This window comes from Actinophytocola sp., from assembly GCF_009379765.1.
Lineage (GTDB): Bacteria > Actinomycetota > Actinomycetes > Mycobacteriales > Pseudonocardiaceae > Actinophytocola.
Map to the genome: position 1 here is coordinate 1 of NZ_WHTD01000035.1, position 57,671 is coordinate 57,671.

Annotated in this window: 44 protein-coding genes and 1 pseudogene; 26 read left to right on the top strand and 19 right to left on the bottom strand. The window is 69.6% G+C overall.

Going from position 1 to position 57,671, the window contains the following annotated elements:
- The first annotated feature begins 155 nt into the window (after positions 1–155).
- Positions 156–2,432, top strand: coding sequence for an acyltransferase domain-containing protein (locus GEV28_RS13270; protein ID WP_291412147.1), 2,277 nt, complete (start codon positions 156–158; stop codon positions 2,430–2,432).
- 64 nt (positions 2,433–2,496) lie between these two features.
- On the opposite strand, the gene GEV28_RS13275 is transcribed toward GEV28_RS13270, so the two are convergent.
- Together GEV28_RS13275 and GEV28_RS13280 are read right to left on the bottom strand one after the other, a co-directional pair.
- The gene (locus tag GEV28_RS13275) at positions 2,497–5,205 is read right to left on the bottom strand and encodes a BTAD domain-containing putative transcriptional regulator (protein WP_291412149.1); all 2,709 of its coding nucleotides are present in this window, start codon (positions 5,203–5,205) and stop codon (positions 2,497–2,499) included.
- Positions 5,124–5,564 carry a winged helix-turn-helix domain-containing protein gene (locus GEV28_RS13280; protein WP_367115098.1) on the bottom strand — a complete coding sequence of 147 codons (441 nt, stop codon included), beginning with the start codon at positions 5,562–5,564 and terminating at the stop codon, positions 5,124–5,126. The genes GEV28_RS13275 and GEV28_RS13280 overlap by 82 nt, the downstream gene beginning before the upstream one ends.
- A gap of 392 nt (positions 5,565–5,956) precedes the next feature.
- On the opposite strand from GEV28_RS13280, the gene GEV28_RS13285 reads away from it, so the two are divergent.
- Positions 5,957–6,679, top strand: a complete 723-nt coding sequence (locus tag GEV28_RS13285) for a helix-turn-helix domain-containing protein (RefSeq protein ID WP_291412151.1) — start codon at positions 5,957–5,959, stop codon at positions 6,677–6,679.
- A gap of 222 nt (positions 6,680–6,901) precedes the next feature.
- Here GEV28_RS13285 and GEV28_RS13290 read toward each other — a convergent pair whose 3' ends face one another.
- Positions 6,902–8,221 carry a cation:proton antiporter gene (locus tag GEV28_RS13290; protein ID WP_291412153.1) on the bottom strand — a complete coding sequence of 440 codons (1,320 nt, stop codon included), beginning with the start codon at positions 8,219–8,221 and terminating at the stop codon, positions 6,902–6,904.
- Between the two features lie 298 nt (positions 8,222–8,519).
- Between GEV28_RS13290 and GEV28_RS13295 the strand changes: the two genes are divergently transcribed.
- Together GEV28_RS13295 and GEV28_RS13300 are read left to right on the top strand one after the other, a co-directional pair.
- Positions 8,520–9,041 carry a hypothetical protein gene (locus GEV28_RS13295; protein ID WP_291412155.1) on the top strand — a complete coding sequence of 174 codons (522 nt, stop codon included), beginning with the start codon at positions 8,520–8,522 and terminating at the stop codon, positions 9,039–9,041.
- A gap of 1 nt (position 9,042) precedes the next feature.
- Entirely contained in the window at positions 9,043–9,846 is an 804-nt protein-coding gene (locus tag GEV28_RS13300; RefSeq protein ID WP_291412157.1) for an AfsR/SARP family transcriptional regulator, read from the top strand.
- A 32-nt stretch (positions 9,847–9,878) separates the two neighbouring features.
- On the opposite strand, the gene GEV28_RS13305 is transcribed toward GEV28_RS13300, so the two are convergent.
- The 3 genes from GEV28_RS13305 to GEV28_RS13315 form a co-directional block, all read right to left on the bottom strand.
- Entirely contained in the window at positions 9,879–10,970 is a 1,092-nt protein-coding gene (locus GEV28_RS13305) for a carboxymuconolactone decarboxylase family protein (protein ID WP_291412159.1), read from the bottom strand.
- 112 nt (positions 10,971–11,082) lie between these two features.
- Entirely contained in the window at positions 11,083–12,711 is a 1,629-nt protein-coding gene (locus GEV28_RS13310) for a GMC family oxidoreductase (RefSeq protein WP_291412161.1), read from the bottom strand.
- Positions 12,708–13,277, bottom strand: coding sequence for a DUF5987 family protein (locus GEV28_RS13315; RefSeq protein WP_291412163.1), 570 nt, complete (start codon positions 13,275–13,277; stop codon positions 12,708–12,710). The genes GEV28_RS13310 and GEV28_RS13315 overlap by 4 nt, the downstream gene beginning before the upstream one ends.
- Positions 13,278–13,643: 366 nt before the next feature.
- Here GEV28_RS13315 and GEV28_RS13320 point away from each other — a divergent pair, with 366 nt between their 5' ends.
- Positions 13,644–14,384 carry a helix-turn-helix transcriptional regulator gene (locus tag GEV28_RS13320; RefSeq protein WP_291412165.1) on the top strand — a complete coding sequence of 247 codons (741 nt, stop codon included), beginning with the start codon at positions 13,644–13,646 and terminating at the stop codon, positions 14,382–14,384.
- An 84-nt stretch (positions 14,385–14,468) separates the two neighbouring features.
- Here GEV28_RS13320 and GEV28_RS13325 read toward each other — a convergent pair whose 3' ends face one another.
- The 7 genes from GEV28_RS13325 to GEV28_RS13355 form a co-directional block, all read right to left on the bottom strand.
- A complete protein-coding gene (locus GEV28_RS13325) occupies positions 14,469–15,851 on the bottom strand; it encodes a cytochrome P450 (RefSeq protein ID WP_291412167.1) in 1,383 nt (460 codons plus the stop codon).
- Entirely contained in the window at positions 15,848–16,828 is a 981-nt protein-coding gene (locus GEV28_RS13330) for an enediyne biosynthesis protein (RefSeq protein WP_291412169.1), read from the bottom strand. The genes GEV28_RS13325 and GEV28_RS13330 overlap by 4 nt, the downstream gene beginning before the upstream one ends.
- On the bottom strand, positions 16,825–18,765 hold the full coding sequence (locus tag GEV28_RS13335; protein WP_291412170.1) for an ASPIC/UnbV domain-containing protein: 1,941 nt from the start codon (positions 18,763–18,765) through the stop codon (positions 16,825–16,827). Before GEV28_RS13335 ends, GEV28_RS13330 begins: the two co-directional genes overlap by 4 nt.
- Positions 18,762–19,742: a DUF1702 family protein gene (locus GEV28_RS13340; protein ID WP_291412172.1), complete on the bottom strand. Its 981-nt coding sequence runs from the start codon at positions 19,740–19,742 to the stop codon at positions 18,762–18,764. Before GEV28_RS13340 ends, GEV28_RS13335 begins: the two co-directional genes overlap by 4 nt.
- Positions 19,743–19,853: 111 nt before the next feature.
- Positions 19,854–20,849: a DUF1702 family protein gene (locus GEV28_RS13345; protein WP_291412174.1), complete on the bottom strand. Its 996-nt coding sequence runs from the start codon at positions 20,847–20,849 to the stop codon at positions 19,854–19,856.
- Between the two features lie 27 nt (positions 20,850–20,876).
- The gene (locus GEV28_RS13350; RefSeq protein ID WP_291412176.1) at positions 20,877–21,851 is read right to left on the bottom strand and encodes a hypothetical protein; all 975 of its coding nucleotides are present in this window, start codon (positions 21,849–21,851) and stop codon (positions 20,877–20,879) included.
- Positions 21,852–21,876: 25 nt separating this feature from the next.
- Positions 21,877–22,704: an AfsR/SARP family transcriptional regulator gene (locus tag GEV28_RS13355; protein ID WP_291412178.1), complete on the bottom strand. Its 828-nt coding sequence runs from the start codon at positions 22,702–22,704 to the stop codon at positions 21,877–21,879.
- Between the two features lie 424 nt (positions 22,705–23,128).
- On the opposite strand from GEV28_RS13355, the gene GEV28_RS13360 reads away from it, so the two are divergent.
- The 8 genes from GEV28_RS13360 to GEV28_RS13395 all read left to right on the top strand — a co-directional run bounded on the left by GEV28_RS13360 (position 23,129) and on the right by GEV28_RS13395 (position 36,493).
- Positions 23,129–28,936 carry a type I polyketide synthase gene (locus GEV28_RS13360; RefSeq protein ID WP_291412228.1) on the top strand — a complete coding sequence of 1,936 codons (5,808 nt, stop codon included), beginning with the start codon at positions 23,129–23,131 and terminating at the stop codon, positions 28,934–28,936.
- A 1-nt stretch (position 28,937) separates the two neighbouring features.
- Complete coding sequence (locus GEV28_RS13365; protein ID WP_291412180.1) at positions 28,938–29,417, top strand: thioesterase family protein; 480 nt, start codon at positions 28,938–28,940, stop codon at positions 29,415–29,417.
- A gap of 101 nt (positions 29,418–29,518) precedes the next feature.
- Positions 29,519–29,992: a flavin reductase family protein gene (locus GEV28_RS13370; RefSeq protein WP_291412230.1), complete on the top strand. Its 474-nt coding sequence runs from the start codon at positions 29,519–29,521 to the stop codon at positions 29,990–29,992.
- 46 nt (positions 29,993–30,038) lie between these two features.
- Positions 30,039–31,058, top strand: coding sequence for an NAD-dependent epimerase/dehydratase family protein (locus GEV28_RS13375; RefSeq protein WP_291412182.1), 1,020 nt, complete (start codon positions 30,039–30,041; stop codon positions 31,056–31,058).
- 162 nt (positions 31,059–31,220) lie between these two features.
- Positions 31,221–31,940, top strand: coding sequence for a maleylpyruvate isomerase family mycothiol-dependent enzyme (locus tag GEV28_RS13380; protein WP_291412184.1), 720 nt, complete (start codon positions 31,221–31,223; stop codon positions 31,938–31,940).
- A 114-nt stretch (positions 31,941–32,054) separates the two neighbouring features.
- The gene (locus GEV28_RS13385; protein WP_291412186.1) at positions 32,055–33,971 is read left to right on the top strand and encodes an alpha/beta fold hydrolase; all 1,917 of its coding nucleotides are present in this window, start codon (positions 32,055–32,057) and stop codon (positions 33,969–33,971) included.
- Between the two features lie 10 nt (positions 33,972–33,981).
- Positions 33,982–35,271 (top strand): glycosyltransferase family 2 protein, encoded by a 1,290-nt coding sequence (locus tag GEV28_RS13390; RefSeq protein ID WP_291412232.1) that lies wholly within the window; start codon positions 33,982–33,984, stop codon positions 35,269–35,271.
- A gap of 10 nt (positions 35,272–35,281) precedes the next feature.
- Positions 35,282–36,493: an MFS transporter gene (locus GEV28_RS13395; RefSeq protein ID WP_291412188.1), complete on the top strand. Its 1,212-nt coding sequence runs from the start codon at positions 35,282–35,284 to the stop codon at positions 36,491–36,493.
- A gap of 67 nt (positions 36,494–36,560) precedes the next feature.
- On the opposite strand, the gene aroF is transcribed toward GEV28_RS13395, so the two are convergent.
- Complete coding sequence (gene aroF, locus GEV28_RS13400; protein ID WP_291412190.1) at positions 36,561–37,601, bottom strand: 3-deoxy-7-phosphoheptulonate synthase; 1,041 nt, start codon at positions 37,599–37,601, stop codon at positions 36,561–36,563.
- 27 nt (positions 37,602–37,628) lie between these two features.
- Complete coding sequence (aroH, locus tag GEV28_RS13405; RefSeq protein ID WP_291412234.1) at positions 37,629–38,006, bottom strand: chorismate mutase; 378 nt, start codon at positions 38,004–38,006, stop codon at positions 37,629–37,631.
- 160 nt (positions 38,007–38,166) lie between these two features.
- On the opposite strand from aroH, the gene GEV28_RS13410 reads away from it, so the two are divergent.
- The 4 genes from GEV28_RS13410 to GEV28_RS13425 are packed head-to-tail and all read left to right on the top strand — an operon-like array spanning position 38,167 to position 44,358.
- Complete coding sequence (locus tag GEV28_RS13410) at positions 38,167–39,210, top strand: ketoacyl-ACP synthase III family protein (protein ID WP_291412192.1); 1,044 nt, start codon at positions 38,167–38,169, stop codon at positions 39,208–39,210.
- A 27-nt stretch (positions 39,211–39,237) separates the two neighbouring features.
- Positions 39,238–42,999 carry a beta-ketoacyl synthase N-terminal-like domain-containing protein gene (locus GEV28_RS13415; protein WP_291412194.1) on the top strand — a complete coding sequence of 1,254 codons (3,762 nt, stop codon included), beginning with the start codon at positions 39,238–39,240 and terminating at the stop codon, positions 42,997–42,999.
- 18 nt (positions 43,000–43,017) lie between these two features.
- On the top strand, positions 43,018–43,680 hold the full coding sequence (locus tag GEV28_RS13420) for a class I SAM-dependent methyltransferase (RefSeq protein WP_291412196.1): 663 nt from the start codon (positions 43,018–43,020) through the stop codon (positions 43,678–43,680).
- Positions 43,681–43,707: 27 nt separating this feature from the next.
- A complete protein-coding gene (locus GEV28_RS13425; protein ID WP_291412198.1) occupies positions 43,708–44,358 on the top strand; it encodes a DUF899 domain-containing protein in 651 nt (216 codons plus the stop codon).
- Positions 44,359–44,503: 145 nt separating this feature from the next.
- Here GEV28_RS13425 and GEV28_RS13430 read toward each other — a convergent pair whose 3' ends face one another.
- Both GEV28_RS13430 and GEV28_RS13435 read right to left on the bottom strand, forming a co-directional pair.
- A complete protein-coding gene (locus tag GEV28_RS13430; RefSeq protein WP_291412200.1) occupies positions 44,504–45,868 on the bottom strand; it encodes an NAD(P)/FAD-dependent oxidoreductase in 1,365 nt (454 codons plus the stop codon).
- A complete protein-coding gene (locus tag GEV28_RS13435; protein WP_291412202.1) occupies positions 45,858–46,145 on the bottom strand; it encodes an acyl carrier protein in 288 nt (95 codons plus the stop codon). Before GEV28_RS13435 ends, GEV28_RS13430 begins: the two co-directional genes overlap by 11 nt.
- Before the next feature lie 311 nt (positions 46,146–46,456).
- Between GEV28_RS13435 and GEV28_RS13440 the strand changes: the two genes are divergently transcribed.
- From GEV28_RS13440 to GEV28_RS13480, 9 genes are all read left to right on the top strand, one after another.
- Entirely contained in the window at positions 46,457–48,217 is a 1,761-nt protein-coding gene (locus GEV28_RS13440; protein WP_291412204.1) for a non-ribosomal peptide synthetase, read from the top strand.
- Between the two features lie 35 nt (positions 48,218–48,252).
- Positions 48,253–48,459 carry an MbtH family protein gene (locus GEV28_RS13445; protein ID WP_291412206.1) on the top strand — a complete coding sequence of 69 codons (207 nt, stop codon included), beginning with the start codon at positions 48,253–48,255 and terminating at the stop codon, positions 48,457–48,459.
- A gap of 8 nt (positions 48,460–48,467) precedes the next feature.
- Positions 48,468–49,529, top strand: coding sequence for a 4-hydroxyphenylpyruvate dioxygenase (gene hppD / locus GEV28_RS13450; RefSeq protein ID WP_291412208.1), 1,062 nt, complete (start codon positions 48,468–48,470; stop codon positions 49,527–49,529).
- Positions 49,522–50,862, top strand: a complete 1,341-nt coding sequence (locus GEV28_RS13455; protein ID WP_291412210.1) for a condensation domain-containing protein — start codon at positions 49,522–49,524, stop codon at positions 50,860–50,862. Before hppD ends, GEV28_RS13455 begins: the two co-directional genes overlap by 8 nt.
- Before the next feature lie 27 nt (positions 50,863–50,889).
- Positions 50,890–52,440 carry a 4-hydroxyphenylacetate 3-hydroxylase N-terminal domain-containing protein gene (locus tag GEV28_RS13460; protein WP_291412212.1) on the top strand — a complete coding sequence of 517 codons (1,551 nt, stop codon included), beginning with the start codon at positions 50,890–50,892 and terminating at the stop codon, positions 52,438–52,440.
- Between the two features lie 17 nt (positions 52,441–52,457).
- Positions 52,458–53,273: an alpha/beta hydrolase gene (locus GEV28_RS13465; RefSeq protein ID WP_291412214.1), complete on the top strand. Its 816-nt coding sequence runs from the start codon at positions 52,458–52,460 to the stop codon at positions 53,271–53,273.
- 98 nt (positions 53,274–53,371) lie between these two features.
- Positions 53,372–54,946, top strand: a complete 1,575-nt coding sequence (locus tag GEV28_RS13470; RefSeq protein WP_291412216.1) for an MFS transporter — start codon at positions 53,372–53,374, stop codon at positions 54,944–54,946.
- Between the two features lie 17 nt (positions 54,947–54,963).
- Positions 54,964–55,251 (top strand): putative quinol monooxygenase, encoded by a 288-nt coding sequence (locus GEV28_RS13475; protein WP_291412217.1) that lies wholly within the window; start codon positions 54,964–54,966, stop codon positions 55,249–55,251.
- 96 nt (positions 55,252–55,347) lie between these two features.
- Positions 55,348–56,622: an NAD(P)/FAD-dependent oxidoreductase gene (locus GEV28_RS13480; protein WP_291412220.1), complete on the top strand. Its 1,275-nt coding sequence runs from the start codon at positions 55,348–55,350 to the stop codon at positions 56,620–56,622.
- 87 nt (positions 56,623–56,709) lie between these two features.
- On the opposite strand, the pseudogene GEV28_RS13485 reads toward GEV28_RS13480, so the two are convergent.
- Both GEV28_RS13485 and GEV28_RS13490 read right to left on the bottom strand, forming a co-directional pair.
- Positions 56,710–56,848, bottom strand: a pseudogene (locus tag GEV28_RS13485) (IS5/IS1182 family transposase); the annotation flags it as partial.
- Between the two features lie 25 nt (positions 56,849–56,873).
- Complete coding sequence (locus tag GEV28_RS13490; protein WP_291412222.1) at positions 56,874–57,371, bottom strand: IS5 family transposase; 498 nt, start codon at positions 57,369–57,371, stop codon at positions 56,874–56,876.
- Between the last annotated feature and the right edge of the window lie 300 nt (positions 57,372–57,671).

Genomic DNA, 57,671 nt, shown 5'->3' on the forward strand with positions numbered 1-57,671 from the left:
CATCAAGATCACCGATCGTGAGATGAGAACACTCCTCGCGCGGTATCTGACCCCACACGAGTGGCACGGCGAATGGAACTACACCATCAGCCCGACCGACACACCCAGTTGAGCGTGTTGTTCATTTCCAAGCCCTTACCGCCCGGCTCGGGCACGTGGCCGCGGGCCGGGCCGCCACGGGCGTCAGCTCCGGCCGGGTTCGGGAAGCGGTGTCCCCGCATCCGGTGTGGGTGTTCTCCGGGCATGGCGCGCAGTGGCACGGGATGGGCCGTGACCTGCTGCGGGACGAGCCTGCGCTGGGTGAGACCTTCGACGAGCTCGAGGAGGTCTTCGCCACGGAGCTGGGTATCTCCCCTCGGCAGGTCGTGTGCGGCGCCGACCTCGGGGACGTCGGGCAGATCCAGGCCATGATCTTCGCCATGCAGGTCGGCCTCGCCAGGATCTGGCGGAGCTACGGAGTGGAGCCCGCGGCAATCATCGGCCACTCCGTCGGCGAGATCGCGGCGGCGGTTGCCGCGGGCATGCTCGACCTCGCCACCGCCGCCAGGCTGGTTTGCCGCAGGTCGACGCTGCTGCGGCGGGTGGCGGGCGAGGGAGCGATGGTGCTGGTGAACCTCCCTTTCGAGGAGGCTGCGGCCCGGCTGGCGGGCACCGCGGACGTGGCCGCCGCGATCGCCGCGGCACCGACGTCGACGGTGATCAGCGGGAGCATCCCCGTCGTGGATCGCCTCATCGACCAGTGGCGCTCCGAGGGACTGGTGCCGCGTCGGGTCGACTCCGACGTGGCCTTCCACAGCGGGCACATGGACAGGCTCGTTCCCGACCTGCTCGCCGGGGTCGCCGACATGGCCGCGCACGACGGCACGATCCCCGTCTACACCACCGCACTGGACGACCCCAGGGCCGTCGCACCTCGCGGCGCCGGATACTGGGCCGCCAACCTACGCAACCCGGTCCGGTTCGCCCAGGCGGTGGCCGCGGCCGCCGAGGACGGACACCGCGTCTTCGTCGAGGTGTCGACGCACCCGGTGGTGGCCCACTCGGTCTTGGAGACGCTGGCGGCTCGCGGCGTGGACGGCGTCGTGGTTCCCACGCTGCGCCGGGCACAGCCGGAACGGGAGACGCTGCTCAGCAACCTGGGCACGCTGCACTGCCTCGGGATACCGGTGGACTGGTCAGCACTGCACCCCACCCGCGAACCGGCGGACCTGCCCACGACCGCGTGGCAGCACCGGCGCTACTGGGCGGAGACCCCGTCGACTCCGCAGGGGCGGCTGAGCCACGACGTGGACAGCCACACCGTGCTCGGCACCCACGTCGCCGTACAGGGCACCGCCCCCGTCTCGCTGTGGCAGACCCGTCTCGACGACTCGAGTCGTCCCTATCCCGGCGGGCACCAGGTTCTCGGCACGGAGATCCTACCGGCCGCCGTGGTGTTGACCACCTTCCTCGCCGCGGCCGGATCGGGCGGCCTCGCCGATGTCGTGCTGCGGGCGCCGGTCGCGGTGACCACGCGGCGCGACGTGCAGGTCGTCCGGCAGGACGGCACCCTTCGCCTGAGTTCGCGCCTCGCCGACCACGCGAACGACCAGGCCTGGCTCACGCACGCCACGGCGGCGGTGGCGCGCACCGATGGTGCGGCCGGCCGGCTTGCGAACATTCTCGCCGAGACGCTCGACCCGGACTGCGTCATGGACCGGCTGCACGCGATCGGTGTGGTCGGGATCGGCTTTCCCTGGCGGGTACTGGAGGTCGGCCGCGCCCCCAAGCACCTCGTCGCGCGGGTCGCCGCGGACCCGGGCACGGTGATGGACACCACGACGTGGGGCTCGCTGTTCGACGCGGCACTGTCGGCGGCCCCGATCGTCTTCCCAGGCCCGCCGCGGCTGCGCATGCCCGGCCGGCTACGTGCGGTCGTCGTGCACGGTGACCCACCGCCCGAGGCCCTGATCGGCATTCACCTGGTCGACGTTCGGTGGGTACGGGGCCAGGCGAACGACGTCGACGTCGACGTGGAGATCGCGGACCTGGACGGCTTCGTCGTCGCCCGGCTCTCCGGAGTGGGGTTCGGTGTGGTCCAGCAGGCGGCGAGCCACGAGCCGGCCGGCGAGGCGGCGGAGCCCGCGGCCGCTGGTTGGCTCGACGTGCCGGAGCCCGAACTGGCCGACCGCGTCGAGTCGCTGGTGTGCGATGTCGTCCGCGCCGAGCTACGGCTTCATCCCGACGAGCTCGACGCGCACCGCCCGCTCGCCGAGATGGGAGTCGACTCGCTGCTCGGCGAGTCGATCCGCCACCGGCTGGCCAGGCGGTTCCACCTCCCGCTACCGATCGGCCTGCTCTGGGACCGCCCGAGCGCCACCTCGATCGCGGCCTATCTCTGCGAGCTGATCGTCTCGTCCCGCGGGGCGGACCAGGAGTTCCCAGCGGCCTAGTGTCCCGCGCAGGGGTGGCCGTCAGGGTGGCCGTTGCGCACGCACTCTGACAAACCTGTCCATCTCAGCAGTGCTGCTCGCCGCCCCGCCCGCTGGACGACAGCACGGATCGGGCCGTCTCGAGCCTGACCCGCAGCCGCGCGGCCTCCATCGAGTCGACCGTGTTCAGCAGGCCGATCGCTTCATCCACATCGCGACGAGCCCGGTCGAGCTCACCCCGGCCCTGGTAGACATCCGACAGCAAGATCAGCGCCTTGGCGTACCAGACGGTGGCGCCGAGCTCGTCGAACACCCCCCGAGCCTCGACGACGTACTCGGCGCCGGCCGATTCCAACCCCTTGGCGAGCGCGATTTCGCCGAGCGAGTAGAGCGCCTGGCCCTCGACCAACCGCTCGCCGACCCGTCGCGACAGCAACAGCGCGTGCTGCATGGTGGTCTCGGCGTTGTCCAGCCGGCCGGTTCGCTGCCGCACCACCCCCAGCCGGTACAGCGCGTACGCCTCGCCGATCCGGTCACCTATGTTCCGGACGATGAGCAGGACTTTGTTCAACGACTGGTGCGCCTGCTCGACCTGGTTGGTGTCGATGTACAGCTCGGCGAACCGGTTCAGGACCTGCGCCTCGCCGCGCATGTACTTGACCCGTTGGCAGACAGCCAGCGCGGACTCCAACAGCTCTCGGGCACGGTCGACGTCCCCCTCGTCGATCCACACCTTCGCGAGGCTCTGCAGGACGTGCGCCTCGCCGACCTGGTCCCCGACCGCCCGCATCCCCGCCAAGGCTTCGCTGTACTTCTCGATCATCGCGCCGACCCGGTTGCGCAGCCGGTCCACGGTCGCCGCGTTACGCAGCACGAGCGCACGGCCGTGCTCGTCGCCGTCCTCGCCGAACAACGTCAGCGCCGACTCGAAACATTGCTCCGCCTCGGCGAGCCGCGTCTGATGCATCCGCATCGTGCCGAGCGAGTACAGCGTCGCCGCCTGTCCACGGCGGTTGCCGGCCCGCTCGGTGGCGGCAAGCGCTAGCTCGGCGGTTTCCCGCCAGTCGTCGAAGTAGCCCTTGACCTCGAACAACGTCACGGAGGTGAGCGCGAGGTCCCAGCACGTCTCGTCCAGGCCGGACTCGGCGGCGAGGTGCACGGCGAACACCAGCGAGCGGCGCTCCACCTCCAGCCACGCCATCGGGTCGTTGATCTCCACCACGTCGCCGCCCGGGTGCCAGCGGGGCGCCAGCCCGTGCAGGATTGTGTAGTCGCCGCCGTACTCCTTGCGGTGCGCCTGCTCGGCGTACGCCAGCCATCCCCCGAGCAGCCGCTGGACGGTGCTCTGGCGGCTGGCCTCGGACTCGTCGGCGAACAGCCGTTCGGTGGCGTAGACCCGGATAAGGTCGTGGAACCGGAACCGCAGCTGCTCGCCCGGATACCGCACGGTGTCCAGCAGCTGCGCCTCGACCAGGCTTTCCAACACCTCAGCGGCGTCGTAGGGATTGATGTCGAGCAGCGCGGTCGCCGTCCACTCCGGGAAGTCCTGTGTCGTGATCAACGCGAACAATCGGAACAACCGCTGCGCCATGGCGGGCAGCGCGCGGTAGGTCAGGCCGATACTCGACCGGAGCTCCAGCCCGCGGTAACGCAGCTCGTCCAGCCGGTGGGCGGTGCCACGCAGCCGCGTGACCAGGATGTCGAGCCGCCAGTGCGGGCGCGAGGCCAGCCGCGCGCCAGCGATCCGCATCGCGAGCGGTAGCCCGCCGCAGAAGTTGGCCAGCTCGACCGCGGCCTCCTGCTCGGCATTCACCCGGTCCCGGCCGACGATCTTGCCGAGCATCTCCAGGGACAGCTCGACGTCGAAGACATCCACCTGGACGTGGTGGGCGCCGGGCAGCCCGCTCAGCCGGGCTCGGCTGGTGACCAGCACCGCGCAGCTGGACTCGGCCGGCAGCAGCGGCCGAATCTGGTCCTCGTCGGCCGCCCCGTCGAGCACGACCAGCACCCGCTTGCCGGCGAGGCGGCTGCGGTACATGTCGGCCTGCTCCTCCAGGTCCTCCGGGATCGCCGAGCCGTCGACACCGAGCGCGCGCAGGAAGCGGGCGAGCACCCCACCCGTCCGGTCCTCACCGTTGGGCGCCTCCAGGTCGCCGTAGAGATGGCCGTCCGGATAGAGCTCCCGCAGCTCATGCGCGACCCGGATGGCCAGCGTCGACTTGCCGACACCGCCCTTGCCGGAGATCGCGACTATGCGGGTGCCGTACCGGGCGACTGTCGACTCCGCGTCGTCGCTCAGCGCCCACCTGATCTCGGCCAGCTGCCCGTCGCGACCGGTGAAGTCGCCGATGCTGGCCGGCAGCCTGCGCGGCACCACGTGGTGGTGCTCCGTCGCCTTGGCCGGCTTGCCGACCGCCGAGCCCACGCCGGCCGCCTTGAAGTCCAGGGCCGGATCCCGGTTGAGGATCGATCTCTCCAACTGCTGCAAGCGCTCGCCCGGCTCGATGCCCAGCTCATCGACGAGCGTCGTGCGGACCCGCCGACAGACCTCCAGGGCCTCGGCCTGCCGGCCGGACCGGTAGAGCGCGAGCATGAGGTACTCGTGTAGCCGCTCGCGCAACGAATGCTCCCCGACGAGCGCCGTCAACTCGCCGACGACCTCCTCGTGCCGGCCGAGCTCGAGGTCGAGCCGGACGCGGTCCATGATCGCGATCAGCCGCGAGCCGTCGAGTAGCGCGGCACTCCGGCACACGAGGTCGCTTTGTACCCCGGCGAGCGCCGGGCCGCGCCACAACGCCAGCGCGCTGCGCAGGGTCGCGACCGCCTCGGACTTCGGTCGACCTCGACGTGCCCACGGGCCGCCTCGACCAGCCCGGTGAACTGTTCGGTGTCCAGCTCTCCGGACGGGACCTCCAGCACGTAGCCCGGCGCCCGGGTTCGGATGGTCATCGGTGCGCCCGCGTCGGTCAGCACCTTGCGCAAGCCGGAGACACAGATCTGGATCTGCGCCCTGGCGGTGGTCGGTGGTTCGGTGTTCCAGACGGCGTCGATGAGCTGTTCGGTCGGCATGACCCGACTGGCGTTCAGCCCGAGCATCGCAAGGACCACCCGCTGCCTGGATCCCCCCAGATCCAACTCGACGCCGTTGTGCACGTACTCCAATGGACCTAAGAGTCGCAATCCCAACGCTTCCCCCAACCTGTTTGCCGCCGGCCGGCCTCCGCGGTTGTCGACAGTGGTATTCAGCAAATCAGTTTCTCATACCAGCGAGACCTTCCCGGCGGAATAGTCCGAATAGAGTATGCCCTATCGGCCGTTCATCGCACACGCCGCGACAGCAAAGCGGAAGATGCGTCGCGCAGCGGTCGTGCCACAGCATAGAACAGGACGGATCGAGCTCCGGTCCGGACGGATCGACGCCACCCCGTCGGACATCGCCTCAATCGCGCTGAGCAGATGGGAACAAGGCAATGCCTGAATCCAGCTGGAAAGTCGTATTAGACCGGGACGGCGTAACGATCTCCAACGACATCTTCCGACTCAACGTGAACGGCTCGGAACCCACCCAGCTCGAGACGGTCGTGTCGGAGCTGCAAAGCGTCACCCGGGGCACCTATGGCCAGTACTGCGGGTTGTCCAGGGCCGCCGAGATGATCGGCGAGCGCTGGGGTCTGCTGATCCTGCGCGACCTGTTGGTGAGCCCGAAGACCGCTGCTGAGCTGCACGGCGGCCTACCACGAATCTCGGCGAGGCTGCTTGCCATGCGCCTCAAGGAGTTGGAGTACAGCGGCGTGGTTCGCCGCCAGGACGACACGCAGGACCCGGACGAGGCCGTCTTCGAGCTCACCGAGTACGGGCAGGCCGTCGAGGACGTGCTCCTGGCGCTGGGCCGGTGGGGCGCGATCGCGCTCGCCGCGCCCCGGCCGGAGGACATCATCACCGAGGACTCGCTCACGGTGGCGTTGCGTGCGACGTTCCTCGCCGACGCCGCGCGCGCGGACAAGATCAGCTACGAGCTGCACGTCGGCGAGACCGTGGTGCATGCCGTGATCGACAACGGCTCTCTGGAGGTGAGCCCCGGCCCGCTCGCCGGCGCCGACGCGGTGATCGACAGCGGCCCGTTGCTCAAGAGCATGCTCACCGGCGAGGTGACCGCCGCGGAGGCGCTGAACAGCGGGCAGGTGACGATGACCGGTGAGCCGGAGCTGCTGACCAGGTTCGTCGAGCTGTTCCAGCTGCCGAAGCTGCCTACCCCGGTTGCCGCCTGAGGTCGTGGAGAGCGATTCGTTTCCGGGCGGCACCCCGGTAGCGGCCCGGCGGCCGCACCCGGCCGATGTCCGGAGCAGCGCGCAGAGAATGCGGGCGTAGCCGGGACGGCCCGACCGATCCGTGGGCAGATGCCGATCGGCACCGATCGGCATCTGCCCGTCTTGTCGTGTCGGTCGTCGTTTGTGGTGGTCGTCCTTTGTCGCGGTCGTCCGACGTGCTGGTCAGGCGGCCGCCGCCGGCTGGGACGGAGGCTCGCCGGTCTCCCGGCCGGCGAGCCGGAACTCGAACTCCCGCGCCGCCTCCTCATCGGTCACCTCAATGTGCCTGACCGCGATACGCAGCATCGGCGGCACAAGCAGGGAGGTGATGATCGCCACCAGCACGACGATCGTGTACATCGCGGTGGTCAGCACTCCCAGTTGCAGCCCCACGATGGCCATGACCACCACTATCACGCCGCGCGCGTTGAGCCCGGCGCCGAGGGCTACGGCGTCCCAGTGGCCGAGTCGTGCGAGGCGGGCACCGATGTAGGCCCCGGCGAACTTCGCGAGTATCGCGGTCACCAGCACCAGCACCGCCGGGACGAGCACCGCCGGATGCCTGAGCGCGGTGAGATCCATGCGCAACCCGGCCGTCGCGAAGAACACCGGAGCCAGCACGGCCATGACGAACGTCTGCAACGCGGCCAGCCGCTCCCGGTCCAACCACGTCGACGAACCGATCACGACGCCGCCGAGCAGCGCGCCGAGGATCGCCTCCATACCGAGCGCCTGGGTGCCCGCGGCGAAGGCCAACAGCAGCAGCACGGTGACGGCCACGACCACGCCTGGTTCCTTCGACCGGACCGACAGCCGCAGCAGCGCGCCCACCGGCCGCGCGACCACGAAGCAGAACACCAGCGCCCCCACCACGAACCCGACGGACAGCAGCATCTGGTCAGCGCGCATGCCAACTGTCGCCATGGCGGACACCACGGACAGCAGCAGCCAGCCGACTATGTCGTCGATCGTGGAAGTGCCGATGATCAGCTGGCCGATGTCTCGGTACAACAGGCGCATCTCGAGCAGCGTCTTGGCGATGACCGGGATCGCGCTCACTGATAGCGCGACCCCGACGAACATCGCGAAGGCGGTGCGGTCGGTGCCGTCGGCCATCAGCTCCAAGGGCAGGACGAAGCCGATCGCGACACCGCATGCCAACGGTAGGAGCAACGCGCTCGCGCCCACCCACGCGGTAGTGCCCGCCCTGCGCCGCAACAACTTCAGGTCGACGTTGATGCCGGTCACGCCGACCAGCAGAAGCACCCCGAGCTGACCGACCGCGTCGATCAGGTGCATCTGGCTCGGGTCGGGGGGCAGCAGCCAGGCCGAGACGCCGGGAGCGAGATGGCCGAGCACCGAAGGGCCGAGCAGAACGCCGACGCAGAGCTCACCGACGACCGCCGGCATGCCCAGCCGCCGCGCCAGCTGACCGAGTGCCAACGCGGATCCGAGCAACAGACCGATCGCCACGACGAAGACCAGAACTTGGTGCGCACTCATCGGAGCCACCGGTCCCGTCGCCAAGATCATGCCCGCTCCCACCGCCGCTCAACCGGACCGGTCGGCTGCCGGTCCCCGAGATCCAGAGTGGCAGCAGAACGCTTGTCCACGCGTATCACCGCGTGCTGTCGCGATGGTCGGCATTCCAGCACGCACACGCGCTTATCGCCGGCCGATAGTTCTCCGAAAGGCCCCGGGTAGCGGTACCGAGAAGATTGAGCGCATCGACTGCTCGTTCGACCGGTGAGGGAGACGAGCACGACGCTCACGTTGTGATCCGCGACAGGAGGCAACGACCATGGCCGGGATTGGGTACAACCAGCGGGACGAGCCGATCTGCGCGAGCCGGCAGCACGACGGCGACCGCCTTCCGCCACGGGTCGCCGCCGGTCGCCAGCTCTGCATCCGGTGCCGGAACCAGGTGGAGGAGAACCTGGTCGAGCTGCCGGCCCTGTACGAGCTGTGTGCCCACATGCTCGACATGCGCCACCACATCCGGGAGCAGGCCGGCGACCACGGGGCGCGCGGAACCGAGCTGACCGACACCGTGGTGGCGATCCGTTCCGACATTCTCGGGGTGCTCGCGTCCTGGTGCGGGCTGGTGACCGGGGAGCGCGGCGTCACCGGCCCGGACGAGCTGAGCATCCGCCGGCTGACCTCGTTCCTGGCGATCCACCTGAGCTGGCTCACCGAACACACGGCGGCGCCGGACTTCGCCGACGAACTGGCCGAGCTGGCCTCGACCGCACGCGACGTGCTGCGGCACGACATCGAGCCGCGCGGATCCATGTTCGAGCCGGCATCGAGGAGGGAGACGTGAGATGCGAATCGAAATCAGGGTGCTCGGTCCCCTCGATGTCTCGGTCGGTGGTGTCTCGATCGTTCCGACCGCGAGCAAGCCGAGCCAACTGCTGGCGATGCTCGCACTCAACGCCGGCCACGTGGTCACCGTGCCCGCGCTGACAAGCGAGATCTGGGACTGCGATCCACCGCGCAGCGGGATACCGACGTTGCACACCTACATTTTGAAGTTGCGGAGAAAGCTGCAACACGCACTCACCGGTCGCGGTGACGTGACGTCGAAGGACATCCTGATCACCCACCGGGCCGGCTACCTGTTGAACGTGGCACCGGAGGACGTGGACGCCGTCCGCTACGACCGGCTGTCCGCAGCCGGCCGGCAGGCGGCGAACGCGGGGGACCACGAGACGGCCTCCCGGACGTTGGGGGCGGCGCTGCGGCTGTGGCAAGGCGCGGCGCTGGCCGATGTGCCGACCGGCCCGGTGCTGGCCGTCGAGGCGTTGCGGTTGGAGGAGAACCGGCTCGGCGACACGCACCTGCGGATCGAGGCCGACCTCAATCTGGGCCGGCACCACCAGCTGCTCGGCGAGCTGGGTGCGCTGTGCGTGCGGTATCCGCTGCTGGAGAACTTCAGCATCCAGCACATGGTGGCCCTGTACCGGTCGGGGCGGCAGAGCCAGGCGCTGGGGGTCTACCGGCGGCTGCACACGGACATGAGGGAGCAGTTGGGCGTGGCGCCCTCGCCCCAAGCGCGGCGGCTGCACCAGGCGATTCTCACCGGCGACGCGATGATGAACGACCCGAGCCTCGCGCTCAACGGTTGACCGCAGACATCGATGGCGCCGCCCGACGCGGCTCAGGCGGCGTGGGTCACCTGGTCCGGTTCCTGGCCGGCGAGCCAGCCGCCGGCGTGCCGCGCCGCGGCGAGAGCTGCCCACGAGACGAGCTCGATCAGGGCATCGTCCGCCGGCTGGGTCCGGCGGTAAGCCTCGACGGTCTCCCCGTCGACCTGGTAGGCCGCCTTGGCGACGAGCAGCGCCAGCCGGCCGGCCGCGCGGTCCGCGGCCGGCAGCCCGAGGGCCGGCGCCTCGACCCAGGCTCGGGACAGCCCGGCCGGCTCGCCGTCCCAGTCCGACAGTTCGGCGGCGACCAGCTCGCGCACCGTGACCGGTACCGATCGCCGCGCCGCCCCATCGACGGCCGCGGCGGCCCGGCCGAACGCCTCGGCGACGTGCCTGTCCCCCGCCGCCCACGCGAGGTCCTCAGCCAACGGCGCGGGCGCCAGCAGCGCCACCGACTCGCCGGGACGGGCACCGCGTAATGCGGGCCCGCGTAGGAAGCGGCCGAGGAACCGGTCGGCCGGCCCGCGCGCCCCGGCCGGCACTTGGGGCGGCAGCGGGGACTCACCGAGAAACACGTGCACCATGCGGTTGAGATACTGAAAGGCCACCGCCACGCCGAGCAGCTGCGGCGCGTGCGCCGCGGGAAACGGCCGGCGGCGGCCGGCGGCACCGAGCCGGGTGCCGCTCTCCCGCGCCCAGGTGGCCACGGCGCGGATGCCGGGGTCAGCGATCCCGGCAAGCTCGCCCGCGGCGAGCGCGCCCGATTCCGGGCCGACATGGAGCCCACCGAGGGCCGCACTGTGTACCTCCACGCAGTACGGGCATGCGTTGCCGAGCGACACCGCGGCCGCCACGGCCTCCTTGGTCACCCGGCTCACCGACGTGGTCACGACCAGGGACTCACGCAGCATCGTCCAGGCCGCGGCCAGCACGGCCGGGGCAGGCGAGTGCAGGGCGATCGGTGGAGCCAGCATGCCGAAGTCGTGCTCCAACTGGCGGTAGACCGCGGCGGTCGACCCGGTAGCGGCGCGCGGGCGTACCGGAGCGACGTACCTGACGCCGTTCAGCGCCGACCGCAGCGCGGTGCGGATCAGCCTCCCCGTCATCTGCGCTCCCTTGGTCCACCGAGTACGTGATCTCACCGTAGGGCGAGCCGGCGCCGCACACGTTCTCGCAACGTGCGCAAACCCGGCTCGCCCTGGACCGCCGGTGGGGCGGTCACGCGGCGGTCGTGGGGCGGGTGGCCGCCGCGGTCGGCAGCGGCGCCCCGTACGTCACGTCGACACCGCGGTCCCGCGCCGCCCGGACGATCCCGGGCACCGCCCGCTCCGTCAGCGCGGCGATGGTCAGCGCCGGGTTCACGGTCAGCGCGCAGGGCACCGCCGAGCCGTCGGTCACGAAGATGCCGGGATGACCACGCAGCTCGTGCCGGTCGTCGAGCGCGGAGGTGGCCGGGTCGTCGCCGATCCGGCACGACGCCAGCGGGTGCACCGTGTACGCGCCGACGAGGTCGTTGGTCCACGGCGCGACCGTCGCCAGGCCGTCCTTCTCGAGGATCTGCTTGACCTCGCCGTCGGCCTCCGCCCAGCCGCGCAGGGTATGCGGGGTCGGGTCGTAGCGCAACGAGCCGCGGCCGAGCATCTGCTGGGAGATCCGGTACGCGTTGCCGGTCGGCGGCGGCGGGCCGAAGACTCCCTCGTTGTTGTCCTCGGTCATCAGGAAGATCGTGAGCCACGAGCGCCAGCGCTTGAGGATCTCCTTCTTCTCCTTGCCGAACCAGGCCGGCCCGGTGGCGCCCGGCGCCTGGGCGAGGATCGTGCCGAGACCGGGCGGGAAGTACAGCTGTTCCATGGAGAACCGGGAGAACTCCGGCCGCGCGGCATCCAAGAAGTCCCAGCACGCGGCGACCGGTCCCTTGCCGATCTGGTTGGCCTCGTACACCGAGCCGTTCGGGCGCCGCAGGCCGAGCAGCTCGCCGACCCGCTCCTCGTTGATGATCGCGGTGTTGAGCCGCTCGCCGTTGCCGGAGAAGTAGCGGCCGACCGCATGCGGCATCTCGCCGAGTGTCTCGGCCGAGCGCTGCAGGATCACCGGGGTGGCGCCGGCGCCCGCCGCGAGGACGACGATCTTCGCGTCGATCACGCCGGAGCCGGTGGTGACCCGGTAGTCCTCCTCGTCGATGTGGTTGTAGTGCACCCGGTAGCCACCGTCCTCGGTGCGCGCGATCCGCTGCACCTCGTGCAGTGGGCGGATCTCGGTGCCGTGCGCGAGTGCCGCCGGGAGGTAGTTGAGCAGCAGCGACCGTTTGGCGTCGAACCGGCAGCCGGCCATCATCCAGTTGCAGTTGGTGCATTTGCCGGTGTCGATGCCGACCGGAACCGGGTTGACCGTGCGGCCGGAGTGGTTGCAGGCCGCGGCCCACAACCCGCCCGAGTAGGAGACGTCGTTCCAGTCCTGCTGGCTGACCGGCATCGCCTCGGACACCCGGTCGTACCACGGATCGAGGGCGTCCCGGTTGATCGAGGCGGGCCACATCCGGCGGCCGATCGAGCCGTGCCGCTCGAAGACGAACCGTGGCGCGCGGGGCAGCGCGGCGAAGTACACGACGCTGCCGCCGCCGACGCAGTTGCCGCCGAGCACGCTCATCCCGTCGCCGGCCGTGAAGTCGAACACCCGCGTGTATGACTTGCCGAGGAGGTAGTCGTGGTCGAAGTCCTTGCCCTGCAACCAGGGTCCGCGCTCCAGCACGGTGACCTTCGCCCCGCCGGCGGCCAGGTGGTACGCCGCGATGGACCCGCCGAAGCCGCTGCCGACGACCAGGACGTCGGTGGATTCCGTGGCGCTCATTCGGGACTCCCGGATGCCGTCGTGTTGGGGTGTCGCTTCGCCAGCTCCAGGCCGTAGCTGAAGTCGGGGAACCGCCACAGCCCGTCCTCGTCGGGCTTGGCGAAGCCCATCGCGAGCAGGCCCGGGTGCCCCTCGGCGAGCGCCTCGGCGGTGCTGCGGTGCGCGGCGCTGTCGTAGGCCATGTTCGAGAACAGGGCGAGCAGCACCCAGCCGTCCTTCTCCGGGTGGCCCGGCGCGGTCAGCTCGGCCACCAGGGCCACCCGGTCCTCATAGGACAGTGCGACGAACGGCGGCACGTCGACATCGAGGTCCAACTCGTGCCGTGCGGCGTAGGCCTCGGCGTGCCCGTTCAACGCCTGCGACAGCGGGGCGAGACCGTCGGTCACGCCGGTGGCCGGGGTGGCGAGCAACTCGAGCGCACCCGCCTCGACCGCACCCGGGTCGTCACACACCCCGGCGATCGCGCGATCGTCCGGCGTGCGTTTGACGCCGGGAACGATCGTGTCCGCGAACGCCTCCAGTGTGATCGTCTGGATCTGATCGTCGAATTCGGCGCCTGCTCCCACCGCTCCTCCTGTCTCGCGGACACCGCCGGTTGGGCCACGAAAATGGCTTTTCCGGAGGCACACAACCCGTTCCGGTGGCCTCATCCTGGGCGGTTCCGCACGACTGGCGCATCTTCCCCAGTGCCCACTCGCACGGCTCGGGGGGAACAGGCGCTGGCCTGCATGTTCAGTACGTTCTTGAGCGGTTCTGGAGTGATGTTGACCTGACACTGGTCGCGCCGTCGAGCCCGGAAGGAACATCGTTGTCATCCATTTCGAACCAGCTTACCGTCGGATTCGGTTGAACTCCGAGAAGCCCTTCTCCTGAGCGGTGCCAGATAAATGGACGACATCATCGAAAAGGCTGTTGAGCGCGTGATTCGCGCGATGTACGACAACTTGGGTGAACCGATCAGCATCGACGACATGGCCCGCACCGCCATGTTCAGCAAGTTCCACTTCTCCCGGATCTTCCAGCGGGTGACCGGGATCTCCCCCGGCCGGTTCCTGTCCGCGTTGCGACTGCAGGAGGCCAAGCGGCTGCTGCTGACGAGCTCGCTGACCGTCGCCGACATCTGCCACCTGGTCGGCTACAACAGCATCGGCACGTTCAGCTCACGGTTCCGGTACTCGGTCGGTGTCTCGCCGACCGAGTACCGGCAGTATCGGGGCTACGTGAAGCCGCTCGCCAACACCAAGCCGCCCTGCGAGGGGCACCGGTCGGTGGTGTCCGGCCGGGTCTGGCAGCCGCCGACCGGTCAGCCCGGCCATGTCGTGGTGGGACTGTTCGCGGGCCCGATCGCCCAGGGCGTCCCGATCCGGCACTCGACGCTGGCCGGCGCCGGCGGGTTCACCATCGAGGACGTGCCGGACGGCACGTGGTCCATCCTCGCGCACTCGGTGGAGATGGGCTTCGACCAGCCGGACCCCAGCCACGCGTACATGGCCGCATACGGCCCGGTGACCGTCGCGTCGGACCAGGCGGTGCACGGTGCCGACCTTCGGCTGCGGAGCCGCTGCATCTTCGATCCCCCGGTGCTGCTCGCCCAGCTCGACCGGCCGATGTGGACCACCACCCAGGCATGGGCTACCGGCAGGGTTGACCACGCCGCCCTGCCGGCGGCCTGACCAACCGGGGGCTCGGCCACGGAAACCACTCGCCGGAAGTGCCGCCCGACATGTCGGGCGGCACTTCCGGCGTTCAGGGCTGTCTCAGCCGACCATCGGGTGGACGGTCATCGGGAGCTCTCCGCGCACCCGCAGCGACAGCATCGGCTCGGGGACCACCTGGTAACCGGGCACCTTCGCCAACCGCAGGTCGCGCGCGAGCAGCGCCAGCACGAACGTCGCCTCCATGAGCCCCAGGTGGTTGCCGACGCAGAAACGCGGGCCGGCGCCGAACGGGATGTAGGCGTACCGCGGCCGGTCCGCTGGCCGGTCCGGGTCGAATCGATCCGGGTCGAACGTGTCCGGCGCGTCCCAGAACGACGGGTGCCTGTGCATCGTGTACGAACACACCATGACGTCCGCACCGGCCGGCACCCGGTAGCCGCCGACCGCATCGTCGGCCAGCGCCCGCCTGGTCAGGATCCACACCGGCGGGTACAGGCGCATCGACTCCTGCAGCACCATGGCCGTGTACCGCAGCTTCGCCAGGTCCGAGTAGGTCGGTAGCCGGTCGCCGAGCACCTCGACGGCCTCCGCGTGCAGGCGCTCGCCCACCTCCGGGTGCTCGTCGACCAGGTGCAGCGACCAGCCGAGCGTGCTCGCGGTCGTCTCGTGCCCGGCGAGCAGCAGCGTGATCAGCTCGTCGCGCATCCGCCGCGCGCCCACCCGGGGGTCGTGCTCCAGACTGGTCGAGTGGATCAGCCGGGTCAGCACGTCGTCACCGTCGGGCCGCGGGTCGGCGAGCCGGTCGGCGACCAGCTTGTCGACGATCCGCTGCAGGTCCGCCCGCGCGCGGCGGAAGCGACGCTGCTTGGGCAGTGGCAGCCACTGCGGCACCAGGCCCATCGACTCCATCTCGAACATCGCCTGGTCCTGCACGGCCTCGAAGCTGTGCCCGATCGAGTCGAACTCGCCGAGGTCGGCGTCGAGCAGCGTGCGGCCGAGCACGCCGAGGGTGAACCCGGTCAGCTCGGTCAGCACGTCGACCGGCGCGCCGCCGGCATGGGCGCCCAGCCGGCCGACCAGCCGGCCGGCCTCCTCCGCGACCACACCGGCGAGGCCGGTGATCCGTTTGTTCTGGAACACCGGCTGGATCGTCCGCCGTTGTTTGCGCCACAGCTCGCCCGTGCTGGTGAGCAGGCCGTCGCCGAGTGCCCGCTTGGCCTCCTGGTAGCCGATGCCCTTGTCGTAGTTGGCCGCGTTGTCGGCCAGCACGTGCTTGGCCGTGTCGGGATGGTTGAAGAAGTAGAGCGTCTTCGGCCCGATGCCGACCTTCACCGCGTCGCCGTAGGTCGCGGCGGCCGTGGACATCAGCGTAAGCCGGTCGCTCGCCAGCTGCCGCAGGAGCTTGAAGGTCGCGCGCCGCGGCGGGCCGGGCGGCACCCGGAGAGCTCCGGACGCCGCCCGCGACTCGTCGATCGCCGTCATGCCGCCCGTACCTCCCCGGCGGCCGCCGTCGTGCTCGGCAGCTCCGTGACCGCGTTCGGCTGATGCTGCTCGTTCGCCTTGTTCACGAAGTGCAGTGACCACAGGAAGAGCCCGCGGATCAGGCACACCCCCGCGGTGGCGAAGAACAGGCCGTACGCGATGTGAGCGATCATCAGCAGGCCGTAGACGCCCGCGATGCCCGCGCCGAACGCGAACTGGGACGCCGGCTTGGACGGCGTCGTGCCCGGGTCGGTGACCATGTAGTTCGTGTAGAGCACGAACGCCACGCCGGTGGCCATGCCCAACGCCGCCGGGATCGACGTGCCGAACAGGATGCCGCGCACGACCGCCTGCACCACGAAGAACGACAGCCAGCCGAAGATCAGCCACATCCGGCCGGTCAGCTTGGCGTTCAGCATGGTGCCGGATACCAGGATGCCCGCCACGATCAGCCAGCCGACCCAGTGGTCGATCCGCTCGGTGAAGTGGTACGGCGGCGCTATGCTGGCCCAGCCCGGGAACAGCACCAGGATCATCACGATGCCGAAGTTGGACGGATTCATGTAGTGCCGGAGCTTCCCGCGTACCGGCGCACGCAGCACCCACTTCGCGCTCACCGCGATGAACACGCCCAATATCATCACGAAGATCCGGTCGTTGACGTAGATCAGCATGTTCATCGCCAGTGCCGTGATGTGGGCCGGGTAGAGGAACTCCACCATGCCGCGCACCCCGTTGCCGGCGAACCGCGGGTCCCGGCCGTCCATGCGGGCACCGACGACCTCCAGCACGATCTCGGTCGTGTAGGCGGTCAGCAGGGCCACGAGCGGCCACGCCCAGGGCTGCTCGAAGCCCAGGAACAGGTAGCCGAGGAGATTGAACACCGAGATCGAGATCGAGAACCTGCGCAGCGCGGTGATGACCTTCGGGTTATGCCGCGCAGGCGCCTTCTGCTCTTGCGAAGCCACGTCTCTCACCTTTCCTTGGCCTGGCTGCCGAGCTGGAGGTCGTGCCAGCCGGTGCTCAGCTCGAGGTTCTGCTCGCGCACCTGGCCGGTCCGGTCCCGCCACCTCAGGTTGACCTCGACGTCGCCGGTGACCTTGCCGAGTCCGATGTGGACGTCAGTGCTGCGCTTGCCGGAGTGGCCGCTGCCGCCGTCGACGCGTTCGATGAACCTGCGACCGTCCGATGTGGTCACCGCGACCTGCGCGCCCACGACCGGCGAGCAGTCCTGCTCGGCCCCCTCGTGGGCCAGCCGCAGCCCGAGGAACTCGCCGACCGACGGGCTCGTGTTCCGGTAGAACACCGGGGCGGCGAACTGACGCGCGACGGCGAAGTCCAACCGGCCGTCGCCGTCGGTGTCGCCGGTCGCGATGCCGCGCGTGGGCACCGGGACGGCGAGCCCCAGCTGAGGTGCCAGGTCGGCGTAGCGACCCTCGTCACTCCTGACGAACAGGTGCAGTGTCTGGTCACCGGCGAGGTCGTCGCCCTTCTCGACGTTGGGCCACCACCACGGGTTCTCGATCAGACCGTCGTTCGCGGTCGCCAGTTCCTGAAGCTGCGGCCAACGGTTGGCCTCGCCCTGGACGAACCCTGTCGTCTGGGTGATCTCCGGGTCGCCGTTGTTGTCGTAGTCGGCGAACTTGACGTCCCACGCCCAGCCGGACCACGCGGTACCGACCTCCGCGCTGCGGTCGCGCCACGGCGCCTCGCCCGCTTGGAGCTTGGCCCGCAGCTCCTTCTGGCTGTGCACGGTGCTCTCGAACTGCAGGTTGCTCTCCTGAATGCCCCACCGCGTCGTGATGTCGCTGACGAACATGTCGTAGATGCCGTCGTGGTTCAGGTCGGCGAAGTCGATGCCCATGCCCTTGAACGAGTCGTTGCCGAGCCGCTTCGACTTCGGCACGCCCGGCGTGCGGACGCCCATGACCCCGCCGAAGGCGATGTGCCCCGGCGTCGACCGGTTGTACAGCAGGTGATCGACCCCGTGATCGTTGGCGATGTACAGCTCCGGCAACAGGTCGCCGTCGAGGTCGTTGGCGGCCGCGGCGAGCGTCCAGCCCCACTGCGCGCCGTCCGGGAACACCGAGTCGGGCACCTGCTCGAAGTCGGCCGATGTCGCGTCGGCACCGGTGAACCGGAAGATCATCTTCTTGCCGCTGTTCATGGCGTGGGACAAGGAGTCGTTCATCTCCACGCCGCCGTCGACGTTCTGGTCCAGCACCGGGCTGTCCGGGAAGTAGTTGGCGACGAAGATGTCCACGTGCCCGTCACCGTCGAAGTCGTCGATCGCGACGGCGTTGCTGTTCCACTGTGGACCGGCGTACTTCCCGTCCCGCACAGGGGGATTCGGTACCAGCTCGGTCGGCGCATACGCATTGTCGTCCAGTGTGGACGTACCCGCCTTCGCGAGGTAGACGACCGGGGTGCGACCCCACAGGTAGACCAACAGGTCCATCCGGCCGTCCTCGTTGAAGTCGCCGGGCGCGCAGCCCATCGGCGCCATCGCGTCGTTGACCGGCAGTGGCGCCAGGTCCAGCGCGAACGGCGCATACCGGTCGCCGCCCGCGCCCGGTGTCGGGGTCACCACCACCTGGTCGGTGCGGGTGTCCACCAGGCACAGGTCGTTCGACAAGCCGTCGCCGTCGAGGTCGTTCATCGCGATCGCGGCGCCGACCGAGGAGATCCAGGCCTGGATCCGCTGGTACGCCTGGTTCACCGGACGGACCGTCTGCTGCTTGTCCGCGGCCGGCAGGGCGATTGTCATCGGGGTGAAGTCGTACCGGCTCGCCATACGATCCTGCTCGGCCGCCGACACGGTCGGCAAGCTGACCACCACGTAGCCGACCACGGCCACCACCACGGCGATGACCCCGGGCAGCTGTCGACGCAGCCAACCTACTTTCGCGGTCATTTACTCATACCTCCAAGGGAGACCAACTGGTTCGCGACGCCCTGCCGCCACTGCTCGTAGGCCGGCACGGCACCGTTTTCCGCGTGTTCGGGCCGAACGTCGACGCTGACCCGCGCCGCCGTCTCGGGGTCGGTCCCGCACAGGACCTCGGTGGCGACCGCGGTCTGCGGGATCACCAGCCCCGCCCGGACGCGCGCCTCCGCGGCGAACGCGGCGCCCACGGCCAGCTGAGGTCGGTGCTCGCCCGCGTGCTCGGCGAGGCGGACCAGGTCGTCCCGGCTCGCGCCACACGCGTAGGTCGAGGCGAGGCCGACGCCCGCCCACAGATCGCCGTGGCGCTCGGCGGGGTAGCGCGACACCAGCGCGGCCACCTCGTCGACGTCCGTGCAGCCGACGAACCACAGCGCGCGGCCGATGCCCTGGTCGATGGCGCGGTTGGCGTACGGGTCGGACGCGTCGCCGGGCCACGGGAACCGCGGGTCCTGGAAGTGCTCGTGCACGTACCTGCGGGTGTGGAAGTAGGCCTGGTGGAACCCGTAGCCGTCAAGCACGAGCCACCGCAGCAGCGGGTCGAGGTCGCCGGCCTTGGGCCAGCGGAACCTGGGCAGCCGCGCCATCGCCCAGCCGATGCCGCAGTACACGATGTAGACCTGGTCGGCGGCGGGACCGGCCAGGAAGTCCGCGGCGTGGTGGCGGTGGCCGAGGGGCAGCCCGTCGAGCACGGCGTAGCCCATCCCCGCGCCCTCGTAGGCGAAACCGCGGTACCGGCGCTCCACCTTCGCGAGCCGATCCCGCGCGTCGGCAACCGAGCTCGCCTCGACCGCAGCCGCGTAGCCACCGAGGAAGACCACACCGATCCTCTCCAACAGCTCCCGCGACGCCCGGTCCTTCTGGTGAAAGCCCCGCACGCCCAACGAGGTGGCCGCGACGTTGGGTGTCAGTATTTTGCGTCGGAGCGCGCGCCAGCTGTTACCCAAGGTGCTCTCCCCCTATCGGGATGGATTTTCCGGAAGATGTCAGGCTCAATTCTCGATTTATTCCGATATTCGTCCACTTCCGATGTGCGAGCATTTTCGGAGTGGTATCGGTCAAGCGGCTTCGGCGGCTTTGTCGAAGCTCGACCGGATCCGTTCCCGCCACAGCTCGTAGGCCGGGCTGCCGCCGGGGCCGACGTCGTCCGGCTCTACCGCGGTGGTGGCCCCGAGGGTGACCGCCGCCTCGACCGACAGCCCGGTGAGCACCTCGACGCCGAGGCGGCTGTGCTCGGGCACGTGACCGGCGGAGACGCGCGCGGAGGCGGCGAACACCGAGCCGAGCGCGACCTCGCCGGCGTACCCGCCCGCCGCGTCCACCAGCCGGGTAAGGCCCTCGGCCGGGCAGCCGCCGGCGAACGTCGCGGCGAGCCCGACACCGCTCCACAGGTCGGCCCGACGGTTCTCGGCGAAGCGGTTCACCGCTGCCGCCACCCGGTCCGGCAGCGCGCCCTCGATGAACCACAGCGCCCGGCCGACGCCCTGGTCGGCGGCCCGCGGGAAGTAGTCGGGGGCGCCCAGCCACGGGTACGGCCGGAACGGCCGCTGTTCGCCGACGACTTTGCGGGTGTGGAAGTAGGCGAGGTCGAAGCCGTATCCGTCGACCGCCAGCCAGCTCATCGTCGGGTGGACCGGCACGCCATCGAGATCGGGCATGATCGTGCGCCACAGCACCCTCGGCAGCCGCGCCATGGCGAAGCCGACGCCGATGTAGGTGAGGAAGATGTGCGGCAGACCGGGTCCCTCCAGCAGCCGCTTGGTGCGGGTGCCGCGACCGCCGGCCATCGCGTCGCGCACCGCGTAGGCCATCGTGGCGCCCTCGTAGGCGAACCCACGCAGCTCCGGCGCCACGGTCTCCAACCGCCGCTCGACGTCCCACAGGGTGCGGTGCTCGATGCCCCACTCGAAGCCGCAGATCACCGACTCCGGAATTGCCTCGAGCTGCCCCGTGGCCGGCGACCCGGCGCCCGGGAACTTCCGTTCGGCGAATGTCACCGCCCGCAGCCTCGGGGTGAGTATCAGCCTGCGCAGGGCGCCAAGGATCGCTGGCATCTCATGTCCTCCACGGTATTTTCGACATCACACCCAGGGCGCGAGCGGGAACCACGGGATGATCTCCCGCATGGCGAGGAGCCGGACGTCCCAGTACAGGAACGTGAACACGCCGGCCACCAGCAGAGCGGACGCGGACAGGACGGTCAGCCGCGCCGGGGCAGCGGTGAGCCAGCGCCGCGTCCGCTCGCCCGCGAGCAGCGCGGTGAGCAGCAACAGCACGGCCAGCACGAGGATGTTGCCGAGCGACTGCAGCACGAACGCGGCCGCGCCGTACAGCGGGTTGTGCTCCTCGGCGGCGTCCCGGAACAGCTTGCGGAACAACGGGAACGGCCGGCCGATCAGGAAACCGCCGATCAGCGCACCGAAGAACACCAGGCGCGCGTGGGGGAGGCGCGCGCCGAGCCGTGCGAACGGATCGCGCACCAGGCCGAGCGAGGCGAGGCCGAGGTAGGTCATGGTGAGCCCGACCACGCCGAACACCGCCATAGACTGGACGCTGCGCGAGGACAGCTCCCCGGGTGCGCTCGGCGCGGTGTCGAACTGCGGCATGCCGGTCCCGACGAGCCCGACGACGACGCCGTACGCCGCGGAGACCACGACCATGCCGGCGGCGAGCCACAGCAGCGGCGCCAGCACCGCGCGCACCCGGTGCCAGCGGCCGCCGACGCCGCCGATGAGCGGCGCGACCGTGCCGAACACCGCGATGTTGCACGCGGTGAACGTGCCGGCAAGCCCGGAGACGAACGCGAACACGATCCCGGAGCCGACGCCGGCGATGGCGGTCTGCTTCGCGTCGTGGCCGAGCACGGTGTTGGCCACCGAGTCGCCGATCACACTGTCCACGAAGGACGCCGACCACCCGACGGTGAGGAGGAACCCGCCGAGCACACCGAAGAGCACCACCCGACCGCGCCGGCGGGGGATGTGGCCGTCGGCGATCGACGTATCCCGGGTGGGGTCCGGCTCCTGCTGGACGTACTGGGTATCGAGCTGGGTCATCGTGGACGCTCCTTGCGGTCGGGGACTAGCCGGCGATGGCCTCCGGCACCCAGGTGTTCACCATCAACTTGGGGTCGTCCACCACGGCGTCCCCGTCGAGCATCGCCCGCTGCAACTGGCGCAGCCGGGCCGACGGTTGGACCCCGAAGTGGTCGCGGGTCGTCGTCCACATGTCGTGGTAGACCTCGAGCGCCTGACCGCGACGGCCGGAGCGGTACAGCGCGAGCATGTATTGGGCGCGGAAGTTCTCCATGTACGGGTGCCGGGCACACAGCGCGGCCAGGTCGCCGAGCAACTGCTGGTGTCGGCCGAAGTAGAGGTCCGTATCGATGCGCAGGGTCAGATCGGAAAGCCGCGTCTCCGTCAACCGCGTCGCCTCGATGTCCAGCTGCGGGCCGGCCACCACGTCCACCAGCACCGGCCCGCGCCACAGCGCGAGCGCGGCGGACAGCAGCCGTTGGGCCTTGGCATAGTCCCCCGCGGCGCTGGCGACCCGGCCGGCCGCGGCCAACTGGTCGTATCGAACCGCGTCCACCGTCTCGGGCTCGACCTGCAGCAGGTACCCGGTGTGCCTGGTGACCAGGAGCTCGTTGGGCTGGAGCCTCTGGTCGGCCGGCAGTGCGTTGCGGATCAGCTTGCGGAGGTGCAACACGTAGGTCTGCAGGGTGCTGTGGGCGCTGCGCGGTGTGCTGTCCGCCCACAGTTCCTCCATCAGCGCAGCGGTGGTCACCACCCGGCCCGGGTTGAGTCCGAACATCGCCAGGAGCTGTCGCGGCTTGCCAGCGGTCGGCACCACCGAGACGCCCTCGATGACAGCCTCCAGTGGGCCGAGCACGTTGATTTCAGCTCGCATCAGTCAGCTCCCTCGCCGGACGAGGGTCATGCGCCAATGCTGCGCTCGGCGCCAACGGCATCCGGGCTCTGCATGTTCCTCGTTTCGCACAAGGCTCCTTACCTCATCGAAAGAGTATGCCGTCCGGCGGAAACGCGAATCTCCTGGAATGCGCCTGAAGGCTCGCCGGACCCAGATCGGCAGAAATGGCAACTTTGGAGTAGCGGCACATTTTCGATCTTGTTTCTCGTGCGCGTTCCCGGCACCGCACACCAGGAGTAGGCGCCGTGATACCCGCTGTTGCACGCTGGTTGACGTTCGTGTGCGACGCCAGACACGTCGCCCTCGTCGTGCATTCTCACGAGGCCGAATGTCAGGTCGCGCAGGCAATGTCGACGGAAACCCGTGTGGCATTCGATTCGTGTATGGCCGTGAGGCGGTGAACGTGGGCAACGAGCGGGTCGCCATTATCGGTATTGGTCTGCGCTATCCTGATGCCACTTCCCCGGAGGAACTCTGGGAGAACGTGCTCGCCGGGCGCAGGGCTTTCCGACGGTTGCCGGACGAGCGGATGAACCAGGCCGACTACTGGTCTGCTGATCCGCATGCCCCGGATCGGTTCTACTCGACCCAGGCCGCTGTGCTGCGGGACTTCGAGTTCGACCGGGTGCAGTACAAGATCGCCGGCAGTACCTTCCGGTCCACCGACCTGACCCACTGGCTGGCGCTGGACACCACGGCCATGGCGCTCGCCGACGCCGGTTACCCGGCCGGCGCGGGCCTGCCGGGCCGCACCACCGGGGTCGTCCTGGGCAACAGCCTCACCGGCGAGTTCTCCCGGGCCAACATCATGCGGCTGCGCTGGCCGTACGTGCGGCGCACGGTCGCCGCGGCGTTGGCCGCAAAGGGTTGGTCGGAGGACGAGACCGGCGAGTTCCTGCGCGAGCTGGAGCCGCAGTACAAGGCGCCGTTCCCGGCCATCGACGAGGACTCCCTCGCCGGCGGTCTCGCGAACACGATCGCCGGGCGCATCTGCAACTACTTCGACCTCGCCGGCGGCGGGTACACGGTGGACGGTGCCTGCTCGTCGTCGCTGCTGGCGATCGCGACCGCGGCCCGGGCCCTCGTGGACGGCGACCTGGACGTCGCGCTCGCAGGGGGCGTGGACCTCTCGATCGACCCGTTCGAGGTGATCGGCTTCGCCAAGACGGGAGCCCTCGCGACAGGCGAGATGAAGGTCTACGACAAGGACTCGAACGGCTTCTGGCCCGGCGAGGGCTGCGGCGTGGTGGTGTTGATGCGGGAGAGCGAGGCCATCGCCCGCGGCCGCCGGATCTATGCGTCGATCACCGGCTGGGGCATCTCCTCCGACGGCAAGGGCGGCATCACCCGTCCCGAGGCGGGCGGCCACCGGCTCGCGCTGACCCGCGCCTACACCCGCGCGGGTTACGGTGTGGAGACCGTGTCCTACTTCGAAGGCCACGGCACCGGCACCGCGGTCGGCGACGCCACCGAGATCGAGGCGCTGTCCGGCGCCCGCCGCGAAGCCGACCCGACCGCCCCGCCCGCCGCGCTGAGCACGGTCAAGGGCAACTTCGGCCACACCAAGGCCGCCGCCGGCGTCGCCGGGCTGGTCAAGGCCACGCTCGCGGTTTACCACCAGGTCATCCCGCCGGCGACCGGCCACGTGGTGCCGCACCCGACGCTCACCAAGGCCGACGCCGCGATGTACGTGCCGCGCGACGCGGCGCTGTGGCCGGTCGCCGGTCCGGTGCGCGCCGGCGTGTCCGCGATGGGCTTCGGCGGGATCAACTCGCACATCGCGCTCGAAGAGGCCCCCGGCCGCGAACGGCGCACCGAGGTCTGCCACCGGACCAGCGCGCTGGTCGCCGGCCGTCAGGACGCGGACCTGCTGCTCGTCGACGCGCCCGGCGCCGACGAGCTGACCGCGCGGGTGCGCCGGCTGGCCGAGTTGGTCGCGAAGCTCTCCTTCGCCGAGCTCACCGACCTGGCCGGCACGCTCGCGATCCAGCGAACCGGCGGCCCGTTCCGTGCCGCGGTGGTGGCCACCAACCCGGCCGACGCCGTACGCAAGCTGACCCGGGTCGCCGACGAGCTCGCCGCGGGCCGCACGACACTGCTTGTGCCCGCGGACGGCGTGTTCCTCGACCACCGGACCGCCGCGCCGCGGATCGCCTACCTCTTCCCCGGGCAGGGCTCCGGCCGCGACACGGTCGGCGCGATCCGCCGCCGGTTCGCAGTGGCGGACAACATCTTCCGCAACGACTCGGTGCCGGCCACCGGCGACCACGTCGCCACCGAGGTGGCACAGCCGCGCATCGTCGCCGGCTCGGTCGCCGGCCTGCGGGTGCTGCACACGCTCGGCATCGACGCGGACATCGCGGTCGGCCACAGCCTCGGCGAGCTGACCGCGCTGTCCTGGGCCGGCGCGTTGGGCGGCGGCGACCTGCTGCGGCTCGCCGCCACGCGCGGGCAGGTGATGGCCCACGCGAGCCGCACCGGCGGCGCGATGGCCGGCCTGTCGGCCGACCCGGCCACCGTCGAGGCGCTCGTCGGCGACCGCGAGGCGGTCATCGCCGGCTTCAACGGGCCGGCCCAGACCGTGATCGCCGGCCCTGCCACGGACGTCGACGCGGTGTGCGCGCTGGCCCGCTCCCGCGGCCTGACCGCGACCCGGCTCAACGTGTCGCACGCCTTCCACTCGCCGCTGGTGCACCCGGCCGCGGCCGCGATGGCCGAGCGCCTCGGCGAGTTCGACTTCGGCGTGCTGAACCGGCCGGTCGTCTCCACGGTCACCGGCGAGGTGCTCGACGCGGGCACCGACCTGCGCGCGCTCCTGGTCGACCAGGTGGTGCGGCCGGTGCGCTTCCAGGAGGCCGCGGCCAAGGCCGTCGCCGACGCGGACCTCGTGCTCGAGGTCGGGCCCGGCCGGGTGTTGTCGGGGCTCGTGGCCCAGCAGGCGCCGGACAAGGCGGTGCTGGCGCTGGACACCGACAGCTCATCGCTGACTCCGCTGCTCGGCGCGGTCGGCGCGGCGTTCGCGCTCGGTGCCGACGTGGATCCGACGGCGCTGTTCGCCGACCGGGTGGTGCGGCCGATCACCGAGGACGCCGCGCTGACGTTCCTCGCGAGCCCCTGCGAGACCGCGCCGGAGATCTCCGCCGGGCTGGTGCTCGACGCCAAGCCGGTGGCCGCGATCGAGACCGCCACACCCGCCGCGAGCGAGCCGTCCGCCACCCTCGACGTGCTGCGCCGGCTCGCCGCGGAGCGGGTCGAGCTGCCCCTCGAGACCGTCACCGCGCAGACCCACCCGCTCGACGACCTGCACCTGAGCTCGATCACGGTGGGTCAGATCGTCAACGACGCGACCCGCGAGCTCGGCCGGCCGGCGCTCGCCGCGACCGCGAACTTCGCCACGGTGACGCTCGGCGAGCTGGCCGGCATGATCGACCAGCTCGACGACACCGCCCAGGACGGCGCCACCGGCCCGGGGGAGGTCCCCGGCTATGCGCCGTGGGTGCGCCCGTTCTCCGTCGACCACCTGCCGGCCACGCGCACGTCGCTGTCCTTCGGCACCGGCTCTCCCGGCACCTGGTCGCTGTTCGCCCCGGCCGGTCACTCGCTTGCGGAGCGGCTGCGCGCGGCGCTGGTCGAGGCCGGCGTCGGGGACGGCGTGCTGCTGTGCCTGCCAGCCAGCGGGGAGGACCATGTCGAGCTGATCCTGGCGGCCGGCCAGCAGGCGGTCGCGGCAGCGGCCGACACCCGGTTCGTGGTCGTCCAGCAGAGCCTGGGCGCCTCGGGTCTGGCGCGGACGCTGCACCTCGAGCGCCCGTCGGTGCCGACCACGGTGGTCACCCTGGCCGACGCCGTGCCGAGCTCGCCGGAGGACATCGAGGCCGCGGTCGGCCGGGTGGTCGCCGACGTCGCCGCAACGCCCGCCGGGTTCACCGAGGTCGGCTACGACGCCGAGGGCACCCGGACCGTGCCGGTGCTGCGGGCGCTGCCCGCGGTCGCGCGGCCCGATGCGAACCCGTTGACCGAGGGCGACGTGCTGCTGGTGACCGGTGGCGCCAAGGGCATCACCGCGGAGTGCGCGCTGGCCATGGCACTGGACTCGGGGCTGACGCTCGCGCTGATCGGCCGGGCCGACCCGACCACCGACGAGGAGGTCTCGACCAACCTGTCCCGGATGGCCGCGGCCGGCGTCGACGTGCGCTACGAGCGCGCCGACGTCACCTCCGCCGAACAGGTCGCCGCGGCGGTCGCGCGGATCGAGGACGACCTCGGCCCGGTCACCGCCGTGCTGCACGGCGCCGGACGCAACGAGCCGAACGCGCTGACGAACCTCACCGGCGCCCAGTTCACCCAGACGCTCGCGCCGAAGATCGCCGGGCTGCGGACCGTGCTGGCCGCGGTCGACGCCGACCGGATCAAGCTGCTGGTCACCTTCGGCAGCATCATCGGCCGGGCCGGCCTGCGCGGCGAGGCCCATTACGCCACCGCCAACGACTGGATGACCGAGCTGACCGTCGAGTTCCAGCGCGCGCACCCGAACGCGCGCGCCCTGGCGCTCGAGTGGTCGGTGTGGTCGGGCGCGGGCATGGGCGAGCGGCTGGGCGTGGTCGAGGCGCTGATGCGGGAGGGCATCACGCCGATCTCCATGGACAACGGCATCGCGGTGCTGCGCCGGGTGCTCGCCGACCCGTCGGCCGGCCCGGTCCTGGTGGTCAGCGGCCGGGCGGCCGGACTGCCCACGATCAACCTGAACCGTGCGGAGCTGCCGCTGACCCGGTTCATCGACCGCGTGCAGGTGCACTACCCGGGGGTCGAGCTCGTCACGGAAGCGGAGCTGACCGCGGGTAGCGACCCGTACCTGGCCGATCACCTGCTCGACGGCGACCTGCTGTTCCCGGCCGTGATCGGGATGGAGGCGATGACCCAGGTGGCCACCGCGCTCACCAGGCATCCGGTGCCGCCGCTGCTGGAGGACGTCGAGTTCCTGCGCCCCGTCGTGGTGCGGCCCGATGGCTCGACCACGATCCGGCTGGTCGCGCTCGCCACGGACCCGGAGACCGTGTCGGTCGCCATCCGCAGTGATGAGACCGGGTTCGGCGCGGACCACTTCCGCGCACAGCTCCGCTTCCCCCGCCCGCAGCCGCCCGTCGCCACCGGCACCGTCGACACCGGGCTTCCGGCTGTGCCGGTCGACCCGGTGACCGAGCTGTACGGCAGCGTGCTGTTCCAGGGCAAGCGGTTCCAGCGACTGCTGACCTACCGGCGGACGAGCGCACGGCACGCGGTGGCCGAGCTGTCCACCACGGCGCCGACACCGTGGTTCGCGGCGTTCCTCCCGCAGGAGCGGGTACTCGCCGACCCGGGCACCCGCGACGCGGTCATGCACGCGATCCAGTGCTGCGTACCCGACGCGACGCTGCTGCCGCAGAGCATCGAGAAACTATACCTGGCGAACCCGAGCGACCAGGACGCCGAGATCGTGATCATGGACGCGCGGGAGCGGTCGCAGGACGGCGACAGCTATGTCTATGACGTCGACGTACTGAACACGTCGGGCGTCGTGGTGGAGCGTTGGGAAGGACTGACGCTGCGCGCTGTTCGCAGGCGCAACGGCGAAGGGCCGTGGGTGCCCTCGCTCCTCGGCTCGTACCTGGAGCGCGCGGCCGAGCGGGTGCTCGGCGGCACGAGGGCGGTCGCGGTCGAACCCGACCCGGTCACCGGTCTGGTCGAGGCCGCCGACCGACGCGCCCAGACCGAGCTCGCGGCGAGTCGGGCGCTCGGCCGCCGCGCCGGAGTCCGGTACCGGCCCGACGGGCGGCCGGAGATTGACGGGGGCACGGTGTCCGCGACCCACGGCGCGACTCTCACGATGGTCGTCACCGGCGCCGGGCGGATGTCCTGCGACGTCGAGGTCGTCGTGGAACGTGCCGCGCAGGACTGGGTCGGCCTGCTCGGCGAGCGGCAGATCGGCGTGTGCGACCTCGTCGCGACCGAGGCGGGCGAGTCTGCATCGACGGCCGCGACCCGGGTCTGGAGCGCGCTGGAATGCCTGCGCAAGGCCGGGATCACAACGCAGGCGCTCACCCTCGATCGGGTCGACCAGGAGGGCTGGGTGCTGCTGTCGGACGGCGACACCCGGATCGCGACCTGGGTGACCACCGTCAACGACGTTTCCGAGCCGGTGGTCTTCGCCGTCCTGTCGGGAGAGGAGAACTGACATGGCTGGGTACTACGAAATCCTCCACACGGTGGGCTTCGAGGAGACCAACCTCGTCGGCAACGTCTACTACGTGAACTACCTGCGCTGGCAGGGCCGCTGCCGGGAGATGTTCCTCAAGGAGAAGGCACCGCAGGTGCTCGCCGAGCTGCAGCGCGACCTGAAGCTGTTCACGCTGAAGGTGGAATGCGAGTTCTTCGCCGAGATCACCGCGTTCGACGAGCTGTCCGTGCGGATGCGGTTGGAGGAGCTGACCCAGACCCAGATCCAGTTCAGCTTCGACTATGTGAAGTTGTCCGACGGTCTGGAACACCTGGTGGCACGGGGCCGACAGCGGATCGCGTGCATGCGGGGACCCAACACCGACACGGCGCCGGCCAGGGTGCCCTCGGCGCTGCGGGACGCGCTCGTGCCGTACTCGGGCACCCCTCGGCCAACGCTCCCGGCGACCGAGCCGGCCGGCGCGAGGGACGCGCGTTGACCGGCGAGCGGCAGGAGCCACGCCTGCCGTCGACCGCACCGGCGGTGCCGTTGCTGCGGGGGAACGAACAGGAGACGTCCAAGCGTGCCCTGCGCGAGGTGATGGCCCAGTTCGCCACCGGGATCACGGTGCTCACGGCGCGCGGTGAGCGCGCGCACGGGATGACCGCCAACGCGTTCACCTCCGTGTCTCTCGACCCGCCGATGGTGCTGTGTTGCGTGGCCCGCACCGCGCGCATGCACGACGCGATCCTGGACGCGCGGAACTTCGGCGTCTCGGTGCTGAGCACCGAGCAGGAGGGCGTCGCGCGCTACTTCGCGAGCCGCGACCGACCAGCCGGCCTCGCGCAGTTCGACCGGGTGGACTGGTTCCCCGGGCGTCACACGGGTGTGCCGTTGATGACGGGTTCGCTGGCGTGGCTGGAGTGCGACCTTTCCGAGGTCTACGAGGGCGGCGACCACTCGATCTTCCTCGGCACGGTGCTGAGCGCGAGCCGAGGCGCCGGCCAGGCGCTGCTGTTCCTGCACGGCGGCTTCCATCATCACCACAGCACGTCCCCGGCACGTAGTGCCTGACCGATGACCCGAACCTGCGGGGAGATGGTTGATGATGCTGGTGTGCGTGACGGGCGGGACAGGGTACGTCGGCGCCCACTCGGTGGCGGCGATCCTCCGCGCCGGACACCAGGTCCGCCTGCTGGCGCGCGACGAGTCCGCTGTGGACCGCGCCATGACACCCCTCGGCATCCCGCCGGGCGATCTGGACGTGGCGGTCGGCGACGTTCTCGACGAGGCGTCGGTGGCGCGGGTGGTACGTGGCGCCGACGTGGTGCTGCACGCGGCGTCGGTGTACTCCTTCGACCCGAGACATCGCCGAGAGCTGTGTCGCACCAACGAGAACGGTACGGAACTGGTCCTCGCACAGGCCCGCGCGAGCGGTGTGCGGCGCACGGTGTACGTGTCGAGCGTCGCCGCCTTGTTCCCCTCTCCGCATGCTCCCCTGCACGCCGACTCCCCAGTGGGCAGGGCCCGCGAGAGCTACCTGGCCAGCAAGGCCGCCGCCGACCGGGTGGCACGCCGGCACCAGGCGGAGGGCGCGCCAGTCGCGATCACCTACCCACCGGCACTGCTCGGCCCGCACGATCCCAAACTCGGTGACGGGACCCGCCGGCTGCGTGACACGCTGCGTGGGCTGATGCCGCTCTGGCCGCTCGGTGGGTTCCCGCTCGGCGACGTGCGCGACACCGCCGCGCTGCACGCGTCGCTCGTCACCGGCGACGGTGCCGCCCGATACTTCGGTCCTGGCCACTACCTGACCACCCGCCGGTACCTGCACACGCTGCGAGAGGTCACCGGCCGGACCCTGCCTGCCGGGTACCTTCCGGCGCGCGTGATGCTGCCCGTCGGCGCGCTCGCCGGCCTCGTCCAACGGGTGTGGCCGTGGCACATCCCGGCCGAGTACGGCGCCATCTACACGTGTGCCTCGGCGACCAGAGTGGACGAGACCGCCGATACCAACGGCCTCGTGTCTCGTCCCACCGCCGAGACCTTCGCCGACACGGTCAGGTGGCTGCACCGCGCCGGTCACCTCACCGACCGGGCAGCCGGTCGGCTCGCCACGCGGAGCACGGTGGTCGGATGAGTTCCGCCGAGCACGATTTCGTGCCCCCCACCCCGCTGGTTCCGGTTCCAGGTCCACATCGGACCACACCGCCGGAGCCCGCCGCGATGCTGCGAACCAAGCGCAAGCCGGCGCCGCGTCGAAAGCACGGCAATATTCCACTGTAGACAGCCCGGAGTGAGCATGGACACCAGCCTGCACGAGCTCGGACAGCCGACGATGCGTGGCGTCCGGGTGCCGAACCAGATCGCCTACCGACACGTGCGTGAGAGCGTGACCGAGCTGCTGTCCACAAACGAGGTCGACGTGCGGGTCACCGTACCGTCATGTCCGCAGTGGACCATCCAGGACCTGCTCGGCCACCTCGTCAACGTGACCGCGCTCGCGATCGGACAGCTCAGTGGCTGGCCGGCGGCGCGAGCGACCCCACCGACGCACATGGACACCGTCGGCCTGCTCGACGAATGGGCCAGGCTCGGTACCACGGCCGACCAACTGATCGCCGACTGCGGCGGTCGGGCCGGCACCATCCTCGTGATGGACACGTTCACCCACGAGCTCGACCTCCGGTACGCACTGGGCGCCGACTTACCGGACGAACACAGCGCGTTCGCCGGCGCTTTCGAGGTACTGGCGACCGGCTTCGCCAACTCGGTGACCGCGCATCGTCTGCCAGCCGTGCGACTGTCCTCGGGCGACACTCAGTGGACCATCGGCCACGGTGAACCGACGGCCACCCTCACCGCCGACCGCTACGACCTCTACCGGTCACTCGCGGGCCGACGCACGCACGATCAAATCACCGCGCTGGACTGGGACCGCGACTCACATCGATGGCTGCCCGCATTCACGTGGGGTCCGTTCTGTCCACCGGAATCGCCCGTCGAGCCACTGATTCGCTGACCGTTGTCTCGGCAACTTGGAGGAGGCTCGCGCGATTGCCGAATGTCACGCGCTGATCAGTCTGCGCTCCGCAAGTGCCGGCCGCCACCGCCAACCTTGGTCGGACGGGATCCCATGAAGCTTCTCGCCCTGCTCCACAGCCCGGTAGCCACCGGCAGCGACACCACGATCCGGCGGATCGCCGCACATCTGCGAGACAGCGACCACTCCGTGTTGCTGGTGCCAGAACCCGAGGAGCCCGGTGAGTTGGCCAGAGTGGCCGAGAGACACCGGATCGACGCGTTGCTCGGCACCCACGCGCTCTTCAGCGGCAGGCCGTTCCTGGAGATCGGCCTGCCCTACGTCCTCATCCTCGGCGGCACCGATCTCAACGAGTACGCGCTCGAGCCCGAGTACCGGTCGCTGATGACCGAGGCCGTCGAACGCGCGGCCTGCCTGGTCGCCTTCAACGAGGACTTCGTGCGACGGTCCGGTGCGCTGTGGCCGCAGGTGGTGGACAAGGTGCACTACATCCCGCAGAGCGTGCACACCACTCCCTCGACATTCTCGCTGCGCAGGAGCCTGCGCCTGGAGCGGGATGCGAGGCTGCTCCTGTTGCCCTCCGGCCTGCGCCCGGTGAAGGATCCGCTGTTCCTGGTCGACTGCGTCAAGCAGTGGCACGAGGTGGATCCCCGGATCCGGCTCGTCATCAGCGGGCGGTCCTACGACCCGGACTACGAGGACATTCTCCTGCGCAGGATCGGATCCAGTCCGGCCGTGCGGTATGTCGGCGCGCTCACCCGCGACGACCTGCACGCCGCGATGCGGGAGGCGGACGCGGTGTTGAACACATCGCTCAGCGAGTGCAGCCCGAACTCGGTGCTCGAGGCAATGGACCTGGGCCGCCCGGTGATCGTCCGCGACATTCCCGGCAACACCTGCCTGGTCGAGCACGAAGTCACCGGACTGGTATTCGACCGCCCGGACGACTTCCGTGCGCAGGGGATGCGTCTTCTGGACGACGAGCTACTCGCCCAGCGGGTCAGGCGGCAGGGGCGGCAGTTCGTACGCCGGTCGCATGGCCTCGAGGCCGAGCGTGCCGCCTATGCCGGACTGTTCCGGGACTTGCTCGAGGAGCTGCCCTCGGAGGTCGACGTCGAGTCCCGCGACCGGCTGATCCGGGTAGGCGGGGTCCACCTGTGCGTACAGACGTTCGGCGGTCCCGAGGACCCCGCCGTGCTGCTCATCGCCGGGACGTCCGCGTCGATGCTCTCCTGGGAGACCGAGTTCTGCGAACGCCTCGCGGCCGGGTCGCGGTTCGTGATCCGCTACGACCACCGCGACACCGGCCGGTCGGTCAACTATCGGCCGGGCGAACCACCATATGAGCTCCGTGACCTGGCCGCCGATGCCATCGGCATACTCGACGGCCTCGGCATCACCCGCGCCCATCTCGTCGGTATCTCCATGGGTGGCATGATCGCCCAGCTGGCCGCCCTGGGTCACGAGGAGAGAGTCGCCTCCATCGCGCTGCTCTCGACCAGCCCCGGCGGTCCGGGCCCGGACAACCCGGACCTTCCGTCCGCGTCGCTACGCGTGCGCGTCGAGCTCGACGACATTCCGCTGCCCGACTGGGACGACCGCGGCGAGGTGATCGACTATCTCGTCGCCTCGGACCGCGTGCTGGCCAGCCGCTCCCGCGATTTCGACGAGGTGGCCAGGCGGCGGCTCGCGGGTCGGATCGTCGACCGCGCACCCGAGGTGCTGCCGTCGACGGCGAACCACCTCACCATGGAGTGGGGACAACCGTGGCGACAGCGGCTCGCCGACGTGCGCGTGCCGACCCTGGTCATCCACGGCGGCCAGGATCCGATCTACCCCATCGCCCACGCGCACGCGCTGGTGTCCGCGATCCCCGACGCCACCCTGCAGGTCCTGGAGCAAGCCGGTCACGAGTTGGCCCGCGCCGACTGGGAGACGGTGACCACAGCGCTGCTGCGGCACACAGCCGGAACCGAACGATGGAGCGACCGTGCAACCACACCCCTGTGACTGCAGCCCGATGTGCGTGCTGCGGGGGACCAACCCGATACGAATCCGGCCGACCCGCTCGGGCGGCGCGACATTCGTCGCCGCGTCGGCGTACCGGCGGGCCGAGCAGGTCAGCGCGGACTTCGCCCGACGGATCGCCGGGTACGTGGTCCTCGCCCACGACCCCGCGGTGCCGGTCGCGGCCGCCGACTACTGGACGCACAGCGCCCCCTTCTACCGCGCGGTTGTCGAGCAGATCGAGGACACCGTCGCGAACGACCTGGCGTATCGGCGACTCGTCGCGAATCCCACCGACACCAACGCCGAGCGACATTTCCAGGCGCGGTTGACCGATCTGCTCGCTCGCGATCCCTCCTTGGTCGAAATGATGCGCCGGCGGGTGGATGCCGCCGACGACAACGTCTACATCAACTACTTTCACGGCGAGTCGTACCAGCCGGCCGCAGCGCCGACCGACGTCGACCGGTTGACGGAGATCGCCGGTGGCAGGCGTGCGCGCCCGACGGGCACCGGCGACGAGATCCTCGTCGTGATCCCGGTGTCCGACCGGGACGGGACCGGACGGATCCGCAACCTGATGGCCTGCCTGCTCGCGTTGCGCGACCAGTCGTTCCCGGCGGAGCGGTACCGGGTCACCGTGGTCGAGTTCGACGAGCGCCCGAGATGGCGCGGGATCATCGAGCCACAGGTCGACCATTACCTGCATGTCAAGGGCCACGGCCTGTTCAACAAGTCGTGGACGCTCAACGTCGGTGCGCGCCGAACGCCCGGGAGGGCACGGACGCTGTGCCTGCTCGACGCGGACATCCTCGTGGACCGGCATTTCCTGGAGCGCAACCATGCCCGGTTCGCCGACCCCGACCACGACGCGCACCTCCCCCATACCGAGATGCTTTCGCTGGACCAACCGTCGAGCGACCTGATGATCGAGGAGCGATGCGGAGCGGGCGCGGGGCAGGCGTCGCTCGGCTACGCCCGCGGGCTGCTGCTACGTGACGTTCCGGGTGCCTGCCTGTGGACCCGGCCGGAGATCTTCCATCGTATCGGCGGGTTCGACGAGCGCTACCGCGGCTGGGGTGGTGAGGACGAGGACATGCTCTACCGGATCACCGCGGCGGGCTCGGTCACGCAGTACGACGACGTGTTCCTGCACCTGGCGCATCGCCGGCCGGCGATGCGCCGAGCGGACGGCGAACCATTCAACGGTCATGTGCCGCCGGGCACCTGGACCGGCGAGCTGGGCTACGGCGACCCGAGCAGGCCCGCACAGGTCGGCGCGGCTGAGGCGATCGGTGAGTAACCATCCCGCGGTGGCCTCGCGGCAGCCGGGTTGGCGGCGGCATCGGGCCGCCATCTCCGTGATCTTCTTGCTCGTCGGGATCATGCTCGGCACCTGGTTCACGCGCATTCCGCAACTGCGCACCGACCTCGGCCTCGACTACGGGAGCCTGGGCGTGGTGCTGCTCGCCCAGACGGTCGGCGTGATCATCGCGATGCAGGTGGCCGGCCACCTCGCCACCCATCTGGACAGCCGCTCGGTCATCCGGTCGACCGCCCCACTCCTGCCGTGGTTCCTGCCCTTGGTGGCGATGATGCCCGGCGCCGTTCCCGCCGGCCTCGGGATGCTGGGGTGGGGCATGGTCGCCGGGCTTCTCGACGTGGCGATGAACGCGCAGGGAGTGGAGTTGGAGCGGATCGGGCGCCGCCCCGTCCTGAGCAGTCTGCACGCGGTGTGGGGCGTGGGCGCGTTGCTGGGTTCGCTCGGGACCGTCGTCGCCGGTCGAGCGGGATGGTCGCTGGGCACCCACTTCGTGGTGGTCGCGATCGCGCTCACCACCCTCGCGGTGGCCGGCGGCCGGCACCTGCACGCCACGGTGAACGGCGGCGCGCCGGACACGCGACAGCGGACGAGGATGGGGATCTTCGCCGGGTGGACACGCGCCATCGTCGTGCTCGGCGCTCTCGGCGCGGCGGTAGCACTGTGCGAGGGCGCCGTCTCGAGTTGGAGCGGTGTGTTCCTGCGAGATCAACGTGGCGCGGCGACGAACATCGCGTCGTTGGCCTATTTCGCCTTCATCGTGGCCCAGACCGGCACGCGCATGGTCGGCGACCGGGTGCTCCGTCGGTTCGGGGCCGTCGCACTTGTCCGGTTGAGCATGGTGGTCACGGCCGCGGGCGTGCTGCTGGCCGTCAGCATCCCGAATGCGTGGTCCGGCATCGCGGGCTTCGCGATGCAAGGGTGCGGGCTCGCGGTGGCGATACCGATCATCGCCAGCGCGGTCGGACACGGCTCGACGTCGAGCACGAGCCTGGCGATCGCCCGGTACAGCACGCTGCACCAAGCCGGTGTGTTGGCCGGTCCCCCACTGCTCGGCTGGCTGGCGCAGGCATTCGGTGTCGGCACGGCGTTGACGCTGTTGGTGGTCCCGCTGGGCATCATCGCCGTGCTCGCGGTGGCCACGGCTCCCGCGACCAGCAGGCCACACCCTGAGGTGGCAGCGGCCGCGGAGCCCCGCACCTGACCGAGCGTGCGTTCGATGTGGATGGCAGGCCGGGCCCACCGCCGTTCGCGCGGAGAACGCCTTCGCGTCAGCTCGCCCTCGGGAACCTGCGCCGGGAAGGCAACCGTCCCATGTAGAAGGTGAGGTCGTCGATCGCGCGGGAAAGTTCGCCCAGGTCCGCCGCGACCAGCGCCTGCGGGCCGTCGCACAAGGCGACATCCGGCTGCGGGTGCACGTCGACGATCAACCCGTCCGCGCCGGCCACGATGCCGGCCCGGGCGAGCGGCAACACCAGGTCCCGGCGGCCACCCGAGTGGGACGGGTCGACGATCACCGGTAGGTGCGACAGCCGCTGCGCCACCGGTACCGCGGAGACGTCGAGGGTGTTGCGGGTCGCGGTCTCGAAGGTGCGGATCCCGCGCTCGCACAGCACGATGCCGAGATTGCCGCGCTGCGCGATGTACTCGGCGGCCATCAGCCACTCCTCGATGGTGGCGTTCATCCCGCGCTTGAGCATGACCGGCTTGCCGACCGCGCCGACGGCCTGCAGCAACGCGAAGTTCTGCATGTTCCGGGTACCGACCTGGAGCATGTCGGCGTACTCGGCGACCAGGTCGACCTCGTGCGCGCCGACCACCTCGGTAACGATCGGTAGCCCGGTCTCCTCGCGCACGTTGGCGAGCATCTTCAGTCCGGCTTCGCCAAGGCCCTGAAAGGAGTAGGGCGAGGTGCGGGGTTTGAACGCGCCGCCGCGCAACAGCGTGGCCCCGGCCGCCTGTGCCATCCGCGCGGCGGCGAGCGTCTGCTCGGGCGTCTCCACCGCGCATGGCCCGGCGATCAGCGTGACGGTGCCGGGACCGATGGGCACGCCACGCACGTGCACCACCGACCGGTCGGGGTGGTGCTCGCGGCTCACCAGCTTGTAACTGGTGGAGATGCGGGTGACGTTGCCGACGCCGCGCATCGCGGACAGGTTCAACCCGGCGAACACGTCCACGTCACCGATCAGGCCGATGATGGTTCGGCTCACGCCCCGGCTCACGAACGCCTCGCCGCCTGCGGCCTCCACGCGGGTGACGACGGCCGTCACGTCCGACGGTCCGGCATCCGGCGCCATCACAATGACCACGGTTCCTCCTCATTTCGGGCGCTGGCGTCAGGCCGCCAGGTCGGGTCGCAGTCGGGCGGCGCCGCGCAGGTATACATGGCGGATCGCCGACCGCGGCCGATCGGTCTGGACATGCGCGAGCAGCCGGATCACCCGTTCCATCGCGCGGGGCACGGCGATCTCGGTCGCGCACAGCAGGGGCACGTCGGTCAGGCCGAGGTCGCGGGCTGCGCTGGCGGGGAAGCCGCTGGCCAGGTCCGGCGTCACCGTGAACACGATGCTGATGAGGTCTTCGACGTCGAGTTCGTTGCGGCGCATGACCTCGGCGACGAGCTCGCCGGTGCCGGCGGCGATGAAGGTGGGGTCGTCCCGGTCCACCTGGATCGCGCCGCGTACGGCTCGGACCGCCGTCCCGCCCGGTTGCATCACGCCCGTAGTCCTCTTGCCAAGGGATATCGGTCCGCCCCAGCATGACCGGTTGAGGCTCTCGCTGTCTTATCCGCCGATGCCGGCTTGCCGGCGCGGGACACCAGGGGTCGCATTCCGGAAGATGCGTCTCGGCCGGGCCGGTTGCGAGCATGGCGAGGTGAAGACTCCGGGAATATTCATCAAAGGGACGGGCGTCTATCTGCCGGACAAGGTGACCAGCGAATGGGCTGTCGAACAGGGCTTGTACAGCGCCGAGGAAATTGAGCTGCACGGACTGACGTCGACCTCGGTTGCCGGCGACACACCCGCCCCCGAGATGGCGCTGCGGGCGGCGGAGCGCGCACTCAAGCGTTGTCGGCAGGACGGCACCGACCTGTCCCTGCTGCTGTATGCCAGCACCTGGCATCAGGGTCCCGAAGGCTGGCTCGCTCACTCGTATCTGCAGCATCACCTGGTGGGCGGGGATGTCCCGGCCACCGAGATCCGGCAGGGGTGCAACGGGATGTTCACCTCGCTGGAACTGGCGGTCTGTCACCTGCGTGCCGAGCCGCAGCGGCAGGCCGCGCTGCTGGTGGCCGCCGACAACTACGGCACTCCCATGGTGAACCGCTGGCGGATGGGCGGCGGATACATCGGCGGTGACGCCGGCAGCGCGGTGGTTCTCGCCAAGGACTCGGGATTCGCCCGGTTGCTTTCGGTCGCCTCCACCACGGTGGACGAGGCCGAGGAGATGCACCGTGGCGACGAGCCACTCTTCCCGCCCGGCATCACCGTCGGGCGCGGCCTGGACTTCACCACCAGGAACCAGGAGTTCCAGCGCCACGCCAGGCGCCGGACCGCCGGTACCGCACCGCTCTTCAAGGTCCATCAGCGGACCATTTCCATCGTCGAGACCGTGCTGGCCGAGGCGGACCTGGAGATCGCCGACATCGCCCGCGTCGCATTCATGAACTATTCCCGCGAGATCGTGGAACAGCGCTGCATGGCCGCACTCGGCCTGCCGATGTCACGTTCCACCTGGGACATCGGCGCGACCATCGGCCATTGCGGCGCCAGTGACCAGTTCATCGCCCTCGACCACCTGATCGGCACTGGGGGGCTCCGCCCGGGCGACCACATGTTGATGCTGGGCGTGAGTCCTGGCGTCACGCTGGCGGCCGCCGTTGTCCAGATTGTCGACGTCCCCCCGTGGGTCAGCTGACCGAAGGAGACCGCATTGTCGAACGGCGTGGAACCCATTGCGGTGGTGGGAATCGGCTGCCGCCTCCCCGGCGAGGTCAACTCGCCAGCTGGATTCTGGGATCTGCTCGCCGCCGGCCGGGAAACCACCGGTCCGGCTCCGGAAGAACGCTGGCAGTGGTACCGCGACCTCAGCCCGGAGCATGACTCGGCGCTGCAGCGGGTGGTCGGATCCGGCAGTTTCCTGTCCGACATCGGCGCCTTCGACGCCGAGTTCTTCGGGCTTTCGCCCCGTGAGGCCGAGCTGATGGACCCGCAGCAGCGGATCCTCCTCGAGACGGCCTGGGAGGCGCTCGAGCACGCCGGCCTCCCGCCCCGTGACCTCGCCGGGAGCGACACCGGAGTCTACGTAGGGGTCTGCACCGGCGACTACGGACGCCGTCTGCTGGAGGACCTACCCAGCATCGATGCGTGGAGCGGGATCGGCGCGGCCACGTGTGCCCTGGCCAACCGCATCTCCTACGCGCTCGATCTGCGCGGCCCGAGCCTGGTGACGGACACGGCCTGCTCCGCCTCGCTCGTGGCGCTGCATCTGGCTTGCCAGAGCCTGCGCGCCGGGGAGAGCACCGTGGCGATCGCGGCTGGGGTGAACCTGATCGTGTCGCCTGGCGAGACCCTCAGCCTTGACGCTGCCGGTGCGCTGTCCCCCGATGGCCGCTGCAAACCGTTCGACGCGGCCGCGGACGGCTATGGGCGCAGCGAGGGATGTGGCGTGCTCGTCCTCAAGCGGTTGCCGGACGCCCAGCGCGACGGTGACCGGATCCTCGCGCTGGTGCGCGGCAGCGCGGTGAACCAGGACGGTCGAACGAACGGGATCATGGCGCCGAGCGGACCGGCTCAGGAACATGTCATGAGGCGAGCGTGCGAGCAAGCCGCGGTCGACCCCGCGACGGTCGACTACGTCGAGGCGCACGGCACCGGCACCCGGCTCGGTGACCCCCTCGAGGCCGCCGCGCTGAGCGCCGTCTACGGCGCGGGACGGGCCGCCGACGAGCCGTGCCTGCTCGGCTCGGTCAAGTCGAACATCGGTCACCTGGAAGGCGCGGCCGGCGTGGCCGGCGTCATCAAGGCCGTGCTGGCCTTGGACAAGGCCGAGATCCCGGCGAGCTTGCTCTCCCGGCTGAACCCCGACATCGAGTGGGTCCACAACGGGATGCGCGTCGCGACCGAGCGGACGAGCTGGCCGGAGCGTGCGCATCCGCGCCGGGCCACCGTCTCCGGCTTCGGCTACGGCGGGACCGTCGCCCACATCCTGCTCGAACAGGCGCCCGTCACCGAGCCGGTGCGGCCCGGCCCCGACGACGCCCACCGCCTGTTCCCGCTGTCGGCCGGGTCGCCGACCGCGCTGCACCGCTACGCGGGCCGGCTGGCCGACTGGCTGGGCGGAGCCGGAGCCCAGGCCCCGCTCGGCTCCGTCGGTCACACGCTGGCGCACCGACGCTCGCCGCTGGCACACCGGGCCGTCGTCGCGGCGGCGGGCGGGGATGACCTGCGGGCGAAACTGCGCCATCTCGCCGACGGCGGTCCGACCGAAGGACTGGTCACCGGGGCGCACTTTCCCGGCGAGGGCCCCGGGCCGGTCTGGGTGTTCTCCGGGCACGGCTCGCAGTGGCCGGGGATGGGACGCGAGCTGCTGAAGTCGGAGCCGGCGTTCGCGGCCGTGATCGACGAGCTGACCCCCGTCTTCACCGAGGAGATCGGTTTCTCCCCGCGCCAGGCACTCGTGGACGGTGACTTCGACGGCGTCGACCGCATCCAGACGATGATCTTCGCCATGCAGGTCGGTCTGGCGGCGGTCTGGCGGTCCTACGGCGGCGCCCCGAGCGCGGTGATCGGCCATTCGGTCGGCGAGATCGCGGCGGCCGTGTCCTGCGGGGCGCTGAGCCTGCCCGACGGCGCCCGGCTGATCTGCCGGCGGTCGCTGCTGCTTCGCCGGGTGGCGGGCAAGGGTGCCATGGCCATGGTGGGCATGCCCTTCGCCGAGGTGGAACGTCGGTTGGCGGACCGCGCCGACATCGTCGCGGCGATCTCGTCGTCACCTCATTCGACGGTCGTCTCCGGTGATCCCGCCGCGGTCCGGGAGGTCGCCGGCGAGTGGGAAGGCGCGGGCCTCATGGTCCGGCAGGTGGCTTCGGACGTCGCCTTCCACAGTCCGCAGATGGATCAGTTGCTGACCGAGCTCGCCGCCGCGGCGGCGGACCTCACGCCCCACCCACCGGATGTGCCGATGTACCGCACGGCCGTCGCGGATCCGCGATCGGCCCGCTCGCTCGACGGAACCTACTGGGCCGAGAACCTGCGCGCACCCGTCCGGCTGACCTCGGCCGTCGCCGCGGCCGTCGAGGACGGCCACCGGGCGTTCCTGGAGATCTCCCCGCATCCGGTGGTGGCCCATTCGATCAACGAGTGCCTCACCGATCAGGACGAGGCGGAGGTGTTCGTCGGCTGGACCCTGCGCCGGGACCGCCCGGAGGACGAGACGCTGCTCGAGGCGATCGCGGCCGCGCACTGCAACGGCCTCGCCGTCGACTGGTCGCGCCTGCAACCTGCCGGAGATCTGGTGGCGCTGCCCACCCGCACGTGGGAGCACCGCAGTCACTGGCGCGAGCCCGAGTCGCGTACCCCCGGCATGGCACGCCGCCACGACGTGCGCTCCCACACGTTGCTCGGATCTCCGACGGCCATCGCCGGAACGGAGCTGCGGGTCTGGCACACGAGCCTGGACGACGCGAACCGCCCGTACCCGGGCAGCCATGCGCTCAACGAGACGGAGATCGTCCCCGCGGCGGTGTTCGTCGCCACCTTCATGGACGCCCGGCCGGCCGAAAGCGACACGGCACTCACCGAGGTCACCATGAGTCGGCCACTCATGACCGCCGAGTTGCGCGACGTCCAGGTCGTGCGGGACGGCGAACAACTGAGGTTGGCGTCCCGAGCGGCGGACGACGACGGGGACTGGACGATCCACGCGACCGCGACGGTTCCCGCCGCGGTGTCCTCGCCCGCCCTCGGTGGCCCGCTCGCGGTCGGCCGGAGCTGGCAGACGCTGGATCCCGGCTTCGTCCAGCAGCGGCTGGCGAGTGTCGGCGTCCCCGAGACCGGCTTCGACTGGACCGTCGAGGAACTGCGCAGTGGCGGCGCGGGCATTCTGCGCGCCGGGGTGCGCCTCAAGGGGCCGGTGCGGACCTGGGCCCCGGCGCTGGACGCCGTCATGTCCGTGGCCCCGTGCGCCTTCCCTGGGCAGGCGGCGCTGCGCATGATCGTTCACGCGGACCAGATCGCGGTGACCGGAGAGCCGCCGGAGACGGTCGTCATCGACGCGGTCGTCGACGAGTCCGATGAGGACACCGTCCACATCAGGCTCGCCGATGCCGAGGACCGCGTGGTCGCCGAGCTCATCGGGTTGAGGTATCCCGTCATCGGACGGTTGGGCGATGACGATTCGGGCACCTCCACCGAGATCGCCGAGGCCGCGGCCGAGGCATGGTACGCGGAACTGCCGCCCGAGCAGCTGAGAGAGCGAGTTCTGGAAGAGGTCGGCGCACAGATCGAAGCCGAGATGAAGCTGCCGGCAGGGCAGCTGAACCCTCGGCGGCCACTCCTGGACCAAGGTCTGGACTCGGTGCTGACGGTGGCGGTCCGGCGGCGCTTGGGGAAGCGGTTCGGTTACGAGCTCCCCGCGACGCTGATCTGGCAACAGCCCACCGTCGCCGCGATCGCCGACCACCTTACGAAACTCATCACAGGGTGACAACGCTTCGGGAGAATAATGAGAATTCAGGTCGCCTTGAACGACGAGCTCCAGGACTACATCGCGGACGTCTCGCTGCGCGAGCCCGATCTGCTCCGGGAACTCCGTGCGGAGACCGCCAAGCTTCCGTGGCACCTCATGCAGGTTCCACCGGAACAAGGCCAGTTCCTGAGCACTCTGGTCAAGGCGGTTCGCGCCAAGCGCGTTCTCGAGGTGGGCGTGTTCACGGGATACAGCCTGCTGTCCACCGCACTCGCACTCCCCGCCGGGGGTGCGGTCGTCGCCCTGGAGATCAATCCCGAATGGAGCGCGATCGCGCTCGACTACTGCAAGCGCGCGGGCGTGGCCGACATGGTCGATCTGCGCGTCGGGGACGCCACGCGCTCCCTTGCCGCATTGGTCGCGGAGGACGGAGCGGTCGGCTCGTTCGACTTCGTGTTCATCGACGCCAACAAGGAGGGCTATCAGACCTACTACGAGGCGGCCCTGACGCTACTCAGGCCGGGCGGACTGATCGTGATCGACAACGTGCTGTGGCACGGGACCGTCGTCAACCCGTCGGCCCCCGCCATCGAGACCCGGGTCCTGCGTGAGTTCAACGAACGGCTGCGCCACGACGAGCGCGTCGACTTCAGCCTGCTCCCTGTCGCGGACGGAATGACGTTGGCGGTCAAACGCTGATCACAGGATGAATCGAGGGAGAGAATCTTGAGTCCGACCAAGATGGTATCGCGCGCCGAATGGGTGGCCGCCCGCGAGGAGCTCTATGCCAAGGAGGTGGAACTTCTTGCCGCGCGGGACGCGGTGAGCGCGCAGCGCCGCGAGCTTCCATGGGTGGAGGTCGACAAGGAGTACGTGTTCGAGACGCCGGATGGCAAGGCCGGCCTCCTTGACCTGTTCGACGGTCGCCGCCAGCTGATCGTCTACCACTTCATGGTGCCGCGCGAGACCGGGGAGTTCTGCACGTCCTGCTCGTTCTGGATCGACAACATCGGCCATCTGGCGCATTTCCACGCCCGTGACACCACGCTGGTCATCGACTGCCCGGTGCCCCTGGAGATGATCCAGGCGTTCAAGGAGCGGATGGGCTGGACCATTCCGTGGGTCTCCTCGAAAGAGACCAGCTTCTACGACGACTTCTACGTCAAGCTCGGCGACGCCGACCCGATCCAGCCGGGCATCAGCGTGTTCGCTCGCGATGGCGATCGGGTCTTCCACACCTACTCGACGTTGCAGTTCGGCGGCGAGCTGCTGAACGGGACCTACCACTACCTTGACCTGACCCCACTCGGCCGGCAGGAGGACGGCCTGGGTTTCAAGCACGAATGGGTGCGCTACCACGACGAGTACGACGCCTGACCGACCCACCACGAAGCGACGCCGACGTTCGTCGGCGTCGCTTCGTGGTGGGTCGTGGCGGCTGGCGCACGGGCGAGATCCACGTGGGCACGCACCAATACGCCGGCCGAGCACCTGAATGCGCGGCCGGCGTGTCGTGTTCCGGCTACCCTCGTCGCTGCGTCCGCTCGGCCTTGGACTCCGCCAAGGGGGCGCGCAGCGTTCCGAGGTAGGGGTACCACAGGTGGTCCGGGTTGTTCTCCACCCCGGTCACGATCTCCCGCATCGTACGTAGCACCTCGGGCTCTTCCTCGTCGTACACGTCGCCCTGCAGCATCTTGAGCAGATCGATGCGGTACCGCGGATCCTGGACGAAGATCGGGAAGAGGACGTTGAGGCGGTAGTAGATCGAGATGAACTCGTACCAGTACGAGACCGCCCGCTTGAGCTTGCGTTCGTAGTTGGCGAACGCGGGCCGGGAGAAGGTCTCGCCCGCCTTGTGCGCCGCGATGATGTCCTTGCAGACGAGTCTGGCGCTGTTCAGCGCCACGCTGACGCCGCTGGAGAAGATCGGGTCGACGAAGCGAGCCGCGTCTCCGATCAGCACGAACCTGTCCCCGCAGATCTCGCGCATCGCGTAGCTGTAGTCACCCTCGGTCTTCAGCGGCCGCAGCTGCTTCGCCTGCTTCATGGCGTCGAACAGCTCCGGGCGGCTGGCCACGAAGTCCCAGAAGAACGACTCACGATCCGAGCCCGCCGAGGCGAAGCGCTCCTTCTGGGTCACGACACCGACGCTGGTGATGGTGTCGGTGATGGGGATCTGCCAGACCCAGGTGTCCTTGATGGGCAGGAAGTGGACGTAGATGTAGTCGGCCTTCTCTGGGCTGGGCGCCAGTTCCTGTCGGTCCAGGCCCTCGAACCACGTGTGCAGGGCGTACTGCTTGAAGACCGGGTCGGCCACCTTCAGCTTGAGCTGTTTGCCGAGCATCGTGTGCCGGCCGGAGGCGTCCACCACCATCCGTGCCGTGAGGTCGAGCTGCTTGCCGCCCAACCGGCAGGTCACGGTCACCAGCTCCGGGTCATCGAGGTCGACCTTGAGCACCCGGACCCCGCTGAAGACCTTGGCCCCCTGTTCCTCGGCATGCTTGAGCAGGATCAGATCGAACTTGGCCCGGTCGACGTGATAAGTGTGGTCGCGGTCGACGCCGGGCTGGTCCCGCTCGACGAACATCACATCGGCGGCGCCGAAGTCGTGGTCGAAGCCGTTCAGCCCCGAAATGTCGTGCGTCCCCGCGGCCGACCACGCTGCGCCATACTTCTTCGGGAATCCCGCCGCGTCGATCTTGCCGAGGACGCCGATCTCCTCCAGCACCGGCGTGGTCGCCGGCACGAGTGACTCACCGACATGCGCCCGCGGGAACAACTCGCTCTCGAAGACCGCCACGGAAAGGCCGGCCTGGGCGAGGTAGGAGGCGGCGGTCGAGCCGGCCGGCCCGCCGCCGATTATCGCGACGTCGAAATCAGGAGTCATGCCGCACTCCACCGTCCTCAGCCTCCGTAATGAGCGACTGGACCATCGCCGCGATGCCCACGACGTCCTGGAAATTCCGGTATTCGATCATCAGGGGCGGCACCGTGGCTCCCAGTTCGTCTCGGATGAAGTTCAGCAGCCTCGCCGTGCGCAACGAATCGAGCACACCCAGTTCGAAGAGCCGGCTGGTCCCGGTTATGTCGTCTGTCATGTCGTCAGGCCGGAGGTTCTCCTGGATGAACTTGAGCAGCCTGAAGGTCACGTCGTCCTGGAACATTCCATCGCCTTCTTCCGAGACACCTCGACCGGATCATGGTCACATCCGGTTTCGGCGTGCCGCATCTCTTGGCGTGCCAAGGGATTCAGCTGGTGGCGGCCGTGATGGCGGGGTAGCGACGTGCGGTCGGGTGCTGGTGGTCCTCGCGGTACACGACCTCGCGGGGGCGAGCGCGCCGGTGGACACGGAGCGCAACACCGGAGATGCCGCACCGACACGCCGGCGGCAGTCTGAGGGTCGTGGCTGGGCGCGGGCCTGCGGGAATTCTCGTTCAGCCGGCCATCGGAAACCAAACTGATTGGACGAGCCAGATGGTTTCTCGTTGCATTCAGCGGCATTTCGCCGCGCAGGTCGCGCTGACCCCGGATGCGCCCGCGGTCGTCTGTGGCGAGGTCCGGTTGAGCTACCGGGAGCTCGATGAGCGGGCCAACCACCTCGCGCACCGGCTCCGCGAGCGCGGAGCGGGTCCCGAGGTCCCGGTCGCGGTGCTGATGGAGCGCTCCGCCGACCTGGTCGTCGCGACCTTGGCCGTGCTGAAGACCGGGTCCTACTACTTGCCGCTGCACACGGCCTATCCGCCGGAGCGGCTCCAATGGCTCGTCGACCAGGCCGGTGCACCGGTGCTCGTGACGGACGAGGCCACGCACGAACGCGGCACGCCGCGGGGCTGTCAGGTCGTCGTCGCCGACGCCGACCCGGATGCGACGACGCCGCCGGTGTCCGATCCGGCGATCGAGAACCACCCCGAGCACATCGCGTACCTCATGTACACGTCGGGCTCGACCGGCGAGCCCAAGGGAGTCGCGGTCACCCATCGGGACGCGCTCGGCCTGGCGCTGGACCAGTGCTGGGACAGCGGGGCGCACGAGCGGGTGCTGATGGTCGCCCCCTACGCCTTCGGCATGTCCACCTACGAGCTGTGGGTGCCGCTGCTGCGCGGTGGGGTGATCATCATGCCGCCGGCCGGCGAGATCGAGGTCGGCACGATCCGGCGGCTCATCGTCGAGGAGGACGTCACCGTCGTCCACCTGACCGCCGGGCTCTTCCGGGTTTTCGCGGAGGAGGCGCCGGAGGCACTCGCGCCCCTGCGCGAGGTGATGACCGGGGGCGACGTGATCTCCCCGACGGCCGTGGCCCGGGTGCTGGAGGCATGCCCCGGTATCTCGCTGCGGGCGATGTACGGCCAGACCGAGACGACGCTGTTCACGACGACCTGGCAGATCGCCGCCCCGTACGAGCCCGACACGACCGTGCCCATCGGCCGGGCGATGGACAACATGCGGGTCTACATCCTCGACAAGCGGCTGCGTCCGGTGGCGGCCGGCCTGGAGGGTGAGCTGTACGTGGCCGGTACCGGGGTGGCCCGCGGTTACCTCGGCCGCCCGGACCTGACCGCCGAGCGTTTCGTCCCTGACCCGTTCACCGGATCGGGTGAGCGGATGTACCGGACGGGTGATCTTGCCCGCTGGACTCCCGCCGGCCTGGTGGACTTCATCGGCCGCGCCGACGGCCAGGTGAAGATCCGGGGTTTCCGGGTCGAGCTCGCCGAGGTGGAGGCCGTGCTGGCCCGGTACCCGGGAGTGGCCCACGTCGCGGTCGTGGCGCATGACCTGGAACCCGGCGACAAGCGGCTGGCCGCCCACGTGGTTCCCGAGTCCGACCGCTTCGATGCCGTCGCGTTGCGTGACTACGCGGCCGACCTGCTGCCCGATTACATGGTCCCGGCGGCCATCGCCGTGCTGGACTCGCTACCGCTGACCGCCAACGGAAAGCTGGACCGCCGGGCTCTCCCCATGCCGATGTTCGGGAACGCCGCGGACTACGAGGCGCCGCGCACGCCGACCGAGGAGGCGCTGTGCGCGATGTTCGCCGACGTGTTCGGCGTGTCGCAGGTGGGCGTCGACGACAGCTTCTACGACCTGTCCGGCCAGTCGATGCAGGTGATCCGCCTGATCGCGCGGGTGGAGCAGGAACTCGGGCCGCGCCTGGAGGTAATCGAGGTCTACGACTACCCCACCCCCGCCCAGCTGGCCGAGCGCGTCGACAGGGCGGCGGACAACCGGGCCGCGTGAGCGTCCGCGGCCGCGAAAGGAACTAGGACGAGCCGATGAACCCCTTTGACGACGAGACCAGCACCTTCAAGGTCGTGGTCAATACCGAGGGCCAGCATTCGCTCTGGCCGGACTTCGCCGCGGTGCCGCCCGGGTGGACGGTCGCGTACGGCTCGGCCGGGCGCGACGCGTGCCTCGAGTACGTCCGCACGCACTGGACCGATCTGCGGCCGCGCAGCCTCGTGGCCCACATGGAAGGGTGACCTCGCGCATGCGGCCATTCGACGAGATGAGCGTGGACCACGTCGGGTTCTACGTCGACGACCTCGCCGCCCAGACGACCACGCTCGTCGACAGTTTCGGCTTCACCGTCAGTGGGCAGGCCGACATCTCCGGCGAGGCGCGCTCGGTGGGGCTCGGCCGGAGCGAGATCCGGCTACTGCTCACCGAGCCGGTGGCGAGCGACCACCCCGGCTCCGCGTACCTGGAGAACCACGGCTTCGGCGCCGCCGACATCGCGTTCGGTGTCGCGGACGCCGCCGACGCGTACCACGAGGCCGTGCAGCAGGGCGCCCGCCCGGTGTCGGGGCCGGCCGCGCACGACGGCGTCGTGACCGCCACGGTCATGGGCTTCGGCGATGTGGTGCATACGTTCGTGGAGCGTTCCGGTGATACGGACGGGCAGGCCTTTCCCTGGCTGAGCCCGGTGGCCGAGGCCACCGCGGGCCGGGACACCGGCCTTTCCGGCGTCGACCATTTCGCCATCTGCGTGGAGGCCGGCCAGCTGGACCCGATGGTCGAGTTCTACGAAAGAGTCTTCGACTTCGAGACGATTTTCACCGAGCGCATCGTGGTCGGCGCCCAGGCGATGGACTCAAAGGTGGTGCAGAGCGCGTCCGGCGCGGTGACGTTCACCATTCTCGAGCCGGACGTCTCGCACGTTCCCGGCCAGATAGACCAGTTCCTGAAGAACCACGGCGGCAGCGGTGTCCAGCACGTCGCCTTCATCACCGATGACATCGTGCGGTCGGTGGACTCGATCAGCGCTCAGGGCGTGGCGTTCCTCAGCACTCCGGACAGCTACTACACCATGCTCGGTGAGCGGCTGGAGCCGGCCGGGCACTCGCTGGAGGATCTGCAAAGGCTCGACATCCTGGCCGACGAGGACCAGGACGGGCAGCTCTTCCAGATTTTCGCCCGGTCCACGCACCCGCGGAAGACCTTCTTCTTCGAAGTCATCGAGCGGGTGGGGGCACGCACCTTCGGCGGCGGAAACATCAAGGCACTGTACGAGGCCGTAGAAGTTCAACGCAGTAAGGACGGCGATGTCTGACACCGCGATTCCGCTCTCCTTCACGCAGGAGTTCCTGTGTATGTTCGGGGACGGCGGCGAAACTGGCCCCTTCGGTCCCAGGTACCACGGCGTCCGCGGCTGGCGTCTGCGTGGCGCCCTCAAGGTCGACGCGTTGCGCGGGGCCCTGGAGGACGTGGCCGCGCGCCATGAGGCTTTGCACACGGCGATCGTCCAGGAGGGCGATGAGCGGTACCAGGAGATCCTGCCGCCCGCCGCCCCCGAGCTGACGATCGAGGAGGTAACCGCGGTCGACCCGATCGACCGCGACCGGCGGGCCGAGGAGTTCGTCAACGAGATCGAGTCCGGCGAGCTCAGCGTCCGGACCATTCCGCACCTGCGGGCGGTCCTGGGCCGGTTCGACGAGGACGACTCGGTGCTCGTCCTGGTGGCGCACCACGTGGCGATCGACGGCTGGTCCATGCAACTGATCATGCAGGACATCGCCGCCTCGTACGCCGCGCGGAGCGGGGACGGCTGCCCGTGGCTCGGCGAGGTCACGCAGTACCGCGAGTACGCGGTCTGGCAGAAGGCGAGCCTCGCCGACGGACCGACGGACGAGGTCCGCGAGTACTGGCGGGATAAGCTGCGCGACGCGCGGATGCTCGGCATCTCGGCGGATCGGCGGCAGCCCGCCGGCGGCGACGACCGGGTCACCTCCGTCCATCGGTTCCTGATCGACGCCGACCTCACCGATGCGACGCAGAAGCTCGCCAGGAAGATGCGCGGATCGCCGTTCATGATCCTGCTCGCCGCCTACCAGGTGCTGCTCCACGGGCTCACCGGGGCGGACGACGTGGTGGTTCCGACCATTTCCTTCGGCCGCGGGCACGCTCGCTTCGAGAACACCGTCGGCCCGTTCTTCAACTTTCTCCCGCTACGGACCGACCTCGCGGAATGCAAGACGCTCCGCGACGTGGTGTCCGCCACCCGCACAACGTGCATGGAAGCTCAGACGAACGAGGTTCCCTTCGCATTCATCATGGCGGAGGCGCCCGATCTGATGAGCACCTTCGCCGACGAAAGCCTGGCCGTGGCCGCTTTCCAGGTGTTCCAGTACTCCGGCGCCAACGGTGGAGAGACCGGGAACCTGAAGTACGCCGAAATCCGGCGGAGGCTGCTGTCGCAACCGCAGGGCTCGGACATCCCCGACGGCGCGCTGTGGACGCTGGAGATCGACCCCGACGTGGGCGAGATGTACGGGAACCTGCGGTACAACACCGGCGAGTTCGACGACGGCACCATCGAAACCATGGTGCACGAGTTCCAGCGGGCACTGCGCAAGGTGGTCACCGCTCCCGACTCGGCGCTCTAGGTCCGCGAGAAGAAATGAGGCAGCCCGGTGGCAGACCGGCCGAAGACACGTCCACTGACCGGCGCCGAGTACGTGGAGAGCATTCGCGACACCCGTGAGATCTACATCTACGGCGAACGGGTGAAGGACGTCACGACACATCCGGCGTTCCGCAACCCCGTCCGGATGACCGCGCGGTTGTACGACGCACTGCACGACCCGGCGAAGCGGGACGTGCTCACCGCGCCGACCGACACCGGGAGCGACGGCTACACGCACAAGTTCTTCCGGACGCCGCGCAGTGTCGAGGACCTCGTGGCGGATCAGCAGGCCATCGCGGAGTGGGCTCGAATGAGCTACGGGTGGATGGGGCGCAGCCCCGACTACAAGGCGTCCTTCCTCGGGACGCTGGGGGCGAACGCCGAGTTCTACGAGCCCTTCGCGGACAACGCACGGCGCTGGTACAAGGAGTCGCAGGAGAAGGTCCTCTACTGGAACCACGCGATCGTGCACCCGCCGGTCGACCGGAACCGCCCACCGGACGAGGTGGCGGATGTCTTCGTCCACGCGGAGAAGGAGACCGACGCCGGCCTGATCGTCAGCGGCGCGAAGGTGGTCGCGACCGGGTCCGCGCTCACCCACTACAACTTCATCGCGCAGTGGGGTATGCCGATCAAGGACAAGAAGTTCGCCCTGGTCGCCACGGTGCCGATGGACGCGCCGGGGATGAAGCTGATCTGCCGCACCTCCTACAGCGCCTCGGCGTCGGTGATGGGCAGCCCGTTCGACTATCCGCTCTCCTCCCGGCTGGACGAGAACGACAGCATCCTCGTGCTGGACAAGGTGCTCATTCCCTGGGAGAACGTCTTCATCTACGGGCACCTGGGCAAGGTCCAGCTCTTCACCGGGTACTCCGGATTCAACGAGCGCACGACCTTCCATGGCTGCACCCGCCTGGCCGTGAAGCTCGAGTTCATCGCCGGTCTGCTGGCGAAGGCCCTCGAGATCACCGGCACCCGGGACTTCCGGGGGATCCAGACACGGCTCGGGGAGGTGTTGGCCTGGCGCAACCTCTTCTGGGGTCTGTCCGATGCGGCCGCACGCAACCCCCAGCCGTGGAAGAACGGCGCGCTCCTGCCCAACAGCCAGTTCGGCATGGCGTACCGCTGGTTCATGACGATCGGATATCCCCGAATCAGGGAGATCATTCTCCAGGACGTCGCGAGCGGTCTGATCTATGTCAACTCCAGCGCCGACGACTTCAAGAACCCGGAGATTCGGCCCTACCTGGACAAGTACGTTCGCGGCTCGAACGGAGTCGAGGCGGTCGACCGCGTCAAGCTGATGAAGCTGCTGTGGGACGCCGTGGGCTCGGAGTTCGGGGGGCGACACGAGCTGTATGAGCGCAACTTCTCCGGAAACCACGAGAACATCCGGATCGAGCTCCTCAACTCGCAGGTGGCCGGGGGGCAAGTGGATGCGTACAAGTCGTTCGTGGACGACTGCCTCGGCGAGTACGACCTGGACGGCTGGACGGTTCCCGATCTGTCTTCGATCGAGGACGTCCAGCGGTTGCGCAACGATATCCTCAACGGCTGATTTCGAGGAACTCCCCCATGTATACCGTGATTTCCAAGGACGGCACTCCCATCGCGTACGACAAGGTCGGCGATGGGCCACCACTGGTCCTGGTCGAGGGCGCGCTCAACGACATGGCTACGACGATGCCGCTGGCGGCGCTGCTGCGGAGACAGTTCACGGTGTTCGCGTACGACCGCCGCGGCAGGGGCGCAAGCGGGGACAACGCGCCCTATGCGGTCGAGCGCGAGATCGAGGATCTGGCGAGTGTCATCGGCGAAGCCGGCGGATCGGCCTACGTCTTCGCCAACTGCTCGGGTGGCAGCCTCGCCCTCGAGGCGGCGGCATGCGGCGTCGACGTGCTGGGGGCGGTGCTGTACGAGCCGCCGTACTTCGTCGACGGGCGCACGCTGCCGCCGAACTACTCCCAGCGCCTGCGGACCTGCGTCGCGGAAGGCCGCCGGGGTGACGCGCTCGAACTGTTCATGCGCGAAACGGTGCAACTTCCCGGCGACCACGTCGACGACGTGAAGGGCGGGCCGATCTGGCCCGCTCTGCAGAAGATGGCGCACACGCTCGTCTACGACGACCTCGTCATGGGCGACTCCTCGCTGCCGGCCGAGCGGATGGCGCACGTGACGCTGCCGACTCTCGTGATCGACGGCGCGGAGAGCCCCGAATGGGCGCGCTCGTCCGTACAGGCACTCGTCGACGCCCTGCCGGGTGGCCGGCGGTACTCCCTGCCCGGCCACACACACTTCCTCGTGCCCGAGGCCGTCGCTCCGGTGATCAGTGAGTTCCTGAGCGGCCTCGACACGGCACCTGACCGGTGCACGACCTGCGAACGATTATGACCTGAACGCCCCTTTCAAGATTCCTGCGTCGAACCTGTCCTTCCGGGGGCGGCCCGTTCGTCGGTAGGCAAAACACAGCAACCCGGGAGGGAGTTCACATGGACGCGAGTCCTGACGCCCGGCCTGTCTTCGAACGGGCGGGCCGGCGAGAGTGGTTCGGGCTGTTGGTACTGGCCGTGCCAACGCTGCTGATCAACTTCGATTTGAGCGTGCTGTACCTGGCGGTACCGCACCTGACCGCGGCGCTGGAGCCGAGCAGCACCCAGCAGCTGTGGATCCTGGACATCTACGGCTTCATGGTCGCCGGTTTCCTGATCACCATGGGCAGGCTGGGCGACCGAATCGGGCGCCGGAAGCTGCTGCTGATCGGGTCGGCGGTCTTCGGGATCGCCTCCGCGGTCGCGGCCTACTCGACCAGCGCGGAGATGCTGCTCGTCGCGCGCGTCGTGCTGGGGATCGCGGGCGCGAGCCTGGCTCCCTGCACGCTCGCACTGATCAAGACGATGTTCACCAACCCCAAGCAACGCGGCGTCGCGGTGTCCATCTGGATGGGCTGCTTCATGGGTGGAGCCGTCATCGGCCCGATCGTCGGCGGCATCCTGCTCACCAACTTCTGGTGGGGATCGGTCTTCTTGCTCGCCGTGCCGGTGATGGTGGCGGTCCTCATCGTCGCGCCGATACTGCTGCCCGAGGCCAAGGACCCCGCAGCCGAGCGGCTCGACCTGTTCAGCGTCGCGCTGTCGCTGGCAGCCGTTCTGCCGTTCGTCTACGGCATCAAGCAGCTGGCCAGTGCGGGGTGGCAGCCGTTGTCCCTGGTCCTGGCGGTGGCCGGTGTCGCGTTCGGTGCCGCGTTCATCGTGCGGCAGCGCAAGATCGCGAACCCGCTGCTGGACCTGAGCCTGTTCGGCGACCGGACCTTCCGCGGCTCGTTCGTGCTCAGCCTGCTCGGCGGTGCGCTCTCGGGCGGCACCATGCTGCTCGTGAACCTGTACCTGCAGCTGGTGAACGGCTACTCGCCGCTGAAGGCCGGGCTCTGGCTGGTGCCCACGGCCGTCGTGATGCTGGTCACCATCGGGATTAGCCAGGGCCTCGCCCAGAAGATCCGACCCGCCTACGTCATGTCGGGCGGAATGGTGATCTCGGCGATCGGCTACCTCGTGCTCACGCAGCTCGACAGCACGGGCGGCCTGGCGCTGGTCGTGGTCGGCTGGGGTCTGGCCATCGTCGGCCTGGGCCCGGCGGCGGCGCTGGGATACGACATGATCCTCAGTTCGGCGCCACCCGAGAAGATCGGCTCCGCGTCGGGGACCGTGGAGACCGGCGGCCAGGTCGGCGCCGCGATGGGGATCGCCCTCCTGGGCAGTCTCGGCACGTTCGTCTACGGCAGCCAGATCGAGGTGTCCAGCGCGGTCCCGGGGCAGGCCGCGGACGTTGCCCGCGATAGCCTCGCCGGCGCCGTGGCCGTGGCCGAGCGCCTGCCCGCGGCGATCAGCGGCGAGCTGGTGGGTTCGGCCCGCGCGGCCTTCACTAGTGGTTTGCAGTGGGTCGCCGTCCTGGGCGCGGTGGTCTTCCTGGGCATGGCGGCCTACGCGGTGCGAGCGCTCGCGCATGTACCGCCCACCGCACAGACTGAGTCCGTGGAGGCCGACGACGTGCCGACCTCCGCGCACTGAGAGGAGAAAGAGAAGACATGCTAATCATCGCGGGAAAGCTCTATGTCGCTCCTGAGGAGCGCGACAAGTTCGTCGACGGACACGTGGAGGTGGTCAAGCGGGCGCGGGAGTACGCCGGCTGCATCGACCTGGCCATCTCGGCCGACATGATCGAGGACGGCCGAGTGAACATGATCGAGGTGTTCGAATCCGAAGAGGCGCTGGCCTCATGGCGGAAGATCGCACCTGGCCCCTCCTACCACGCCGAGATCCAGGGCGGGGACGTCCAGAAGCACCAGATCAGCTCATCCGGTCCGCCTTTCTGATCGGCACCGCCTGATCACGGCCGGCCGGCGCGTAGCCCGCGCCGGCCGGCCGAGCCGACTCCAGGACCTGGTCCGCCAACGGTGGGAGGAACAAAGATGCGAGATGTTCAGGACGAATACGATGTCGTCGTTGTCGGCGGCGGGCCCGCCGGGTCGGTTTCCGCCGGTCTGCTTGCCCTTCGAGGGCACCGGGTGCTCGTCATCGAGCGCGAGAAGTTTCCCCGCTATCACATCGGGGAGTCGCTGACCACCGGAAGCCTGCCGGCCCTGGACGACCTGGGGTTGCGCGACCGCGTCAACGAGCTCGGGTTCACCAAGAAATACGGCGGGAGCCTGCTGTGGGGCACCGACGAGGGAGTCTGGGACTTCCGCTTCGCCGAGGCGCACAAGTTCGACTACTCGTTCCAGGTGAGGCGTGCCGACTTCGACGCGTTGTTGATGACCCGGGCCCGGGAACTGGGCGCCGACGTCATCGAAGAGGCGACGGTCACCGAGCCGGTGCTCGACGGCGACCGGATCGTGGGCGTGACCTACAAGCTCAAGGGCGATGACACGCCTTGCACGGTCCGCTCCAAGATGCTGATCGACGCCTCCGGCCAGGCGAAGTTCCTGGGCCGCCAGTTCGACCTGGTGGACTGGCACGAGGACCTGCGCAACATCGCGGTGTGGACGTACTTTCAGGGCCACACGACGTACGAGGGAACCCGTGCCGGTGACACGCTCTCCGAGGCCCGGCCGAACGGCTGGTTGTGGTACATCCCGCTGTCGGACAACACGGCCAGCATCGGCTACGTCACGCACGTCGCGGAGCTGAAGAAGTCCGGCCTGACCACGAGAGAGCTGTTCGAGCGCGAACTGGCCGACTCCCAGGAGGTGCGCCAGCTCACCGAGGGCGCCTGGCGGGTCTCCGGGTTCCGCACCGCCCGCGACTGGTCCTACACGAGCAACCGGTTCCACGGCCCGGGCTGGGCCCTGCTCGGTGACGCGGCCGCCTTCGTCGACCCGCTGATGTCGGCCGGCGTCGCCATGGCCCTCCGGGCCGCCAGAGGGCTCGCCGCGTCGATCGACTGGGTGCTGCAGCACCCCGACGACGAGGCGAAGGTCATGAGCCAGTACGACGGCGACTACCGGAAGTTCGCCGGCGACCTGCTGTCGTTCATCCGCTTCTTCTACGACCGGACCAGGAACAAGGAGGACTACTACGCGAAGGCCCAGCGCACCGTCGGCCCGGGGAACAACGCGCCGAGCAAGCAGAACTTCGCCCTCATCCTGTCCGGCATGGCCGGGCTCCACGAGGTCTTCACCGGTCCCAAGGACCTCGCGGCGGCCGGGTCCGTGCGTCCCAAGGCGGAGTGGCACTACTTCAACTGAGATAGCCCGGCCATGCCGCCGCAGGTCGGGTTGGCTTTTGCCGGTCTGGTGGGTGGGGTGCCTGCTTCAGCAGATCGTCGGTCCTGACGTTCTCTCCACCACCCACCTGCGGGGTAGCACCACGAACCCAGCGGTGTTGTCGGTGCGTTTGACGATGGTCACCCTCAGGCGTAGCACGGCGTGTGCCCCGGGTGACCAGGCGTGCGGCGTAGCCGCCGTCGGCCCAGACCAGGCTGATCGTGGAGAATCGTTCACGCAGCAGCCCCCAGCAGCCGGTGGGCGCCGTCGCGGTCCTGCACGCCGGCGGCGGTGACGGTCACCATCAGCAGCAGCCCGAGACTATCGGTGGCGATGTTTCTCTTGCGTCCCTTGGTTTTCTTGCCCGCGTCATAGCCTGAGCTGGCCGCGGCCACGGTGTCGGCGCCGCGCACGGTTTGAGCGTCGATAACCGCCGCAGTGGGCAACTCGGCCCGCCCGCACGCGACACGGATGCGGCCCCGCAGCCGATCGGCCAGCCGGCGCGGCCCGCCCCGCTCGCTCCAGCGTTCGAAGAACGCATACACCCCGGCCCAGGGCGGAAAATCGGCTGGTAGGGCCCGCCACTCGATCCCGTACCGGGTCAGGTAGCCGATCGCGTCCAGCACCGCACGCAGATCGTGGCTCATCGGCGCGCCGCCAGGGCTCCTACGCAACTCCGCCATCATCGCCCGTGCCTCCGGCTCCAGCAGTTCCCACCGCTCATCGGTCAAATCAGACGGATAACGCGGTGTCCGGCTGCGACACCCGCAACCAGACACGCGGCAACTGACCCTGACGGCCTCGACACGGTAAACAGACATCCCGGGGCTTCTGGTGATCGAAGTTGGTGGTACATCTCGACTACCAAAAGCCCCGCCTCATGACCTCACGACACGCTCACCGCCCCGGCCGCAACGTTCACCAACAGGCTCCAAGAGGCCGCGCAAATAGGGCATGGCGGCGCCACCGACCCTATTTGCGCGCCCTCTTAGGCGGATACGTCGAAGAACCCGGTCTGATCGGATCAGACC

Bases quoted from the DNA above. Each gene is read 5' to 3' on its own strand.
- GEV28_RS13335 (WP_291412170.1), bottom strand. From the start codon at position 18,765: ATGACCGCGAAAGTAGGTTGGCTGCGTCGACAGCTGCCCGGGGTCATC.
- GEV28_RS13480 (WP_291412220.1), top strand. From the start codon at position 55,348: ATGCGAGATGTTCAGGACGAATACGATGTCGTCGTTGTCGGCGGCGGG.
- GEV28_RS13300 (WP_291412157.1), top strand. From the start codon at position 9,043: ATGCGAATCGAAATCAGGGTGCTCGGTCCCCTCGATGTCTCGGTCGGT.
- GEV28_RS13365 (WP_291412180.1), top strand. From the start codon at position 28,938: ATGGCTGGGTACTACGAAATCCTCCACACGGTGGGCTTCGAGGAGACC.
- GEV28_RS13440 (WP_291412204.1), top strand. From the start codon at position 46,457: ATGGTTTCTCGTTGCATTCAGCGGCATTTCGCCGCGCAGGTCGCGCTG.
- GEV28_RS13290 (WP_291412153.1), bottom strand. From the start codon at position 8,221: ATGAGTGCGCACCAAGTTCTGGTCTTCGTCGTGGCGATCGGTCTGTTG.
- aroH (WP_291412234.1), bottom strand. From the start codon at position 38,006: ATGCAACCGGGCGGGACGGCGGTCCGAGCCGTACGCGGCGCGATCCAG.
- GEV28_RS13385 (WP_291412186.1), top strand. From the start codon at position 32,055: ATGAAGCTTCTCGCCCTGCTCCACAGCCCGGTAGCCACCGGCAGCGAC.
- GEV28_RS13355 (WP_291412178.1), bottom strand. From the start codon at position 22,704: ATGCGAGCTGAAATCAACGTGCTCGGCCCACTGGAGGCTGTCATCGAG.
- GEV28_RS13475 (WP_291412217.1), top strand. From the start codon at position 54,964: ATGCTAATCATCGCGGGAAAGCTCTATGTCGCTCCTGAGGAGCGCGAC.
- GEV28_RS13305 (WP_291412159.1), bottom strand. From the start codon at position 10,970: ATGACGGGGAGGCTGATCCGCACCGCGCTGCGGTCGGCGCTGAACGGC.
- GEV28_RS13295 (WP_291412155.1), top strand. From the start codon at position 8,520: ATGGCCGGGATTGGGTACAACCAGCGGGACGAGCCGATCTGCGCGAGC.
- GEV28_RS13470 (WP_291412216.1), top strand. From the start codon at position 53,372: ATGGACGCGAGTCCTGACGCCCGGCCTGTCTTCGAACGGGCGGGCCGG.
- GEV28_RS13445 (WP_291412206.1), top strand. From the start codon at position 48,253: ATGAACCCCTTTGACGACGAGACCAGCACCTTCAAGGTCGTGGTCAAT.
- GEV28_RS13310 (WP_291412161.1), bottom strand. From the start codon at position 12,711: ATGAGCGCCACGGAATCCACCGACGTCCTGGTCGTCGGCAGCGGCTTC.
- GEV28_RS13390 (WP_291412232.1), top strand. From the start codon at position 33,982: ATGTGCGTGCTGCGGGGGACCAACCCGATACGAATCCGGCCGACCCGC.
- GEV28_RS13420 (WP_291412196.1), top strand. From the start codon at position 43,018: ATGAGAATTCAGGTCGCCTTGAACGACGAGCTCCAGGACTACATCGCG.
- GEV28_RS13370 (WP_291412230.1), top strand. From the start codon at position 29,519: ATGGCCCAGTTCGCCACCGGGATCACGGTGCTCACGGCGCGCGGTGAG.
- GEV28_RS13430 (WP_291412200.1), bottom strand. From the start codon at position 45,868: ATGACTCCTGATTTCGACGTCGCGATAATCGGCGGCGGGCCGGCCGGC.
- GEV28_RS13350 (WP_291412176.1), bottom strand. From the start codon at position 21,851: ATGACCCAGCTCGATACCCAGTACGTCCAGCAGGAGCCGGACCCCACC.
- GEV28_RS13455 (WP_291412210.1), top strand. From the start codon at position 49,522: ATGTCTGACACCGCGATTCCGCTCTCCTTCACGCAGGAGTTCCTGTGT.
- GEV28_RS13435 (WP_291412202.1), bottom strand. From the start codon at position 46,145: ATGTTCCAGGACGACGTGACCTTCAGGCTGCTCAAGTTCATCCAGGAG.
- GEV28_RS13465 (WP_291412214.1), top strand. From the start codon at position 52,458: ATGTATACCGTGATTTCCAAGGACGGCACTCCCATCGCGTACGACAAG.
- GEV28_RS13380 (WP_291412184.1), top strand. From the start codon at position 31,221: ATGGACACCAGCCTGCACGAGCTCGGACAGCCGACGATGCGTGGCGTC.
- hppD (WP_291412208.1), top strand. From the start codon at position 48,468: ATGCGGCCATTCGACGAGATGAGCGTGGACCACGTCGGGTTCTACGTC.
- GEV28_RS13320 (WP_291412165.1), top strand. From the start codon at position 13,644: ATGTACGACAACTTGGGTGAACCGATCAGCATCGACGACATGGCCCGC.
- GEV28_RS13325 (WP_291412167.1), bottom strand. From the start codon at position 15,851: ATGACGGCGATCGACGAGTCGCGGGCGGCGTCCGGAGCTCTCCGGGTG.
- GEV28_RS13345 (WP_291412174.1), bottom strand. From the start codon at position 20,849: ATGCCAGCGATCCTTGGCGCCCTGCGCAGGCTGATACTCACCCCGAGG.